Raw genomic sequence first — 57,272 nt, 5'->3', positions numbered from 1 at the left:
TTGAAAGCGGAAGTCTTATGAGCACAACGAGCGCGAGCGCGCATGGGCGCGATGCCTATCGGCATTTTCTGTCCATTCCCACCCGTTGGATGGATAACGACGTGTATGGGCACGTCAATAACGTCGTCTACTACAGCTATTTCGACACTGTCGTCAACGAGTATCTGCTGCGCACTGGCGTGCTCGATTTCGGGGCGAGCGAGGCAATCGGACTCGTCGTCGAAACGCAATGCAATTATTTCAAGTCGCTTGCGTTTCCGGAGCGTGTCGAAGCAGGGCTGCGCGTGGCGAGAGTCGGCACGTCGAGCGTGCGCTACGAAATTGGTCTGTTTCGCGAGAAGGACCCGCAGCCCGCAGCCCAGGGACATTTCGTTCACGTCTACGTGGATCGGGCGACCCGGCGGCCGAAGCCGCTATCCGACGCATTGCGTGCGGTCCTGACGCCGCTTGCGGCCTGATTGGCCGCCAAAAAAAACCGCAACGCGGCGCGAACGTCACCCCCTATTCACGAGGGGGCCGGCGCGTCGGCGATACACCTATTCTTGGTCAGGCGGGCTCAGCCGCACATCGATAAAAAACCAATACGCGTGGCAGTGCATTATCCGTGTCCAGCCGGACGCGGCATTAATCGGAGGAGACATGCATGTGTAGTAAAACTAAATATCTGTTAGGGGTCTCGCTGTTGGTCGCAGCGGGTTCGGCAGCTGCGCAGTCCAGCGTCACGGTGTATGGTGTCGCCGACACGTTCATCCAGTTTCTCGGCAACGGCGCGAAGCATTCATGGTCGGAGCGCAGTGGCGGCAATACCGGTTCGAGCTTTGGCCTGCGCGGAAGCGAGGACCTCGGCAACGGACTTAAAGCGGTATTTACCCTGGAGAACGGCTACAACATCAACAACGGCGGGTTCTTCGTCGATAGTACGGCGCTCTTCTACCGGCAGGCATGGGTGGGTCTGAACCACGCCGATTACGGCTCGCTCACGTTCGGCCGGCAGTATCAGCCTACCTTCTGGGCCATCTATCCGTCCGACCCATTCCGCGGCGACGAAGTCCTTTCGCCCCTTGCCGCTGCCGCCGTGGCGACGGATATGAAAACGATTGCGACGCAGGCCGCGCAGGGGCGCAGCAGCAATTCAATGGTCTATCAGTCGCCGGTCGTGGGCGGTCTGAAGCTCTACGCGATGTACGGTTTCGCCGCGACGACGACGACGCCGATTCCGCAGACCACGGGCAATATCCTCGATCTTGCGCTCACTTACTCGGGCTATGGCCTCTACGCGGGTCTTGCGTACCAGAACCAGCATGCGGGCGCCGAGTCGGTGCCGGGCTTGCCGGTTGCGCTCAATCTGCTCGCCACGGAGCGTTTTACGGCCGCACTCGCTTACCGCATCGGCATCGTCAATCTGCAGGCGAACTATACGTATAACCGCTCGAAGGACGCACCCGCTGGCTCGCTTGCCGCGCGTCTGGGGGCGGCGCATTCGTACGGCATTGCGGAAGTGGGCGCGACGATTCAGGCCACTTCGGTCGATACGATCGAGATCGCCGGCATTGAGCGCGATGTGCGCGGGGCGCACGACAACACACCGGGCGTCCAGATCGGCGTCGATCATTTGCTGTCCAAGCGCACGACGATCTACGCGCGCGCGGGCTATATGAAGAACAACGGCTCCGCCATGATGAGCTGGCCCGGTGTGACGGCCAGCGGGCCGCAAGCCACGCAGACGATGGTCGCCCTGGGGCTGAGTCACCGCTTCTGATACCGGGCCCCACGCATCGAACGGCACAATAGAATAAATAGAGAACGAAATGAAATATTCAGGAATCGCAATGATGTTGGGGCTGGCATGCGTTGTTGCCATCCCCTTGAGTGCTCATGCACAAAGCAGCAGCCCGGTCACTGCTGCCAGCGTGGCGGCGCCGGGCGTCGACAGCAAGGCCGCCGACCGTGCGTTGCGTAAGGACGTCGTCCGCGCGCTTACGCGGACCAAAGGTCTCAACTCCACGCGCATCACCGTGCGTGTGAAAGAGGGGGCCGTGACGCTCGAAGGGTCGGTGCCCGAACAGGCGGAAGTGGACCTGGCCACTCAGGCGGCGCAGAGCGTAAGCGGCGTGACGTCGGTAAAGAATACCTTGGCCATTTTTGGACTCTCAGGCAACCAATAGCTGATGTAGTGTGCGTCCCGGACACTGGAAACATGACGTGTCCGGACGTGCTGCTGCAACGAAATTCAAGCTGGAACGGAAAAAGGCAAGCAAGATGAATTTGCAGAACAAGGTGGCAATCGTTACAGGGGCGGCCTCGGGTCTTGGGCTCGCGACCTGCAAGGGGCTCGCGGCGGCGGGCGCGAAGGTGGTGGGCTTCGATCTCGATCAGACGAAACTGGACGAAGCACTCGGCGCCGATATGAGTGGCATTGCCGTCGACGTCTCGGACGAGGCCAGTGTCCGCGCGGGCGTTGAGCGCGTGCTCGAGATGCACGCAGCGGTGCACGTCGCGGTCAACTGCGCGGGCATTCTCGGCCCGAGCAAGACGATCTCGAAGGGACAGCTATTTCCGTCCGAACTCTGGAACCGCGTGCTCGGCGTCAATCTCACGGGTACTTTCAATGTCATTCGCTACGCGGCGCTTGCCATGACAGCGAACGAACCCGACGAGAGCGGCGAGCGCGGCGTCATCATCAATACTTCGTCGGGCGCGGCGCGGCAGGGGCAGATGGGCCAGGCCGCGTATAGCGCGAGCAAGGCGGGGGTGATCGGCATGACGCTGCCGATCGCACGCGACCTCGCCGATCACGCTATCCGCGTGGTGTCGATTGCACCGGGCCTTTTCGAATCGGGCATGTCGGCCGGCATGCCGCAAAAGGTTTCGGACGGGCTGCTGGAGAAGATGCTTTTTCCGCGGCGCATGGGCAGGCCGGAGGAGTTCGCGGGACTGGTGAGGCATATCGTCGAGAACGCCTACTTGAACGCCATGACGATCGATATCGATTGCGGTATGCGCTGATTTATCAGCGATAGCGAGCGAATCAATGCGCCAGAACCTTTCCAACACTCGGGAATTCAACTGAACATGACCGACGCACCCCTGAATACTGACGCGAATACGCCGTACGAAAACGTGAAGCCGGGTATTCACGCACCGACCATCGCTCGCTACATGGGTGCGCCCGTGGAGTTGGCCACCGCGCCGAACGGGGCAGTCGTCAATCGCGTCGCGCTGGAGCGGTTGCGCGCGTCGGAGCCGCATACGCCGGAGGTGCGAAAGATCGCCGATGGCGTCTGGTCGGTGATCGGGCATAGCCTCGTGAATGTCCACGTCATCGAAGGCGAGCGCGGGCTGATCGTCTACGACACCGGGTTCAGTGTAAAGGAGGCCGAAACGATCCTGCGCGACATCCGCAAGATCAGCACAAAGCCGGTCACTGCGATCATTTATAGCCACTGGCACTACATCTGGGGTGCGGGTGTGATCGCGGATGGCAACAAGGACGTGGAGATCGTCGCGCACCCGAATCTGCCGAAGAATCTCGCCTCCCCCGATCTGCCCATTCCTGAACTGGACATTCTGCAGAACGTCCGCGCGATGCAGCAGTTCAATAATTTCATGCCGTCCGAAGGACAAGATGCGGCCATCGCGCCACTGATGGACTTCAAGCCCGAGCGGGCGATGCTGCCGCCAACCCGTATCGTCGAGCACGAGGAGGAAGCGGTGATCGATGGTGTCCGGATGCGCTTTCTGACGCGCTATGGCTCCGACGCGGACGATTGCATCACGGTATGGCTTCCCGAGCGCAAAGTTGTCCTGACCAATATGCTCTGGCACGCGATTCCGAACGTCTATCCGCTGCGCGGCGCGGCGTTCCGCGATCCGCGCAGCTGGATTGCCGGCTTGAGGGAGATCCGCGACCTGAATCCCGACTACGTGCTGTCGACGCATACTTTCCCGATCATGGGGGCGGACGCATCCCGCAAGACGGTGACCGGGTACATGGACGCACTGGCCTTCATCTACGATCAGACCGTGCGCGGCGCGCTCAAAGGGCTGGGCCTCCAGGATTTGAAGCACGTGCTCGTGCTGCCGAAGGCGTTGAGCGACATTGCGCAGAACGCGGAGGTCTATGGTGAGCTGTCGGCATTTCCTCAAGCCATCTTCCAGCACGCGCTGGGTTGGTTCGACGGCGACGCGGCCACGATCAACACCTTGCCGACTGTGGTCGAAGCCCAGAAAATTGCGGAACTGGCCGGCGGCCGCGACCGGCTCATGAGCGCCGCCGAAAATGCGCTGGAGAAGGGCGAATATGCGTGGGCCGCGCAACTCGCCAACTATCTGTATCGCCTCGATCCGCTCGATCCCGCCGTGCGCAGCACGAAGGCCGCGGCGCTGCGCAAGATGGCGCGGGCGGCGACAGGCTCGATCGCCCGTGCGTTTCTGATTTCGCAGGCGCGCGCGCTCGAAGGCAGCACGAAGATTCCACGCGTGCTGTTCATGCCGGTGGCGCGTTTGATGCTCGCGAACCCGGCGGTGCTCGTCAACCATTTCCGTGTGCGTATCGACCCGCTCAAGGCAGAGGGCGTCGACTGCGTGCTGGCCGTGCGATTCACGGATGTCGACAAGACCTACGGGCTGCACGTGCGCAATGGCGTGGCGGAATTCGTGGCCGATCCGGCAAGCCATTACCAGCAGGCAGAGGACGCCATCGTGCTGCCCCGGCTTGCATGGGCGAAGTTCTACAACGGCGAGTACGACGTGGATGCATTGCTGGCCGATCCGACGACGGATATTGAGGGCAGCCGCGAACGCGTGCGCGCGTTTCTTGGACGCTTCGATCACTTCGATCCGAAGACGAACTTCAGCATTCCGCCGCTTGACTGACACCTACTTGCACACAAGGCAATCAACAATGGTCAATTCAGCTTATCGACCCGGGCGGGCGTGGAGTATTGCCTTTCTGCTGACCGGCCTCGCGCTGGTCAACTTTCTCGACAAGATTGTTCTCGGGATGGTGGCCGTACCCTTGATGGCGGAACTCAAGATGTCCGCTGCGGACTTCGGCGTGTTGGCCGGGAGTTTCTTCTGGCTGTTCTCGCTATCCGGCGTGGCGCTGAGTTTTCTGGCGGATCGCTACCCCGCGCGCTGGATTCTTCTCGTGCTTGCGTTCAGTTGGTCGGTGCTGCAAATACCGCTGGTTTTTGCGCATGGCGTGATGACCTTTCTGGTTTGCCGCGTGGTGCTCGGCATTGCCGAGGGACCGACCATCGCCATTTCAATGCATGCGCTTTTCAAATGGTTTCCGAACGAGAAGCGAAGCCTTCCGATGGCGATCTTCAATCAGGGGGCGGCGGTCGGGCTGGTTCTCGCGGGCTTGCTGATTCCACTCGTCTCGAAGCACTGGGGGTGGCGCACGAACTTTGAACTGCTTGCGATTGTCGGTGCGCTCTGGTGTCTCCTATGGCTGTGCTTCGGGCGCGAAGGCAATCTCGGCGCGGCGCCCAGCGCAACGGCTGGGGTTGGCGATCAGACGGCCCCCGATGCCGCAATGTCACGACTGCCATACCGTCGTATTCTGACCATGCCGTCCGTGCTGATCCTGCTGCTGATCGGGTTCGCGGCATATTGGTCCGGTGCGCTGATTCTCACGTGGCTGCCCGCGTATCTGCAAATGGGATTGGGCTTCGACGCCGTGACTTCCGGCCGGCTGTTTTCGGGCGTGCTGTTGCTGACGGCGCCTTACACCATTGCCTTGGGCTGGATCTCCGACCGCATGCTGGCGCGCGGTGCTTCCAGCAGGAAGGCGCGCGTCAATGTCATCAACGCGGCGTTTCTGCTGGGCGGCGTGCTGCTCATCGGCTTGACCATGATCGACATGGCGCCGCTTGCCAAAGTAGCGGTGCTCGGCGTCGCAACCTGCCTCCCGACCATCTGCTTTACCTTTGTGCCCGCGATTCTCGCGGAACTGGTGCCGATGGTCCAGCGCAGTTCGGTGATGGGGATCTACCTCGCCGTCGCGACCAGTGCGGGAGCGATCTCGCCGGTGGTGGTGGGCCGGCTGGTGGAACATCATCACGGCATTGGCGCGCACGGCTATCAACTCGGCTTCGCCATCGGCGGGGGCTTGCTGATCGTCGCGGCGCTGCTCAGTGCCTGCTATCTGCATCCGGAGCGCGCACATCGCCGGCTGACGCTTGCATCGCGAGGTGTCGCGTGACGCGATCCACTTTCCGCTCTGTATTCAGGCCCGGCTTGTTCGCTGGACAGACGGTTATCGTCACCGGCGGCGGCAGCGGCATTGGCCGCTGTACTGCGCACGAACTCGTCCATCTGGGCGCGCACGTCGCGCTGGTGGGCCGCAATGTCGAGAAGTTGCGTGCCGTTCACGAGGAACTGCTAGCCGAAGGAGGCGACGCCTCCGTTCATGGTTGCGACATTCGCGACGATTCGGCTGTCGCGTCCGTTGTCGAATCGGTGCTCGCGATGCACGGACGCATCGACGGTCTCGTCAACAACGCCGGCGGCCAGTACTACGGCGCCATGAAGGATTTCACCACCAGGGGCTTCGAAGCGGTCGTCCGCACCAACCTGACCGGCGGCTTCATCTTCATGCGGGAGGTCTACACGCATTGGATGGAGCGAAACGGCGGCGTCATCGTCAACATGATCGCCGCCGTGGATCATGGATTGCCCGGCTTCGCACACTCCGCGGCTGCACGCAGCGGCATGCTGAATCTGACCGAAACGGCGGCCGTCGAATGGGCGCCTTCCGGCGTTCGGGTCAACGCGGTGGCGCCCGGACTGATCGCGTCCAGCGGCTTCGACAACTACAGCGCCGACGGCGCAGCGGCGATTCATGAGCATTTGGCGGGCATTCCGTTGCAGCGGTACGGTGACGTGTCCGAGGTCTCGGCGGCTATCGTCTACCTCCTTTCCCCGGCGGCGGCCTACGTCACCGGCACCTGTCTGCGCGTCGACGGCGGTGCGGTCAACGCACCGGGTGGTCAGCCGCTTGCCGCCCATGAGCGCAGCAAGCCGTTTTGCGGGTTTCATCTGCCTTCGCTGCCGGCGATGCTGAAGTCTAGCGAGTGACCGCAATGGCGATGCCGGCGGCCGTGACGATCACGGCATCGGCGGCGGCCAGTTCTTCCTCGGAACTCTGAGTCAGTGGCGTCGCTTGCTTCAAGCTCGCACGCCTGTCACGCAAAAGCGGCCAGAACAGTTGCACCATTCCGGATTCCACGGGCATGCCCGCGGGCACGCCATAGGCGTCTTGCCGCTGCGGTTGCCTCGGGTGTGTCGTGCCATGCAGCACATCCCAGATGCAGAGAATATTGCCGTAATTCGAGGATGCATGGCCATACCGTCCAAGCCCGTGATGTGCGTGATGAAAGTCCTGCAGCACCACGAGTTTTTCCACGTTATCGAGCAGCACCCTCCCGGCACGATACCGGCGCAGCCAAAGGTCCCAGCGATACCCTGTGTGCTGAAGCATCGTCACGACCCCCTTGAATCCGAATACCAGTGCGGAGGCGGTGCCGGCGCCAAGGTAGATCAATACCGGCGCCATCCACAACGCTGGAACGAGAAAGTAGTAGAGCGAATTTTCTCGTCCGGCCATCAGGACATTGAGGTAGGTTGGCGTGTGGTGCGGCTTGTGCAGGCGCCACAGCAGCGGCCACTGGTGCGCCATGCGATGCAGCCAGTAGTTCAGGTAGTCGTCGATCACGAGGATGACGATGAACATCAGCCACACTGGTCGGTGAGCCAGCGCGCCTTTCCACTGAGGCAGGAACCGGGCGATTGGCCAGGCGAGCGCCACGAGCAGCAGCGCCCGAACGGAAAAGGCCAGTATCTGGCTCAACACGTTGATGCTGAGTTCGCGTCCGCTCGACGCTTGCGGGTTGCGGAATTGTCCGGTCGACAGATCGAGCACGAGCAGGAAGAACATCAGGCCAAATATGATCGCGACATTCATGTTCTCTCTCCCGGCTTATGGCTGACTGGCGCTGTCGCGCTGGTCTTCCATGAGGAACACCGGCTTGCCAACTTTGGTCGGGTTGACGCTGGCTTCGACAGCGACGCTGCCCGAGATGCCGGCAAAGTCGCCCGTGCCGCTTTCGATGGAGATCCGTCCGCGATCGGCGTGTTCGGCGTCGCCCCGATAATGGAGGTAGGCGACGCCTCCTGCCGTCGACTTGAGTTCGCAGTCGCCGGCGCCCTCGACCTGCTTCGTGCCGTCCAGTGTGTCGATCACATTGCATAGCGCGTAGAAGCGGACCGTCTTGCCCTGCGCAGTGATGACGCCCGCGCCTTCGACGAGGACGTCTATGCGCGAACGTTCCGGCGTGATGTTCATGCGCGACGAGTTCTTGATGGCGCCGCCAAGGGTGAGATGAATCGGCGCGCTGGCGGCATGTGCCTGCACGGCGAGGGACAGCAGCAGGCTAAGGGCAAGGCTTTTCTTCGTCATGGTGATTTCCTCGGGTAATCGTGATCAGGCCGCGGCTTCGGAGAAATGGCTGCGGTCGAAAAAGCGGTCGTAATGGATGCAATGCGCGGGCGTATGGCCTTGAAGTTTTTCCAGGGTCGCGTCGACCATGGGGGGCGGCCCGCACAGATAGAAGCTGGTGTCCGCGAGGCTGCAAAAGCGTTCGAGGTGCTCGGTGCAGAATCCGCGCAGTCCTTGCCAACCCGAATCGGCAGCCTCGCTCGATAGGACAGGCAGCACGAGGAGGCGACCGGGAGCAGGCCAGTGACTTTGCAGGCGTTCCAGTTCGTCCATGCAATACAGGTCGCGCTGGCTGCGCACGGCGAAGAAGAGCGTCGTGTCGGGCGCGCGCTCGAGCCCGCTCATTTGCTCCAGCATGGCCTTGATCGGCGCGAGCCCGCTGCCACCCGCCACGCACACGACCGCGCGGCCATCGTCGCGAAAGCCGAAATCGCCGAGCGGGCCCGTCATGGTGAGCGGATGACCGGCGCGGTCGCCGGCAAACAGCCATTCTGTGAATTGACCACCCGGCACGCGCCGCACGTGGAATTGCACCTCGGTTTGCGGATGATCCTGCGGGGCTGAGCTAAACGAATAGCAACGCGGCGCGGACTCCAGCGACGGATGTTCAGGAATGCAAATCTGTCCGTATTGCCCCGCGCGGTATGTGATTGTCTTGTCGAGTTCGAGAGTCAGCAGCCGGATATCGTGATTCAGCGGGGTAACCGATTTGATCCGGCAGTCCGTGGTGATCGGCGCACCTGAATCCTCGCCACGCGAAAGGCCCGGTACGGCAAGCAGAATGTCGCTTTGCGCTTCGCTTTGACATGCCAGCAAGTCGCCTTTGTGCAATGCCGCCGCGTCGACATGGCTGGAAATATCGCGCTTGAGCCGCACCGTCCCACGCACGAGGCGGCAGCGGCACGAACCGCATTCGCCTGTCATGCAAAGGTGCGGAATACGGATGCCCTGGCGCACGGCGGCTTTGAGCACGGTTTCGCCAGGGCGCAACCAGCAAGATCCTGCGCCGTTCGCTACTTCGAGGCGAAACGCCCCCGGCGGGGCGTCATCGAGCTCTGTCCTGGTGTTGTCTCCGTCGTTCATTCTGTATCTGCCCGGCTCGTGAAATGATCGGCACCGCCTTTTTACCCTCGTGAGCAGCAATGCCACGCTTGCCACACGCGATTTTTATCAGCCGGGTGCCGCGTAGAATATGAAGTAATTCACAATCTAGGGGTTGCCGATGACCGCCCAGGACAATATCGACGCTCATCTGCTATTCGCGATGCTCGACGAGGCAACGCGAGCGCAGTTGTGCGTCGAGGGAAAAGAAGTGCGCTATCGCCCGGGGCAGACGATCCATCGGCAGGGCGATCATGACCGTTCGCTTCAGGTCATCATCGAAGGTCAGGTGCGCTTTAGCCGCCTCGATCGCGACGGACGGAAGGTGAATGCGGCCGTTTTCGGCCCGGGGGAATCGTTTGGCGAGCTGCCATTGTTGACGGGGCGTCCGCGCACGCATGACGCGGTAGCGGTGGGCGCCGTTCGTCTGCTGCGGCTCTCCGATCGCCAGTTCAGAGACCTGCTGAACCGCAAGCCCGAATTGCGCGACCGGCTGCTTGCCGAACTCGCCGAAAGGCTGGTTAATGCGGCGGACAGGCTCGATAGCGCACTTCGCCTCTCGGTGCCTCAACGCGTTGCGCAATTTCTCGTTGCCGAGGTGGAGCGGGGCGCGGGCGCGCTGTCGCTCCATGTGCGGCAATCGGATATTGCCGATGCGTTAGGCGTGACGCGCGAGGCGGTTGCAGCGGCCCTGAGGAAGTTTCGGGCGGAGCGGCTGGTGGAAACGCGTTACCGCGCGATCGATGTGCTCGATCTGGATGCGTTGCGTCTCGCGGTCGGGCGCGGGGCGGCGGGCTGAATGGCGTCGTGCTCGAGCGCGGGACGTGATTGGACGGCGCTTCCGATGTACTCGGGTGGTGCGCGGGGGCTGGCAGATGGCTCAGTAAGCGGCGGCGACATTGCGAATGCCGCGCCGCTGCAATTCACGAACGAGCGCTGCCCGGCGAGGGGCGACGTCCGCATACGCCGGCCGGCGATGTGCCGCGACCTCTGCCGCCGTATAGGGCTTGAAGCGCGGCGGCAGCGCCTCGCGATTCATGGTCGTGAGCAGCCAGTTCAGCACGTCGGCCAATTGCTGGTCTGAAAGCGCGGAGTTGGAAGCGCCCGGCACGCGCATGACATACTCGCGCCCGCCGGGTACCTGTTCGAAGTAGCCGAGCGAGTGCGCCAGCGGCGGAACTTTTCCCGCAATCCCGCCGCCCGTGGCGGTGTGGCAGCCCATGCAATTCTGGATCCAGAGCTGTTTCGCGAGCGGCCACGAGCCATTCGCGTCGTTGGCCGCGCCTGCCTGGCCGGCCGTCGCGGCGCTGCCCCAGAGCGAGAGCGCCGCGAGGCAACAGGTTATCGACCTGAGGACGAACTTCATCGCAGGCCCAGCGCTTTCGTGACGGACGCGCGTTGCGAGTAGACGGCGCTCGCGTCCATCGGCTTCGCCCGTGCGTCCTTGATTTCCGCTGCCGTGAACGGTTTGGCCGGGCCGTGGCTGCCGTTCAGATCGAAGACGACGTAGTTCAGCACCTGGGCCAGCTCGTCGTCGCTCATGCTGTCGAAATTCGGCATTTTGAAGTTATAGGTTTTGTCCGCGACGCGGATCTCCCCATACATGCCGTGCAGGACGGTATCCGGAAGCTGGTGCCGGCTTTGTGCCGAGGCTGCATAGCGGCCTGGATACGAGGTGAGCGGCGGCGCCAGACCGTCCTGCCCCTTGCCGCCCGCCTGATGGCACACTGCACAGCGGGCATCGAAGGTGGCCTTGCCTGCCGGGAAATGGAGCATTTCGGCACGGGCCACGCCGGTTACCGTCCCGAGCGCGAAGAGTGCGAAGGCGCCGAGGGACTTGATGGCACTGAATGTCATTGTTTGGCCGCTCCAAGCAAAACGGAAACCGAGCAGTGATAGTTCGAATTGCTGTTCGCCATGCACCAGTTGATGTCGTTGTTCAGAGAAAGCTTGTAGAGCGGCTTTTCGCGTTCGTTGCGGTTGCAGAAGCACTGGCCGCACGACGTTTTTCCGCAGCAGTCGTTGTACGAAACGATGTAGTTGGAGCCGTCGTGCGGATTGCGGCAGGTGCCGATCCAGGTGATCGGGGACGCCGTGGTGCCAGGTGGACAACTGCTCGAGGTGCCGCCGCAGCAACTGCAGAGCCAGCCGTCGATGGCGCAGTATTTCCAGTAGTCGCAGCTTGTCGGGTCGTCGACACCTGGCGCGAGGGCGGTTGCCCCCGTACCGCTCGCGGCGGCGGGCTTGTCCGCTGCGTAAGCCGTTCGATCGATGGGCAGTAACGGGACGAGCGCCGAGCTGACCAGCACCTTGCCTAGCCGCGCCATCGCGCTGCGCCGCGAGCTGCGCTGCGCCACGCCGCGCGCGGAATACTCGAACCAAGAATCAAACCACGCCATACAGGAAATCTCCGGTCAAATTGGATGAGAGGGCGGCAAGTCACGCGTGCTGTTCGCCGTGCACGTACTGCTGCAGGGATGCGACGCCGCGTTCTTTCGCTTCGAACAGGCTTTCGAGGTGCTCGCGCGTATTGACGAGCCCCTTAGCGCGAACCTTGCCGCTTTCGTCGAGCAGAACTGCGTAGGGAAGCTTGCCGATCTGGTAAGCCATACCGAGTTCCTGCGAGAGCACATACGGGAAGCGCGCAAGCTGTTGCTTCTGGGCGAAGCGAGTGTGCTCGGCGAGATCTCCGTCACTTGCCAGCACGACGTTGACCGGCGTGGCTTCCCTCGCCTGAATCGACGGCAGGAGCGGGAGGAGCTTCTTGCAGACCGGACACGTTGGCGAGAGGAAGAACAGCAGGGTCGACTTGCCGGCCGCGTCGAGGCCGCCGATCTTGACCGCGCGCCCCTGAATATCGGCCAGTTCGAAGACCGGTGCGAGCGCGCCGACCGCGGGGCCCTTATCGATCATGAGCGCGCCGGCCGGCATCATGCGCTCGTACAGGATGCCGACCTGGCGAACGAGCGCGAGGCTGATTGCGCCCAGTGCGAGCACGGCTGCCCACAGCATGGCGGTGGAGATTGCGAGAGCGGTTTGCATCATGAATTCCTCAGGTGTTCGAGCTTCGGGCCGTTGGCGATCAGTGCATCCAGCACGAGCAGGGCACAGACGATCGACAGGACAGCGAAAGAAAGGGTGAGATAGTCGAACCAGACGATGGGCCGGGTCGTGCTCTCCAGGTATGCTGTGCCCGTGAGCGCGGCAAGGAGTCCGAGCCGTGCGACGTGCCACCAGCCAATGCCGCGCGGGGCGTGAGAAGTGGCGTCCGGCCCGCTCGGCACGAGCGAAGCGAGGCCGGAGCAGCCGCAGTCGATGTCAGTGTGGCCACGCAGGATGTTCACGGCGAGTCCCGCCGCGAACAGGGCGAACAGCGCGATGAGCAGCGTTGCGCCGCCGAAGCGTGTTTCTTTGCTGAGGAGCGCGAGCGGGCCGAGTGTTTCCACTGCGACGATTGCGATGGCGCCCGGCCAGGCGAGCACCTCAGGCACGATCCGCCACGCTGCGATTGCATCGCGGAACGCGGTGGGGCGTCGCCATTTGGCCAGCGCGCCGAGCAGGACGACGATGGCCGCGACCGCCTGGGCGGCGCCGGCAAGAACGGGATCGATCTGCATGGCGGCCTCAGGGGTTCACGAGCAGCGTCGGCGTGCGCGCTACGTGCTGCGTGATGGAGCGCAGCTTGCCGGTCTGAGCGTCCAGCACCACCAGATCGCCGGTCAAGGTGAGGCCGTAGAGCAGCGGACGATCGTCCTGACTGACCTGAACCGACACAACAAGGGGCGGGATCTTCTGATCCGCAAGACTCCAGCGCGCGACGCGCTTGTGGCTGTTCAGGTCGAACACCCAGATTTCGCTTGCGGGCTCCTTGTGCGAGCCATCCGCCCCTTGATGCATGGCGACATAGAGACGATGCATCCGATCATGGACGGCGGTTGGCTGGAGACCGCCAGGCCGCCAGCCAGAGGCACGCTCGGCGTCGGTGACGAGTGGCCATGCCGCTCCGAACACGGCTTTGTCGCCACGAAAATTCGCAGTGCGAACCATGCCATGGAAGGTCGTGAAGACATACCCGCCTTGCCACGGCGAGGCGTTCGCGAACGCGGGATCGCGTTCGACGTCGATGAACGGTTCGGACATGACCCGGCGGCTCTCCTTGCCCGCCGCGTCGAGTGTGATGGTGAGCGCTTTGCCGCTCTCGCATAGCGCCGTGAACTTGTTCGGCCCGCTGGGCAAGGCCAGCACGCAGGCGGCCATATCGATCTCGCCCGCCAGCTTGCGCGAATGCGCGTCGACTACGCTCACCGAAGCGGCCGGCGTGAGATTGGACACGTAGATGTGCTTGCCGTCGGAACTGAAGGTGGTATTCCACGCCGATGGCACCGACTGGGCGTGCTTCGACGGGATGATCGCTTCACCGGCATGATCGAGCGTGCTGTTGTCGGTGAACTCCATGACGTCCGTGCGCGTGCCGTGCGAGCCGCGCGAGAAGTAAGTCGTGGCGACGACACTCGTCTTGTGGTCGGGCGAAATGGCGAAGCCGGGCAGGAAGCCAGCGTCGATCTGGCCAAGCTCCTTGCGCGCGTCGGCGTCGTAGACGTAGATCCGGCCATCGGTGGCGGCATCACCGGACGGATCGACGATAAAGATTTCATGAGGATGCCAGGCAGGCATCTTCTGAATGGTTAATTCTTCCGGCTTTTCAGCGGCCGTTGCGGCGCAAGCGAATGCCAGAACCGCCGCGGCGGCGGCGGCGCGCTTTCTGATAGTCATGTTCACTCCTCGATCGAAGCTCGATTCGGAGTGGACTGTAATGCGGCGCGAGCGGACTCGATGGCTCGAATCGGCAGACCGTGGATAAGGGCTTGCCCTGGTGCGAAGGGAAAACCGCGCGTGGGCAGCGCGGCCTTTGGTGCGAAAGGAGCGCCTTCAGGCGCGAGCGCAGACGCGCGGAGTTTGCGAGGGCAACTCGCCGAACAGGCGGTGATAGTTGCTGGCGAACTTGCCGAGATGGACGAAACCCCAGCGCGTGGCGATGCTCGCAATATTCATCCGCGCGGCAGGCGTTTCGCGCAGCATCCTCCGTACTCCGCACAGCCGCACCGCACGTAGATAATCGGCAGGCGACTCGCCGGTGATCTCGCGAAAGCACGTCTGCAGCGTGCGGCGGCTCACTCGCAGTTCGGTGCAAAGTTCGAGAACCGTCACGGGACTGCCTGCGTGACGCATGACATAGTCCTGGCTGCGCCGGATGATTTCGCTGTAGGTGAGCCGGGTCAGGTCTTCACGAGGCGCGGGTTCGAGCGCCTCCATTGCCTGGCACACTTCGTCGAGCAGCGCCTTTCGGAGTGCGTAGCGTGTGGCGGGGCAGCCTAGCCGGTCAGCGTGAGCCCTTAATTGGCCGACGCTCTCGTTGAGCCTGCGCACAGCGTCTGGCGACGCCTCGCCGAACGGCATCGGCATATGGGGGGCCGCGTCGCGCCGCTTCGTCGCACGCCTGAGATGCTCGGCAATGCCCTCGAATTCCGACTCGGCCAGCGTAATGCCGAACATCGTGGCATCCGACGGAAGGTGCACGACCCAATCGCTGCCGCTGCGCGCGGAGCTGATGGTGCGATTGGTAATTTCGCGGCCGCGCGAAGTGGGCGCGACCGACGCATACGAAAACCAGCCGATGCCGATCATTCCCGCCGAAATATGACCGCATTGCACGACACGCCGGTTCACGCGCTCGCTGAAGAAATGCAACCCGTCCAGGTCGAACTGTTCCAGCGTGCTGCCGAACTGTCCCTTCTCGATCTGAAAGTACTGCTGCTTGATGTTGGCGAGGTGTTGCGCGTGTTCGCCGGCGTCGGCGTAATGCCGGACCGAATAGTGAGTAGCCATAGCGAGGTTCGATGCCGGGAGCGCCGGTTACACCGGCCTCCTGAAGAGAGTTTCCGAAATTCGGGGGGCAGGATCGGGAGCAAGCGCGGGCGTGCGTCCATCCTGTGAGCACCCGGGCGATGGACCGTACCACGGAAAAAATGGCGCTGGAAGTCTGGTTGCAAATCGGCACACCCGTGTTTTCCCCAACAGCACGAGTTGCCGATTCGGGCTTGGCGCACAACACCCCATCCGTTAAAGTCGGCCCGGCTTGAGCGCATCGAGCGCTGCTGGACGGCTCGACCGCCCATCGATACACCGGACGTGCCGGCACGGCGCGTCTGCTCATACTGAATGAAGGGAGAGGGATGATGAAGAAGCGGAGCTTGGGGGCCGCATGTATCGTGGCAGCCACTGTCTCGGTTGCCTGCCTGGCAGCGTATGCGGACAACCTGACACCGGAGGGCGCGAATCCCGCCGCTGGCAAGGACGGACTCGTCCCGGCATTTTCAGGGCGCTCGACGCCCGAGCAGGGCTGGGCATATGGCAAATACCGCGGCGAGTTCTGGAAGCACCGCGACGAGAAACCCCTTTACTCGATTGATGCTTCCAACGTCGACAAGTATGCGGACCACCTGTCGCCCGGGCAGATTCAGTTGATCAAGCAGCGCAAGGGCTACCGGATGGACGTTTATCCGGCTCATCGCGAGTGTCAACTTCCCGAGGTTGCCGAACAGAATTCGCGCGACAACCTCACCGCCGCAAAGCTTGATCCGGGCGGCTCGATGCTTCAGACGGCCGTGTTCCCGGGCGTGGCCTTTCCAGAACCGCATAACGGCGCCGAAGCCATCCTGAACTACGAGTATCGCTATCGCGGTGTCGGTATCGAGTGGCCAACGACCACCACCGCGGTGTCGCCGCGACCGGGCAGCGATGACTGGATTATGACGATGGGTCCCCAGACGTTCTATTTCCCGTCGGGCAAGCTTGGCAGGAGCACGCCGAACGACGTCGACCAGTTGAGCGTCGCCGGCTACTTTGGCTACAACTCGCCGGCCGCCATGGCCGGTCAAGGGGGAATGCAGCGCCAGTACTTCGATAAGGACTCGGAAACGTTCTACTACTTCCCGGGTCAACGTCGCGTTCGGCGCATGCCGGCGTACACGCACGACGCGCCGCAGATCGGCTACGAGAACCAGTATGCGGTGGACGAAGCGAACATGTTCAATGGCTTCATCGACCGTTTCGACTGGAAGCTTGCCGGACAGCGTGAAATGATCGTGCCGTACAACGACTTCGGCATGTACAACTTCAACGCGAAACTTGCCGATGTCGCGAAGCCCGATGGTCTGAGCGAGGCCAGCCGGCGCTACGAGATGCATCGTGTGTGGGTGGTCGAGGCGACGCTCAAGCCGACGGCACGTCACGTCGCGTCGAAGAAGGTCTTCTACCTCGACGAAGACAGCTGGCTCGCGCTCGTTGGAGAGGACTACGACGCGCAGGGCAAGCTCTGGAAAGTGCGCGAAGGTTATCCGATTCCGGTCTGGGAGCTGGGCGGCGCATGCGATCTCGAGACCTTCGTGCAGTACGACCTGAACGATGGCCGTTACGTGTTCGACCAGTCGCCGATTGGTGCGGGAAAGGATATTCACTGGTACGCGCAGTCGACCGACAGCCGCTTCAAGTCGGATTACTACAGTGCGGAGACACTGCGCTCGATCAGCGAGCGTTGATCCGGGCCTGGCGCAAGAGGCGCGGGCTTGGGTGCGCCCGCGCCCCGCGCCAGGACAATCACATAGAGGATAGCCATGAAGGCACAGGGGATCGGGAAGTCGGTTTGCGCTTCGCTTGTCGTATTGGGTGCGGCGAATCCGAACGCATACGGCTATGAGTTCAACACGGGCGTGGGCGACTTGCAGGGGTCGTGGGTGACCAACCTCACGGCAGGGGCCGGCATACGCCTGAAAAATCCCAGCTGTTCGTTGACCGGCGATCCCAATGCCGAGGGCTGCGGGGCGGCGGCAAACACGAATCAATGGGGCTTCGGCGACAATGGCGACCTGAATTACCGCAAAGGCCAGCTCTACAGCACGTATATCAGCGCGACCAGCGAACTGCTCTTGACGATGCCGAGCGAGGGCTTGAAGTTCATGATACGCGGTACGGGCATGTACGATTTTCTCGCCGGGAATACCGCGAGAACGCCGCTCACGAGCGCGGCGGCGGCCCAGGTGGTGTACGACACCCAACTGCTCGATCTGTGGGCGGAGAAGGACTTCACGATCAACGACCGGCCGGCACACCTGCGGCTTGGCAACCAGGTGATCAACTGGGGCGAGAGCGCGTTCGCGGCGGGCGGCATCAACGCGACCAACTCGCTGGATATCCAGAAGTTGCTGATTCCCGGCTCGCAGCTCAAGCAGGCGCTGTTGCCGGCGCCGATGTTGAGCTTTGCCGCTGATCTTTCTCATGGATTCAGTACTGAGGATTACTATCAGTTTCAGTGGAATGGAAATCGCTACCCGCCGGTCGGAAGCTACTGGTCGATAACCAACAGTTTTGGCCGCGGCGCGGAACCGCTCACGCTGAACACGAACAATTTCAACGTTGCAGGCTTCAGTGCGGGAACCATCGCGGGACCCAATAGCGGCAACGCCTCCACGATTGCGGGGATCAATGGCGGGCTCGTGAACGGGGACTTTGCCGGGCCGCCGTTCAATACGATCGGTATTCCCGTGTCCTCCGCGCTGCCCGCCAAATACCGGCCGCAGTTCGGCGTGAAGTTCAACTACCGCCCACGAACCGTCGATGCGAACTTCGCTTTTTACTATGAAAACTACACCGACAAGTCGCCGGTCATATCGGCACTGCCCAATGGCAGCGCACAGTTCTCCTGGCTCCAGAACCGGCAGCTTTTCGGTGTCAGCGCGAACTTCGGACTCGGAGAATGGGCAATCGGCACCGAACTCTCGTATCGGCCACAGGATGCCGTTGCACTTTCAAGCTGCTTCGGCGCCGGTGGTCCGCTCGACTCGAACACCAATGGCGTAACCGGTGTCGACTGCCAGCAATGGGCGGACGAGAAGAAGATTCAGTATGACATCAACGGCATTCTTAGCCTCACGCGCAGCGAGTACCCGTTCCTCAAACTGATCGGTGCGGACATGGCTGTGCTGACCGCCGAGCTGACGTGGATCTACTACCCGGGCGTCAGTTCGAGCGGCGTGACGCGCACGGTGGGCGGACAGACTGTGACGCAGGTTCCTGCCGCAGGCTATCTGCCGTGGCTGAACTATGGATCGAGTCTTGGCTACCCCATCGTCATGGCGCAGGGCACATCCAGCTCGGTCGGCGCGACCATCGACTTCAACTGGACATACGACGGCAGCCTCATCCCGGGTTGGCAGGTGACGCCCGGTGTGACGTTCTCCGATGCGCTCTACGGCTACACGCCAACGTTCTCCGCCAACTATCTGCAGGGTGCGAAGTCCGTGAACGTCTACGTGCTGTTCAACCAGAACCCGGCTGTATGGCAAGCCGGGATCAACTTCACGGCTTTTTTTGGCGGGCACCAGAGCGTTGGCCAGCCGTTCGCCGACCGCAACTTTGTCGGCATGTTTGCAACCCGGAACTTTTGATGTCTCGAGCAGGCATCGGATGTCAACCATCGAACGCCGTCCGCAAATCTGAAGGGAATTTTCGTGCTGAATCGCCTGATCTGTCGTCTTGAGACACTCCTCTTTGGCTACCGCTCCGTTGTGCTGATCTCGATTGGCGCATTCACCGCGGTCATGGCCATGTTCGCCGCGCAATTGCACATGGACGCGGGCTTCGAGAAGCAGATGCCGATCGGCCACGAGTACATTAAGACGTTTCAGAAGTACCGCAGCGATCTGTTCGGCGCGAACCGCATCACCGTGGTGGTGCGAGCCCGCAAAGGGTCCATCTGGACTCCGGAGGGGCTCGCACGCCTGTACAAGGTCACGCAGGCCGTGACGTATCTGCCGAATGTGGATCGGCTGGGCGTGCAATCGCTCTGGACGCCGAATACCTACGTCAACGAGATCACGGAAGACGGCTTTCACGCCGACCCGATCATTGGCGGAACGATCACGCCGGACCAGTTGACGCCGGCGATCATCGAGAAGATTCGCCGGTCCACGACGCAGGGCGGCTATATCGGCACGCTCGTGTCGCACGATGAAGATAGCGCGATGATCACGGCCGAACTCACCGAGCGGGACAGATCCGGCAAGGTGCTCGACTATCTGGCGTTCAACCATCTGCTCGAGAGCCAGATCCGCAAGCCATTCGAAGATCAGGGCTACGAAATTCAGATCATCGGTTTCGCTAAACAGATTGGCGACATTGCGGATGCCGCTACCTCGGTTCTCGGCTTTTGCGCTATCGCGCTCGTTCTCACCGCGCTCGCCGTCTACTGGTACAGCCACTCGATTCGCTTCACGATCTTGCCGATTGCGTGCTCGTTGACATCTTTGGTCTGGCAATTCGGCACGCTCGGACTGCTTGGGTTCGGGCTTGATCCGCTTGCGGTGCTCGTGCCGTTTCTCGTCTTCGCCATCGGGGTTTCTCACGGCGTTCAGCAAGTCAATTACATCGTGCGCGAACTCTCGCTCGGACGCAGCTCGCTCGACGCTGCCCGTCACAGCTTCAGCGGGCTGCTGGTGCCGGGCACGCTCGCGCTCGTCACTGCATTCGTTTCGTTCGTCACGCTTTTGCTGATCCCGATTCCGATGGTGCGCGAACTGGCCATCACAGCATCGCTCGGGGTGGGCTACAAGATCATCACGAATCTCATCATGCTGCCGGTCGTGGCTTCCTGCTTCAGTTTCACAAAGACCTACGCCGACCGCGCGCTTGCGCGCCGAGAGCGCCGCTCGGCGTGGTTGCGGGGGCTCGCGCGGGTTGCCGAGCCGCGCTATGCGCCTCTCGTCCTGGCACTGACGCTCGTCATCTTCGTGGTTGCCGTGTGGCAGAGCCGCGAGCGCGTCATCGGCACGCTCGAGCCCGGCGCGCCGGAATTGCGGGCGGACGCGCGCTTCAATCGCGACGCGCTTTCTATTGCAGGCAACTACGACGTGGGGCTGGACTGGCTCACGGTGGTGTTCGAGTCGAACAGCGCGTCATGCGATAACCCCGCGGTCGGCTTCTATGAGGACGATTTCGCGAGCGCCATGCAAACCGAACCTGGCGTGGTTTCAGTACAGTCGTTTCCGGCGATGCTGCGCACGTATAGCGAGGGCTACAACGAAGGCTATCCGAAGATGAACGTGGTGCCGGTCGATGCGAGCAATTACGGCGCGCTGGCGGCCGAGATCGGACGCGTGAAGGGCTTCATGAACAGCGACTGCAGCATGACGGCCGTTCACCTGTTTCTCGCCGATCACAAGGCGACCACGATCAATCGCATTCTCGGCGATGTGAAGCGGTATCGCGCTACGCATGAGATGCCCGGAGTCACGATACGTCTCGCTGCCGGCAATGCGGGCGTGCTTGCCGCAACAAACGAGGAAGTGGCGAAGAGCGAACTGCCGATGATGCTCAATGTGTATGCGGCAATCCTGATCCTCGTATTCCTCGCGTACCGCGACTGGCGCGCGATGGTGGCGTGCTGTGCGCCGCTTACCGTGGCGACCTTCGTGGGTTACTGGTTCATGAAGGCGCTGCACATCGGACTCACGGTAGCGACGCTTCCGGTCATGGTGCTCGCCGTAGGCATCGGCGTCGACTATGCCTTCTACATCTACAATCGGCTGCAACTGCATCTCGCGACTGGGCAGAACATCGTGAAGGCCGTGGAGCATGCGATGCTCGAAGTCGGTGTAGCGACCATCTTTACTGCCATCACGCTCGCAATCGGCGTAGCGACATGGAGCTTTTCCGCGCTCAAATTCCAGGCGGACATGGGCAAGCTGCTCGCGTTCATGTTCATCGTCAATTTGCTGATGGCGATGACCGCGCTGCCCGCGCTCGCATCGCTACTGGAGCGCTGGTTCCCGCGGACCAAGCCGGCACGCGCGCCGGGCCTGCTGAGTCACTGATCCCAGGCGCACCGAACTTCTCAGGAAGATTAGTCATGCTGAAGATAATCGCTTTATTGGTAGCGCTGTGTGCCTGCTTGCCGGCGCTTGCGCAAACGGGCGAAAAGCCGGTTACGCTCATCGAGACGCCAGCGCACCCCTGGCAAGCGCCGGCACACAAGATGATGCTCGATGCAACTCGCGCGGGCGCTCGCATCGTGGCGGTGGGAGAGCACGGCATCGTGCTGCTTTCCGACGACGATGGCCAATCATTTCGTCAGGCCGTCAAGGTACCGGTCGGTTCGACGCTTACCGCCGTGACGTTCTCGGACGCCCGGCACGGATGGGCCGCCGGACATTGGGGAGCCATTATCGCCACTCAGGACGGGGGGGAAACGTGGAAGCTGCAGCGCGTCGATACCTCTACGGATCAACCGATTTTTTCGATCGACTTCCTCAATGCGCGCGATGGCTTCGCGGTTGGCCTGTGGTCGCTATTGCTCGTGACGCATGACGGCGGCAACACCTGGACGCGCGTTGCGGTGCCGAAGCCCGCGGGCGGCAGTCGCGCGGACCGCAATTTGTATCGTATCTTTACCGATCGCTCCAATACCATCTATGTCGCTGCGGAGCAGGGCTCGGTCCTGCGGTCCAGGGACGGCGGCATCAGCTGGAAATGGTTGGAGACGGGAGGCAAGGGATCGCTGTGGGCAGGCGCTGCCGCACCCGATGGCCGCATCTTCGTGGGCGGATTGCTCGGCAATGTGTACGGGAGTGCCGACGCGGGTGAGTCCTGGTTGCGCGTGGATTCACACGCAAGCGGTTCTATCACCGACCTTGTCGCTACGCGTGACGGTGTAGTGGGCGTCGGGCTCGATGGCTTCGTGCTTGATGCTCGTAGCGGTGAACCGGCCTTCGCTGCGAGCCAACGCACCGACCGCGCAGCGCTGACGGCTGTCGTGATCAATGGAAAGGGGATGCCCGTTCTGTTTTCGAAGGACGGTGTGGTTGGGCGATGAAGGAGGGCAGTGAACCAGGAACTTGCATTTCGCTCGTGGCACGTTTCCCCGTGTGCCTCGCCCCAGCGCGGGGCGCACTGCATCTACTCGCCGCGGCGGCGTTTCCTCGACAGCCCATCCAGCGCCGGCACAAGTCGCTTGAATCGCTGAAACGCGACATCGCGGTGCGCGCGTGCCACTGCGTGGACCTGTGCTTCATCCTCGCGGGTCCATTGGAGGATCGCGGCAATCCGGTCGGCCTCGCGGCGCATCCATAGCGCCTGCACGACTTTCATTGGCCGCCCGCGCACCGTCGAGCGCAGGGACCAGTAATCGAACTCTGCGTAGAACCGTCGTGGGCCGCGAGCGCCTTCAGGGCGCTGGCGGCGCAACCGCCATTCGAATTTCTCGTCGTTCCATAACCGGTCGTTGAACCCGGTGGGCCATTCGAGTTCGCGCGGGATTAGCGATTCGTCGATGAGTTGCTCCATGGTGCCGAGTACTTCGAAATAGCCGAGATCGGGAGCGAAATTAAATACCGGAGTGTCGGGGACGGTGAAGTCGATACAGTGCCCTCGCCTGTCGTCGGTGGGAGTGTTCACAGCGCAATCTCCTGTGCTGGGTGTGGGGCCCGGCTCCCGCTCTCAATCGGGGTGGGGGTGGCCGGGCGCAAGACGGGGTTGAGAGGCCGGCGCAAAGGAACCGGTGAGCCGAAGCTCCCCCGCCACGGCCCGGCCATTGAAGGCGCGCGTTGGCATGCGGACGAAAAAAAGCCACTCGTGAGTGGCGGCAATCCGCCTTTGCATTTCCGGCTCTCACCCCGGGTCGCTGCTGTTTCAGCGACGATCTGGCATTCATTATCGAGACAATGAATGCCAGCGATAAGTGACAGGGTGACGCCCTGGACCGCTTGTCGCAGGGGGCAAACGGGGCGATCCCGATGAACGGCGAGGATTTTTGCGATTAAATGCGAGCGAGCGCACCGCTCGCTCCATCGGCAATGCCGCGACTTCGGCCAGCGCGTCGCGCGTGATCTGACCTGCGTGAACGCGCGTGGTGCCGCGCGTGGTGCCGAATCACGCTCCCCAACCAGCCACTTACTTCGCCGCCTGCCGAATCATATCCACCGCCTTCTCGGCAATCATGATCGTGGGCGCGTTGGTGTTGCCGCTGACCACCGTCGGCATGATCGAAGCATCCACAACGCGCAGCCCTTCGATTCCATGCACGCGCAATTGCGCATCCACTACCGCGAGTGGATCGCTGCCCATCTTGCAGGTGCCCACCGGGTGGTACTGGGTGTCGGCGCGGCGGCGGATATCCTGCTCCACGGCGCGCTGATCCGATTGATCGACCGGATACAGCGGCTTCGCACCCAATGCCTTCAGCGGCGGCGCTTCCATAATGCGGCGCTGCAGATTCGCGCCCTTGAGCATGACGTCCATATCCGCGGGATCGGAGAAGAAGCGCGGATCGATTAGCGGCGCATCGAAGGGGTTGGTCGACGCCAGCTTCACGGTGCCCCGGCTCTTCGGGCGCAGCACGTCGACGTGGCAACTAAAGCCGTGCGAGACGTGCAGCTTGCGCGCGTGATCGTCCACGATGGCTTCGACGAAAATGAGCTGGAGGTCGGGCGCCGGCACGTCGGGGCTGCTGCGCACGAACGCGCCCGCACCCGCGTAAGGCGTGGTCATCAAGCCCCTGCGCTCGCGCCGCCATTGCGCAATGCCCTTGATCACGCGAGCGCCTCCGCCAATGGAGACGCCGAAGGTCTCGGGGCTGCTCGACGTCGAGTAGCTGTACACATAATCGATGTGGTCTTGCAGGTTCTCGCCCACGCCCGGCAGATCGTGCACCACCGGGATGCCCATGGCCTGCAGTTGCGCGCCGGAGCCGATGCCCGACAGCATGAGAATTTGCGGCGAGCCGAACGCGCCCGCGCTCAGGATCACTTCGCGGCTGGCCCTGAGGTCCTGCGACTGGCCGTTGATCTTGACGCGCACGCCAACGGCGCGCTTGCCCGCGAGTAGCACGCGCTCGGTTTGCGCGCCCGTCAATACCGTGAGGTTCTTGCGCGAGAGGTTGGGTGTGAGATACGCCTTGGCCGCGCTGCAACGCTCGCCATTCTTTTGCGTGACCTGGTACATGAACGCGCCGTCACGCTCCAGGCCGTTATAGTCGGCCACGCTCGGCAAGCCGCAATGCGTGGCGGCCTGCAGGAAGCGCTGATGGATCGGGCTCGGCGTCTGGATCTCCGCGACGTTGAGCGGGCCTTCCTTGCCGTGGAACGCGTTGTCGAGGGTCTCGTTGCGCTCGGACTTCTTGAAGTAAGGGAGCACGTCCTCGAACGACCAGCCCGGGTTGCCCTGTGCGGCCCAATTGTCGTAGTCCCAACGATCGCCGCGCACGTAGAGCATCGCGTTGATGGAGCTGGAGCCGCCCAGCGTCTTGCCGCGCGGCTGATATCCGCGGCGTCCGTTGAGACCCGGCTGCGGCACGGTCTTGAACGCCCAGTTGTGCAGGCGGGTCGGCAATATGGCGACCACGGCCGCGGGCATCTGGATGAGCGTGCTTTTGTCCGAATCGCCGGCTTCGAGCAGGCAAACGGTGACGTTGGGGTCTTCGCTGAGTCGGCCAGCGAGCGTGCTGCCGGCGGACCCGCCGCCGATCACGATGTAGTCGTAAGAGGTATGCATGGCGGGAAGTCTGGGGCAGGCGCTCTCGAACGACTATCCACTTTCCGGCAAGTTGCCTGCGCCGCCCGGGTTTCGGGGGAAATCCCTGGTATGGCGGCGGCTTTCTGCAGCCCCGGCACCCCCAAGCGAGCGTCTTCAGGCGCGCCGGTGCAGGGTTTCCGACGGGCGCTCGTGATAGAGCTTCGCGTATTCCACGGCGAAGCGGCCCAGATGAAAGAAGCCCCAGCGCGTGGCGACTTCGGTGACCGAGGCCGAGGGCTCGGCGCGCAGCAATTCCCGCCGCACGGCCGCCATGCGCCGCAGGATCAGGAAGCGGCGCGGGCTGCAGCCGAACGCTTCCTGAAACGCGCGTTCGAGCGTCGAAAGGCTGGTGCGAGCGGCCTGGCACAGATCGTCGATGCGCACGAGCGGGCTGTCCTGGGCGTCGAGAAAATCCTGGGCGCGTCGCACGATGCGCCAGCGCTCGCCGGCGTCGAGAAACGCCGAGTGGCCCATGGCTGCCGGGTCTTGCCGGCCATCGAGCTCGCCCAGCATGACCGAAAGAATATCCTCGTGCGCGAGCGCCAGTTGAGCGCTGGCTGCGTCGCTGGCCGCGTCGCCCGTTTCGTCGGCCGCCGTGTTGTCCGCTGCGCCGCTCGCCAGCAGCGCGGGCGACCAATAGTGCAGCGTGCGCAGCATCGCGTCGCTGCCTCCCGGGAGACGCAGGCCGCCGCCGCGCGTGATGGCCCCCAGATCGACGCCGATGGCGTTCAGCCGCTCGCGCTCGACCTGGAGCGAAACCCACTGCGGCTGCGTGGGCAGGCACAGCGCCAGTTCGCTGCCCTCCGGGGCAACCAAGAGCAGCCCGTTGTCGACGGCGGCGCCGAACAGCCGCCAATCGCCGTGGCCGCTGAGCAGCATGCCCATCGTGATGCGGTTGCGGTTGAGCGCGCCCAGCGCCATCACCGAGAGGCTGTAGTTGCCCCAGTCGACCTGGAGCTCGCGGCTCGCGCTATGGGCGACCGTGCCTCGAAACTGCCCGACCTCCAGCTGGACGTGCTCCAGCACGCCTTCCTGAAGCGCGTCGCGCATGGCCTGCGGGTCGAAGCCGCTCAGGCGGGTTGCCTGGCGGGCCGACGCGGGGTGCGAAAGGGACGGAGAAATCGGGGGCCGCATGGTGACGAGCGCGCTTGGGGGACAGTCTTTGGGGTTGGGGCGAGGGGCTTATTTTGACATGAAGCCGGGGCGGGGCTGGGCCATGCGTGCCCGCTTTCCCCGGCATTCAACCGCTGGCGGCTGTGCCGCCGCCGCCCGGCCGCCCTAGAAAAAGTGATGAATCCCGGCCAGCACGACCGTCTGCGAGCCTGAAGACGATGGGCCTATCCCCATCGTGCTGGCAACCGCGCCCGATGAGGCCCGTTCCACCATCACGTCCATATAAAGCTGGGTGCGTTTCGAGAGTGAGTACACATTGGCGAGCGTCGCCTGAGTCCAGCGCTTGCCGTCGAGCGTCATGGTCCACGCGCCCGCGCCCACCATATAAGCGGGCGTGATCTGGACATTGGCGCCGCCGTCGATGGTGCGGTAGTCCTGCGCCGCGCCAAGCCGCTCGATGCGCACCTGCGTGTAGAGCGCGTGCAACTGAACCCGCCCCCACTGATAGCTGCCGCCGATGCCCGCATTGCGCACGCGGTCGGCCACGAACGGCGCCCCGTTAGCCAGGTTCACGCCCTCGAACGCATTAAGGCCCAGCCCGCCGGCCAGATTGAGCGCGCGGTCGTGGTACTCCGACCACGCGGCGGCCAGCTTCAGCGGGCCATACCCATAGTTCGCGCCGAAGCTGATGGTGTGGCCCGTCGTGCTGCTGCTCGAATTCGTGAAGCCGTAGAGCGCGCCGATGGTGAGGCCCGCGAACGGCTGGCTCACGAACTTGGCGGTATTGGACAGTTCGACGGGAACGGTATTGGCCAGCCCGTCGACGTTGCCCGGATGAAAGGCGGAGAAGTCGCCGAGCGTCTGGGCGGTCGAAAGCGGGCCGAGCATTTCGAAGTGGAAGTCGGTCTGGCGGCCGAGCGTGACGGTGCCGATGCCGTTCTTCGCGAGACCCACCCAGGCCTGGCGGTTGAAGAGCGTTCCCGCGCTCGACATCGCGCCGCTGAGCGTCGAAAAGCCCGACTCCAGCTTGAACACCGTCTTCAGTCCCGAGCCCAGGTCTTCGGTGCCGGTGAGGCCCCAGCGGTCGGCCTGGAAGGTGCCCTGTTCGGCGATGAACGCGTGCGAGCCACGCAGATTGCTGACGTAGCCAACGCCCGCATCCAGACTGCCATACAGCGTGATGCTGCTCTGTGCATAGGCAACGGAAATGCTGGCCATGCCGAGCGCGGCGCACGCGCTCGCCAACAGACACTTCTTCATTGGGGGATCTCCTCGCGATGTTCTCGATGTTCTATTGGCTCTGTGGAACGAGCCGGCCCTGCCCGGGCCGGCCGTGCCTGCGTTTACTTCACGGATTCACTTCAAGGTCTGATACAGGATTGCCGCGCCCGAAACGATCGCGAAGGCCATCACGCTGATGCGCAGGACCTTGCCGTTCAGGCGCTGGTGCACGTGCTGGCTGATGAAGGCGCCAACAATGACGGGCGGCACGAGCAGCAGCGCAGAAACGAAGCGGTCCGAACTGATCTGGCCGGTGAAGCTGAGCATCACCAGCGAGACCGCTTCGCCGATGGCGAAGCACAGCGCGATGGTCGAGCGCAGCGCGGGCGCGCGGTAGTGCTGGAAGACCATCGCCAGTGCGGGCCCGCCAATGCCCGTTGCGGTTTCGGTGATGCCCGTCACCGCGCCCGCCGTGATCAGCGCGTTGCGGCCCGGCGCAAAGGTCGGCGCGCACAGCGTCGCGACGGCGGCGGCAATCGTCGATGCGCCGATGAACAGGTTCAGGTCGTGCGCCGAGATGCGCGAGATGATCAGCACGCCGCCCACCGCGCCCACTGTGCGCCCGACTGTGATCCACAGCGTGCCGTGCGAATCGAGTGCCGGACGCTCGCGCCACGCGAGATAGACATTGAGTGGCAGCATCAGGATCAGGAGCGACACGGGCAACAGGCCCGGATCGATCAAGCCGATCACCGGCGCGCAGATGAGCGCGAAGCCCACCCCGACCGCGCCTTGAATGAACGCGGCAATCGTCACGGTGGTGGCAAGAATGAAAAATACGGTCAGACTCACAGATGGGTTCTCCTAAGGATTGACAGCTATGCGCGGGGCGGATCGAACGGCGATCGCGCCCGCGTGGTTCAGCTAGTGGAAGCCAGTGGCGCCAGATCTGGCGTGACGGGCTGTGCCGAGCCGCGAGCCGCGAAGGCGGCGGGAACGGCCGGGGCAACTGATAAGGGCGCGGCATGCACTCGCTGAATAGGTGCGCGCGCAACGACATCGGCAGCGGCTTCGTCGATTTCGCGCAGCAGCGCGCGCGCGTCCCAGTCGATGGGCCAGCCGTGCCACAGGCGCAGGCGTCCCGCGACGAACACCGCGTCGATCTGGCTGCGATTGGCGAGGCGCACGAGCTCCCATTCGAGCTCCCACGATGGCCGCATTTCCGGCACGTCGAGATCCACGAGCAGAAAGTCCGCGGCCATGCCCGGCGCGATGTCGCCGGTCAGTGCGCCAAGGCGCACGGCGTCGGCGCCGCCGCGCAGCGCGTGATCGAGCCAGAGCTTGCCCGCGCCGCATGACGAGTCGCCCGTAGCGAGCCCGAACGCGAAGCGCTGCGCGGTCTCGGCCGCGTCGAGCAGCCTGAATGCGTCGCTGCGCGTGCCGTCGGTGCCGAGGCCGAAGCGGATGCCAAGCGCGGCCATCTGCAGCGCGGGGGCTACCGCGTTGCCCTTCCACGAACTCGCGACGGGGTTGTAGCTCACCGCCGCGCCCGTGTCGCGCAGCAGATTCAGTTCGGAGGGCGTAACGAGCGTGGCATGCGCGATCAGCGTTTGCGGCCCCAATGCGCCTGCATGGTGAAGGTGCTCGATGGGGCGCATCTTGCGCGCGACGATCGAGCGTTCGACGGCGGCGAGGTGCTCGTTGGCATGCGTCTGGAACACCGCGCCGGCCTCGGCGCACAGGGCGGCCACGGTTTGCAGCATGCCGTCCGAGCCTGCTTCGGGCACCGAAATAGCGAGCGATGGATGCACGAGCGCATGGCCGCTCCAATGCGCCAGATGGGCTTGCGCGCGGGCGACGATGGCGCCGCGCTCGCGGGCGTCGATAGGGTCGGCCAGGTCGTTGCAGATCTTGCCGAGCACGCAGCGCACGCCCACTTCCTGGGTGGCCGCGGCGATCGTCGCAATGTCGCTGTCCGAGCGCGTGCCGGCGTCGCATACGGTCGTGAAGCCGCCGCGCAGCGCTTCGAGTGCGGCGAGTTTGGTCGAGAGGTACAGCAGGTTCTCGTCGAGGCAATTCTCGAGCGGGACCCAGATGCGGCGGTAGATCTCCGAGGGCTCGCCGAACGCGAGCGCCTTGCCGAACGACTGCGTGAGGTGGTGATGCGCGTCCACGAAGCCGGGCATCAGCAGCTTGCCCGGCAGCGCAAGCGGCGTCAGCAGCGGGTAGCGCGCCACCAGTTGTTCGGCGGGGCCGATGTCGAGAAAGCGCCCGTTGGCGATTACGACCGCATGCTCGCGCACCGGACCCTCGGCGAGCAGCAGCGTTTCAGGCAACAGCAGCAGTTCATCGGCGCACAGTTCGGTGCGGGAAAGGGAGCAGGGCGATGCGGCGGTGGAGCGAATTTGCATGATGATGAAATTGGGCTGTGTGGGGTTCAGTGGCAGGAAGGGGTTTCGTTGACGGCGGCTTCGAGGGCGCCAGTCGCATGGGTGGCATGGGCTGCATGATTTGCGCGCGGCCGCCAGCGCAGGCTCACGTGCTCGAAGATCAGGTTGACGATCACGGCGGTGAGCGCGCCCATCGCGAGCCCGTTGCCGAGCACGATTTGCAGCGTCGCGGGAAAGCGGCTGTAGACGCCGGGCACGACGATCGGCAGGATGCCCATCGTGAGCGCGGCGGCGAGCGTGTACATGTTGGCGCGCGCGCGCAGGTCCACCTGGCGCAGCAGGTTGATGCCCATGACGCCGATGATCGAGAACACGATCAGCGCGCTGCCGCCCACCACCGCGGCGGGAATGGCGTTGGCGAGGCGCGAGAGCGGCGCGAGCAGCGCGATCACGATCAGCAGCGCGCCGGCCATCGCGGTGACGAAGCGCGAACGGATGCCGGTTGCCTCCACGATGCCGATGTTCTCGCTGCTCGTGATGATGAGCGAGGTGCCGAAGAACCCGCCGAGCATCGACATGAGCGCATCGGCGCGGATGGTCTGCGGCACGGCCACGCGCGGGTCGATTTCCTTGCCGACGATCTCGGCGATCGCCACGGTCTGGCCGGTGGCTTCCGCCATCGAAATCACGCTGAAGATCAGCAGCGGCAGGGCGGCGAACAGATCGAAGCGCGGCATGCCGAACGGCAGCGGCGTGGGCAGCGTGACGAGCGCGCCGCTCCAGACGCCGGCGAAACTCATGAAGCCCAGTGCCGAAGCCAGCGCGGCGCCCGCGAGCAGGCCCAGCAGCACGGCGAGTTGCCCGAGCATGCCCTTGAAGAGCTTCGCGAACAGCACGGTGAAGGCGACCGTGGCGAGCGCGAGACCAATCCCGGCCGGGCTGCCGAACTCGGCGGTGCCGGGGCGGCCGACGATCACCACGCCGTAGATGCGGATCAGGTTGACGGCGACGAGTATCAGCATCGTGCCGATCACGATGCGCGGGAAAAAGCGCAGGCAGCGCCGGAACACCGGCAACAGCAGAAAGTAGAACAGGCCCGTGAGGATGGTCGCGCCGGCGGCCGTGCGCAGGTCGGTTTGCTGCGCGATCAGCACGAACAGGACCACGGGCGCGCCGCCCGGCACCATGATGAACGGCAGGCGCGCGCCAAAGCGCAGCGGGCCGAACGATTGCAGCAGCGTGCCGATTCCGCAGACGAGAAAGGTCGCGCTGATCAGGTCGACGGTCAGCGCCGACGTTAGCCCGAGCGCCTTGGCGACCAGAAAAACCGCGGTGATGGGGGAAGCGGCCACGACCAGCACGTGCTGCAGGCCGAACAACATCAGTTTGACGAACGGTAAGCGCTCGTCGACAGCGTGAACCTGCTGGGCTTTCGTCATGACTGCGTGTCTCCATGGGTCGTTGTTGTGGGGAAGCGGCTTGATAAAAACCGCGTCCCAAATCGATTTGGGGTCGCGGCCAAAAAATTGGGCCGCCGCCCCAAATCGATTTGCTATCGTAGAATGGTGCGTCCAAAAGGCCTTGTCAAGCCGGATTATTTATCGACCGAGTGGTCGCGATAGCCCACAAAACCCGGACTCAAGCGAGAGAACCAGCATGCAAAGTCCAGCGCCGCCGAAGTCGCGGCCGACCATTGCCGATGTCGCCCGCGCAGCGGGCGTCTCCACGACCACCGTTTCGCATGCGTTGAACGACAAGGGCTATGTCGATCCGCAAACGCGCCAGCGCGTGAAGGATGTGGCGCGCGAGCTGGGCTACCGCCCGAGCGTGCGCGCGCAACGGCTGCGCACCGGCGAGGCGCGCACCATCGCGCTGCTTTCGTCGATGCCGTTCGAGATCGCCGGCGGCGCGTCGCGGCTTGGCTTTCTGATGGAAGTCGCGGCGGTTGCGGCGGCCGCCGCGCTCACGCGCGGACTTGCGCTGGTGCTCGTGCCGCCCATCATGGCGGGGCGGTTGCCGCTCGAACAGCTCGACATCGACGGCGCCATCGTGATCGAACCCACCGCCGACGATGCGAACGTGGCCCATCTGCAGGAGCGCGGCTTGCCGGTCGTGTGCCTCGGGCGCATGCCCGGCAACGACGCGCTGCCTTATGTCGACATCCACTCGTTCGCCACCACGGCGCTGTTGCTGCGCCATCTGCACGAGCAGGGCAGCAGGCAGATTGCGCTGCTGATTGGCGCGCAGCAGCGTAATTCGTATGTTGAATCGCGCGCTGCGTACGAGCAATTCTGTGCGGAGCACGACATGACGCCGGTGATTGGGGTGGCCGACGAAGCGGGCGGCGAGGAGGCGGGCCGCGAAGCCTGCGTGGCGCTCTTGCAGCAGCACCCGCAGCTCGACGGGTTGTGCGCGCTGGTTGACGCGTTTGCGGTGGGCGCCGTGCAGGGCATTGGCGACGCAGGCCGGCGCGTGCCCGACGACATCAAAATCGCGACTCGTTACGACGGGATTCGCGCGCGCAGTTGCCGACCGCCGCTCACGGCCGTCGATCTTCACCTCGACGAAACGGCCTCGCAAGCCGTTGCGCTGCTGCTCGATCACCTGGCCGGCAAGGGCGGGGCGGCTTCCGCCACGCCGCCCGGTCCATCGCTGGTGATTCGCGAGTCTTCGGCTGCCGTCCGGGACGACGCATAAGGTTTCGCGCGCAAAAACGCCTGGATGCCCGCAAACCTCCTTCGCGGGTTATCAATCGCTCCAGGCAATTCCTGAGCCTCAAATCAGGAAAACCTGATTTCCGCTATGTGCCGGCATGCCTACTCTGCCATTACACAAATACACGTAACGGAGACACAACCATGCTTTCACGCAAGTCCAAAGCCATTGCCTCGCCCGTTATTTTTTTGCTAAGTTCGCTCGGCCTGACTTCTACGGGCCCCAATGCCCTCGTCGTGATCGGCGGCATGTGTTTGAGCCTGGCCGCCACGTTATGTTTGTTCGCTAACCTCATTCCCGGGTTTGGCGCCCGATACGGGCGATTGATACCCACGTTCTCGCTGCTCTCCAACGTGCCGCTCACGATCAACGGCATCTTCATGGTCCAGGGCGGCATGGCGACCGGCCATACCGGACTGGCCGTCGCCGGCGCGTGCCTTGCGTTGTCCAACGCCGTGTTCTACGGCAGCGCCAACCTCAGGGGCTTCCTTGGGAAGATTTCCGCTAAAGCCCACGCCCATTACAGCATGGTGGCGGGCCTCCTGATTGCGGTTGCTGGCGCCGCTCTGTTTAATCCGGTGCTGACGTTTATTGGTTTTGGCTATGTGATGGAAGCCTCGTTGCGCAAGCGCCCCATGCCGGCGCCCGCGGAGGAGATGGAACCCGAGATTGCTGCCTGATTCAATCTTCACTCGCAGTTCTTTTTAAAACGACAGCTTGCAAAAGCAAACAATGGAGACAGTCCCTATGTTGCAGTCCGTTAAAAAGATCGAACCGATCGTCGTGCCCGAAGCCACCGTTACTGAACCCAATCACCTGGGTTCCGGCCGGCACTACAAATGGCTGGCCGATCACGGCAACGTCAATATGGCGATGCCCGCACCGGAGCCGCGGGTGGTGACCATCGATGCGCAGCCGCAAACCGTGACGATCGATCTGCATCGCACGGCCATTATGGTCATCGACATGCAGAACGACTTCTGCGCCAAGGGCGGCTGGGTCGACCATCTAGGCTTCGACTACACGCCGGACCGCGCGCCCATCGAACCGCTGCAGCGCCTGCTGCCGGAACTGCGGGCCGCCGGCGCCCATGTCATCTGGGTGAACTGGGGCAACCGCCCCGACCTCAAGAACATGCCGCCCAACCAACTGCATCTGTACAAGCCGAAGGGCGTGGGTATTGGCCTTGGCGAGGCGCTGCCGGGACATGGTGCGCGCGTGCTCGAGAAGGATAGCTGGGCGGCGGCGATCGTCGATGAACTGAAGCCGGAACCCGAGGACATCCATGTCGACAAGTACCGCATCAGCGGCTTCTGGGACACGCCGCTGGACAGCATTCTGCGCAATCTGGGCGTCAAGACGATTCTGTTCGCCGGCGTGAACACCGACCAGTGCGTCATGCACTCGCTAACCGATGCCAACTTCCTCGGCTACGGTTGCCTGATGGTCGAAGACTGCTGCGCCACCACGTCGCCCGACTTCTGCGTCGAAGCCAGCATCTGGAACGTGAAGAAGTGCTTTGGATTCGTGACCCATTCGGACGATGTCATCGATGCGCTTGGAGAGATCAGGACGAAGTAAAACCGGGCATTAAATGAGTGACTTTCCTAAGGCTGGCTTCGACTGTCTCCGTCGGGCGAGCCTTTTTTTCATATTTAAGAGGATTCAACGACGTTAGATATCGTCAATAGCTTGACCTGTTTCAGGCCACCGGATTTTCTCTTGTGCTGAAAGTTAGCCGGATTGCATAATCTGGTTTTCTATTTTCGATAAGATGAGCGGCGGGAACGCATTATGGGTTTCCATCGCGACAGCGGAATACGGGGTCGAGCGAAGCGGCGTCTTCGCTTTATCAGAAAATGGGGACGCGCTTAGCGGAACCCTGAAACAGCATCGAATAAATTGGCGAAATGAGACGACGCTTCAAAACGGTCGTTTGCGGGTTCATCCGGGGGGGAGCCAATCGTCGTGGCGTGAGCAGATGGGCCACGCCGGCGGCGTTGGCTGTCCTGCTGCTGTGTTTTCTCTGGACCCACACGCTCGCGGATTCTTATACGCCGCGCCGGTCCGTGCTGCGCGTGCTCGCGTGGCCCGGCTACGCGGACGACGACTGGGTCCGCGCGTTCGAGAAGCGCTTCCACGCCAAAGTCGAAGTCACGTTCGTCGATTCCGACGAAGCGCTCTGGGCCCGCATGCATAGTGCCGAGCCGCAGCCGTTCGATGTGCTGGCGGCCAACACCGCCGAGATCGAGCGCTACGCGCACGCCGGCCTGCTCAGCGCGCTCGACCTCTCGCGCATTCCGAACCGCCACTGGCAGCAGCCTTATTTCCAGCAGGTAGCCAAGATTCGCGGGCTCGTGGACGCGGGCCGCACCTACGCGATTCCGTTCACCTATTCGTCGATGGGGCTGATCTACGACCGCAAGCAGATTGCCGAGCCGCCGCGTTCGATGCGGGCGCTGTGGGATCCGCGCTATCGTGGCAAGGTGCTCGATTTCAACAGCGCGCAGCACAACTTCTCGTTCGCTGCGCTGGCGCTCGGCTATCCCGACCCGTTCCACCTGACGCCCGAGCAATTGCGCACCGTCGCGCGCGAACTCGTGCGCTTGCGGCGCAATCTGCTCACGTACTACACGTTGCCCGAAGAGGCCACCGAGCAGTTCGTTCAGCATCATGTGGCGCTGATGTTCGGCAATTACGGCACGCAGCAAGTCGAGCAATTGCGCCATGCCGGCGTCGATGTGGGTTACGTGATTCCGGACGAAGGCGCGCTGGCGTGGCTCGATTGCTGGGCCATCACGCACAATGCGAGCAATCCAGCGCTGGCCTACGACTGGATCAACACCATGCTGGAGCCCGAAATCGGCAAGCAGTTGACGCAGCGCGAAGGGCTGGCCAACACCATGACGCCTGTGACTGGCGACGCTTCCAGTGACGCCGCCGGCGCGGGGCCGCATCTCGTCTGGATCCAACCCGTCGAGAGCATTGCCGAGCGCGAGGCGCTGTGGCGCCGGATCAAGGCGGGCGACCGGCTGGAGCGTTTTGCGCCATGATCAAGCTCGGGCTGACTTCGCAGCTTTCCATCCTGCTGGTGTGCATCGGCGTGGCGGCATCGGGCGCGACCGGTTATTCGACCTATCGCGCCAATCGCGAGATGCTCATGCACGAAGCGGAGCACAGCCTGCTCACTTCAACGCAATTGCTGAGCCAGCGTTTCACTGCCGCGCTCGGCGACGTCGCGGACGACGCGCTCGTGCTTGCGACCTTGCCTTCGTCGACGGTGGTCGCGCGAGGCGACGCGCCGCGTCCCGCCGACGCCCGGCTCAAGCAGGTGTTCAGCGGCTTCATGCGGCATCACCCCGAGTATCTGCAGATACGCCTGATTTCGCGCGCGGAATACGGCCTGGAGCGCATTCGCGTCGAGCGCGAAACGAATGGCGTCGTGGTCGTGCCCGATGACCAATTGCAGGAGAAGGGGCAGTTTCCGTATGTGTACGACGCGCTGGCGGCGAATGCGGAGCGCGTCTACGTCTCGCCGATCGGCTTGAAGGCCCAGCGCGGTTCGGACCCGGGCCGGACGCTGCCGGTGGTGATGGTGGGCACGCCGATTGCCGATGAAAGCGGCGACAAGGTGGGCGTGCTGGTCATCGACGTGGATCTGACCAAGATCTTCGAACGCATCGAACGCGATTTACCGACCGACTACGCGGTGTACATGGCCAACGAGTGGGGCGATTTTCTGATCCATCCCGATCCGGACCAGACCTTCGGCTTCGAGCGCGGCCACCGCGTGCTGATGCAAAAGAGCTTTCCGGCCACCGCGCCGCTGTTCGCCAACGGGCCGTCGAGCCTGACGTTCAACGGCTTTGCGCGTAGCAACGAGCCACCGGCCGAAGTGTTCGCGTTCGTGCGCTCGCCGTTCGGTCTCACGGGCGGCAAGCGCTTCATCGCGCTCGGGCTCGCGCGGCCGCTCACGGACGTGCTCGCGCCCGCCAACGAGCTCGGCGCGCAAATCATGCGTCTCGTGCTGATCTCCAGCACCGTGGCGATCGTGCTGGCGGTGTTGTTCGCGCGCGCGTTGGCGCGGCCGCTGCGCACGCTCGCCTACGCGGTGACGCACATCTTCGACGAGGAGGCCATCGAGCGCCTGCCGGTCGGACGCTCGGACGAGATTGGCGTGCTCGCGCGCTGCTTCGACCGCATGCGCATGGAGATCCGCTCCCAGGTGGACGCGCTGCATACGCGGCAGCAGGAGCTGACGCACCTGGCAGGGCACGACCCGTTGACCGGCCTGCCGAACCGCACGCACTTCCTGGAGCAACTCGATCTGGCGATACGCCGCGCGGCGCTGAGCGACGAGCCGCTGGCTGTGATGTTCGTCGACCTGAACGACTTCAAGCAAATCAACGATCAATTCGGGCACTCGACCGGCGACCAGACGCTGGTGGTGGTTGCGCAGCGCCTGCGCGCGGCGTTGCGCGGCACCGATGTCGTGGCCCGCTATGGCGGGGACGAGTTCGTGATTCTGGTGGGCGGCGCGCGTACGACCGACGCGCTGCGCGTGGCGGCTAGCCGCGTGCAGTTGGCGATGGAGGCGCCCGTGCCGCTGGGCGAGCATCTGATGAAGGTGGGCGTGAGCATCGGCATCAGCGAATTTCCGGCCGACGGCATGCACGCGGAAGAACTGCTGGCAAAGGCCGATACCGCCATGTATGCCGCGAAAACCGCAGCGGGTTCGCACTTCGTGCGCTATCAGGAACTGGCGAGCGCGTCGGAAGGTTGAAGCACGCGCCCCGGTAGAACGGCTGGCAATGGCCAAACTAGGGGCGTCCTGCTGCGTTCCCGGTCAGGAACCGGCATACCTCGCGATGCATCCATTGCACGCCAGGACTCGTCGCCAGTGCACGCCAGGAGCCGTGCACGAGGCCCGCGCCGACCGGCGCGTACGCGTGGCCGCCCGCCGCGCGAATGCGCTCGGCGAACACCCGCGCGTCGTCGCATAACGGATCGTGCTCGACACCGATCGCGAGTGTGGGCGGCAACGTGTCATAGCGCGAGGCTTCGAGCGGAAGGGTCCACGCGGCAAGCGCCCGATCTTTGACGCCCGCGCCCCAGTACAGCGCGCCGTAGCGTTGCACGTCGGCAAGCGTGAGCATCGGCGCGTTGGCTTGCGTATCGCGCGCGGGCAGTTGGGGCTCGATACCCAGCAGCGGATAGACCAGCGCGACGCCATCCACACCTGTGACGCCTTCGTCGCGCAAACGCATCGCGACACTCGCGGCAAGCGTGCCACCCGCGCTGTCGCCCGCCAGTTGCAGCGACCGGGGCAGCGGACCGAACGGCAAGCGCTCGTCGAGCGCCGCACGCGTGACAGCGAGACAATCGTCGTGGGCGGCAGGCGCGGGATGTTCAGGCGCAAGCCGGTAGTCGACGGCGATCACGCAAAGGCCCGTATCCGCCGCGATGCGTGCCGTGATCAGATCGTGGCTTTGAATCGATCCGACGACAAACCCGCCACCATGAAAATAGAGCACGGTGCCGTTGGACTGCGCGCGCCGGGCGGGCGCATAGAACCGCAGCATCACAGTCTGTCCACCGGGTGAGGTGAACGGCGCGTCGTGCGTGTGCACGCCCTCGGGCAACGGTGGTGTGAACGCGGCGGCAAAACGTTCATACGTCGCCCGCTCGTCGTTCACGGTCGTAGCTGGGTGATCGCTCGAATACAACGCCGTCGCGCGCTCGACGAAAGCGGCGATTTCAGGTTCGAGCATGACGTGCCACTCCCGTTGTGCTTAATCTGATTGTGCCTGTTAATGCTCGCATGTCACTTGCCGGCTTGCGCAGGCAAAGCGACCATGCGCCCGGCGTACTGGGCAACAGGCAGCGTTGCCTGCCGATCGACGAGCGCGCGCACGCGCGCTTGAACATCGCTATCGAACGCGGCAGAGCGTGGCCCACTCATGTCGACGTGCAACAGCATCTGCTCGCTGGCTGCAACAGGTTGGTCGCCGTCGTCCGCGAACATTTCGAGGTACAGATGAATCCGCTTCGCATCGTGAGCGAGCACGCGCATTTCGACACGCACCTTGGCGCCTTGCTTGATTTCATGCAGATAGTTGATATGGGCTTCGAGCGTGTAGATCGAGCGGCCGCGCGCTTTTCGCACGCTGTCGTCGAGACCGATCTCGTCGATCAGCGCATCGGTGGCGAAGCTGAAAATCAGCATATAGAACGCGTCGCGCAGATGGCCGTTGTAATCGACCCATTCGGCGCGCACGACATCGTGATACGCCGGCAATTGCGCATATCGCGGCATGGTCAATGTCTCCGTCGCTTTGAAGGATGGTTAGGGCTCGCGGGGCATCGCGCTTCGATGCCCCGCGTGTGCTCCGCGTCTGCTCCGGTCGTGCGCGACGTTATTCGTCGGCACCCAAGCCATGGCGCGCTTTTGTGTCCGCAATCGCCGACAGCACGTTCGTGATGCATTCGTCGCGATAGCGTTCGAGTTGCTTGATCGATCGCGCTCCCACTTGCTGCGCCGTGCCGTCGACGACGCGATCGATTAACTGATCAGTCAGCTTCGGCGCGACGAGCTTGGTCCACGGCAACTCAAGCGCGGGGCCGAACTGCTGCATGAAATGGCGCATTCCCGCGTCGCCGCCCGCGAGCGTGTAGGTGAGGAACGTCCCCATGAACGACCAGCGGATGCCCGCGCCGAAGCGGATCGCATCGTCGATCTCGCCAGTGGTCGCGACGCCTTCGTCGACGAGATGCAGCGCCTCGCGCCACAGCGCTTCGAGCAGGCGGTCAGCGATAAAGCCCGGCACCTCTTTGCGGACATGCAGCGGCCGCATGCCAAGCTCGTGATAGATGCGCAGCGCGGCATCGATAGTCGCGGGCGACGTGCGCTCGCCACCCACCACCTCCACCAGCGGCAGCAGATAAACGGGGTTGAACGGATGGCCGACGATGCAGCGTTCTGGATGCAACGCGCGTGCATAGAAGTCGGTGGGCAGCAGGCCTGATGTCGACGACGCGATAATCGCATCGGGCTTCGCCGCGCGGCTGATCTGTTCATGCAGCGCGAGTTTGAGTTCCTCGCGCTCGGGTGCGCTTTCCTGAATGAAGTCGGCGTGCGCGACGCACTCCTCGATTGTATTCACGAAGCGCAGACGCTCCTGCGATGCGCCTTGCGCGAGCCCGACGCGCTCGAGCGCCGGCCAGGCGTTCGCGACATTGTCGCGCAACTGCTTTTCCGCGCCCGGGCCCGGGTCCCACGCAACAACGTCGAGCCCGTGCGCCAGCGCGCGCGCGACCCAGCCGCTGCCGATCACGCCCGAACCGATTGCCGCGAATGTCTTGATGCTGATGATCTCTTTCATTTCCGGTGATCGTCTGGAAGGGTTGAATGGGGTTTAAAGCTGTCGATACGCTTCGATACGTCACGCGTACTGTTCGATGGCACGCTTGTCGAGCAGCCGTTCGCCGCGTGCGCGCAAGCCGAGTTTCTTGCGGCCTTCGGCGGGTGTCAGCGCGCGGCCGCCGAGACGCTCAATGATCTCGATTGCGCGCGTGACGAGGGAGCCGTTGCTCGCGGGCACGTTCTTGTCGAGCCAGATGTTGTCTTCGAGGCCAACACGCACATGCCCTCCCAGCAGCATCGCCTGCGCGACCATCGGCATTTGCATGCGGCCGATGCCGAAGCCGGCCCAATGCGCTCCGCCCGGCAGGTTGTCGACCATTGCCTTCATCGTTGTGGTGTCGGCGGGCGCGCCCCAGGGAATACCGAGGCACAACTGGAACAGCGGCGGCGCATCGAGCAACCCTTCCTTCAGCAATTGCTTGGCGAACCACAGATGGCCCGTGTCGAAGATCTCCAGTTCGGGCTTCACACCGAGTTCCTGAATGCGCTTTGCGCCAGCGCGCAATTGAGCCGGCGTCGACACGTAGATATAGTCGCCGTCGCCGAAATTGAGCGTGCCGCAATCGAGCGTGCAGATCTCCGGCAGAAGCTCTTCGACATGCGCAAGCCGCGTCAAGCCGCCGACCAGGTCCGTGTTCGCGCCGAACCGCATCGGATCTTCGCCGGGGCCGATTTCGAGGTCGCCGCCCATGCCCGCGGTCAGATTGATGATGACGTCCGTATCCGCCGAGCGGATGCGATCGACGACTTCGCGATACAGGTTCGGGTCGCGGCTGCCGCGTCCGGTTTTCGGATCGCGCACATGGCAGTGTGCGACGGTCGCGCCGGCTTTCGCGGCCTCGATTGCCGCTTCGGCGATTTGCTTGGGCGTGACGGGAATAGCGGGGTGCTTGCCGACGGTGTCGCCTGCCCCCGTGACGGCACAGGTCACGATCACTTCAAGGTTCATGCTGGCAATTCCTGTTAGACGTTGCAATGGAAAGTACGGAGTCGTGCTGGAGGCACGTAATCAAAGACCGAGATACGCCTTGACCGCAGGCAAGCCGTCCTTGCCGTCATAGGTCTTGACACCGGCCAGCCATTCATTGAGGACCTGCGGATTCTGTTTCAGGTAGGCCTTGGCGGCGTCAGCGGGTTTCTCTTTCTTCATCACCGACTGCATGACGACGTTTTCGATTTGCGTCGTGAAGCGCAAATTGCTGACGAGCTTTCCAGCGTTCGGGCAACGCGTCAGAAAGTCGGGCGAGGTCACCGTGTAGACGCGCGCTTCGCCGTCGTTGGGACCGAACACGCCCTCGCTGCCGGTCAGATATTTCATGTCGAGCTGGATGTTCATCGGATGCGGCTGCCAGCCGAGAAAGACCACCCACTTCTTCTCGCGCACCGCGCGCTCGACGGTGACGAGCATGCCGGCCTCGCTCGATTCGACCAGCTTGAATCCGCCCAGACCGAACTGGTTGGTCGCGATCATCTTCTGGATAGCGGCATTCGCGCTGCTGCCCGGCTCGATGCCGTAGATCTTCCCGTCGAGCTCCGCGCGGTGCTTGGCGATATCGGCGAAAGTCGTCAGGCCCGCTTCGTATTCGTAGGTCGGCACGGCAAAGGTGGCTTTTGCGCCGCTCAGATTGGGCGGCTGCAATACGTTGATCGATTTGGACTCGATGAACGGCGCAATGGCCTTCTCCTGCACGGGCCACCAGTAGCCGAGCGATACGTCGAGTTGCTTGCTCTTCAATCCCGCGAACGAAATCGGCACGGAGGCGACCGTCGTCACGGGCTGATAGCCGAGGCCTTCGAACACGGTGGACGCGAGCGCCGTCGTCGACGTGATATCGGTCCAGCCGATGTCGGCGAAATGGACCGCGCGGCAGCTTGACGGATCCTGCGCGAAGGCGGGCAAGGACATGGCCGCGAGAAGCCCGGCCAGACATGCGGTAACGGCTTTGTTGCGCAACTTCATGACGGTCCCCCTGGACGCGTTATATGGCGAGCCCGCATGGCGGGCGGCGAGTCGGACGACCTGAACCGATCCGGTGTGCCATAAAGGTACCGGTCCATATTGCTGCAAAATCGACCGCCAGCGACCCGTTCTTGCTTGCGAGCGACCATGAGGGAAAACCACAGTGCGTGACGAACGGCGCTCGATGGGCTGGGCTTGCGTGTTGCTTGTGCACTGCGCCATCGAGCCGCGCATTATTGGCGTGGCTTGCCGCCTTGCATGGCGCTTGCTACGCTCGCCGGATTCGATGAATCCGCTTCACGCGACCTCCCGAACATCAAGTGATGCCCCAAGACATCTCGTTCCTGCTGCTGCCGGGCTTTTCGGCCCTCGGTTTCATGTCGGCCATCGAGCCCTTACGTGTCGCGAACCGCTTTCGCGAGAACCTGTACCGCTGGCACATATTGAGCGTCGACGGCGCGCCCGTGCCCGCGAGCAATGGCATTTCGCTGAACGCCGAAGCGGCATTCGCGGACGTCGACGATGTGCAGAGCGTGTTTGTGGTCGCGGGTTTCGAACCGCTTGCGTGCTACAGCCGCGCGCTCGGCGACTGGCTCAAGCGCCTCGACCGCGCGAGCGTCATGCTTGGTGGCATCGATACGGGCGCATTCATCCTGGCCGAAGCGGGACTGCTTCGGCCAACGGATAGCGTGACCTTGCATTGGGAGGCGCTGTCCGCGTTTCGCGAGCGTTACCCATCCGTCGCGGCGAGCGGAGATCTATTCGAAATCGGCGCGCGGCGCATTACGTGCGCGGGCGGCACGGCCTCGATCGACATGATGCTCGATCTGATCGCGCGCAGTCACGGGGCGGCGCTTGCCTCGTCGATTTCCGAGCAGTTCGTGGTGAGCCGCATCCGGCAGCGCTCCGATCATCAGCGCATGGAAATCGCTGCCCGCTATGGCGTGCACAATCCCAAGCTGATCCAGGTGATCGGCGTGATGGAACAGAACATGGAAGAGCCGCTTGCGCCGGCCGATCTTGCGCAGGAAATTGGCGTCACGCGCCGGCAGCTCGAGCGACTCTTTTGTTCCTTGCTCAAGGACACGCCGACGCATTTCTATCTGCAATTGCGGCTTGATCGCGCGCGGGAGCTATTGCGCCAGACCGATATGTCGATTACGGCCATTTGCGTGGCATGCGGGTTCGAATCGCCATCGCATTTTTCGCGGACCTATCGCGCGAGGTTTGGCGCCAGTCCCCGGCGGGACAGGAGTCCGGCGAGTTCTGGGGCGCAACCATGACAGCCCTGAACGAGCGCAAGCGCAGCGAGCATGCCAAAGCGTAGTGCTGAGCGTCAGGCGTGCTCGTGCGCGCCGATGCCGCTTAGTTCGTTGAACAGCCACCGCCGGAACAGCGGCACTGCTGCAGGCGCGGGGCGCGCGGGCGGACAGACGAGGTAATAGCCGCGCTCGGTCGTCACGGGCGTGTCGAGCAGGCGTACCAGAAGGCCGGATGCGATGAGTTCGTCGGTCAGCGGTGTCCAGCCCAGCGCGACGCCCTGGCTCATCAACGCGGCCTGCACGACGAGCGAATAGCTGTTGAACATGATCCCCTGACTTTCCTCCGGTGCGGCGAGACCATACGCGGCAAACCATGTGTCCCAGGCGAGCCAGCGCTCGGGTTCGGTCGGTTGCACGTGCAGCAACGGCAACTCGGCGAGATCGGCGGCGTGGGTGACGGCGCCATGCGCTTCGCGAAACGCGGGTGAGCAGACCGGCATGACGGCTTCGGCGAAGAGCCGCGTCGAGGTGCAGGGCGGCCAGTGGCCGTCGCCGAATGCGATCGCGATGTCGGCGTGATCGCGGTGAGGGTCGTAGCCAAGCTGCGACGTGACGATCTTCACGTTGACGCCGGGCATCGACGCTTTCAGGCGCGCGAGGCGCGGCATCAGCCAATAGGTGGCGAAGCCCGCGTCGGTCAGGATCGTCAATGCGCCCGTTGCGCGGCGCGCACGAATGCAGGTCGTTGCCTCGCGGATCGTGTCGAGACCGCTGCGCACGGCTTCGTAGAGCAGCGCGCCCTCGGCCGTGAGCGTCACGCCGCGATGACCGCGCTCGAATAGCGGTGCGCCGAGGTCTTCTTCCAGTTGCACGATGCGCTGGCTGACCGCCGGCTGGGTCGAGCCGAGCTCGCGCGCGGCGGCCGTGAAGCTCGCGAGGCGCGCGGCCGATTCGAAAGCCGACAACGTCTGCATTGGCGGAAGACGGTCTGGTCCAGGCATAACTTCCCCTTATGGGCCGATAAGCGCACGCCGCCTTCACAACGGTTTGGCCAGCGGCAATAGTGAAGTCCATGCGGCGAGTCAGAGTGATGCTTGCATCGCCGCGTAACGACGCATAACCGTTCGATTCTAATCCGCCCCGCCAATGAGCCCTATCACCAAGCCGAATATTCTTATCCTGATGGCCGATCAGATGACGCCGTTTGCCCTGCGCGCGTATGGAAATCAGGTTTCACTGACGCCGCGCATCGATGCGCTTGCGAAAGAAGGCGTCGTGTTCGATTCCGCGTACTGCGCGAGCCCGCTGTGCGCGCCCGCCCGCATATCGATGATGACGGGCAAGCTGCCCGCCGCCACCGATGCATACGATAACGCCGCCGAACTGCCCGCACAAACATTGACGTTCGCACATTACCTGCGCGCGGCAGGGTATCGGACGATCCTTTCGGGAAAGATGCACTTCTGCGGCCCCGACCAATTGCACGGCTTCGAAGAGCGCCTGACGACGGACATCTATCCCGCCGATTTCGGCTGGGTACCCGACTGGGACCGCCCCGATGTGCGCCCAAGCTGGTATCACAACATGAGTTCGGTTCTGGATGCAGGCCCATGCGTGCGCACGAACCAGCTCGATTTCGACGATGAGGTTACGTACACCGCGCGTCAGAAGCTCTACGACATCGTGCGCGAACGCGCTGCGCAACGGGATGTGCGTCCGTTCTGCATGACCGTGTCGCTCACGCATCCGCATGACCCCTATGCGATTCCACGGCAATACTGGGACCTGTACCGCGATGAGGACATCGACATGCCGCGCATTACGCTGGCGCGCGAGGAGAGCGATCCGCATTCGAAGCGTCTGCGCGATCTCTACGAGGCGGACCTGACGCCACCGACCGACCAGCAGATTCGCAACGCGCGGCACGCGTATTACGGTGCATTGTCGTATGTCGACGCCCAGTTCGGCGCGATTCTCGATACGCTGAAGGCGACGGGTCTTGCCGACGATACGATCGTGATCGTGACTTCGGATCACGGTGAAATGCTCGGCGAACGCGGGCTCTGGTACAAAATGACCTGCTTCGAAGGCGGCGTGCGCGTGCCGCTGATCGTGCATGCGCCCAGGCAATACCGTGCGCGGCGGGTGGCGGCGTCGGTATCGCATATCGATCTGCTGCCGACGCTAGTCGAGATGGCGACGGGCACGCGCCGCGCCCAATGGCCCGACCCCGTCGACGGACACAGCCTGTTGCCGCACCTTCACGGCGACGGTGGCCACGATGAAGCGATTGTCGAGTACTTTGCGGAAGGCGCGATTGCGCCAATGGTGATGATCCGCCGTGGCAAGTACAAATTCATCCATACGCCCGTCGATCCCGACCAGCTCTACGACCTCGTGGACGATCCCGGCGAATGCGTGAACCTCGCATTAGCCCCGGAAGCTGCGAGCCTCGTCGCTGCTTTTCGCCAGGAGATTGCGGGGCGCTGGGATATCCCTGCTTTGCATCAGGCGGTGCTTGCGAGCCAGCGCCGCAGGCGCTTTCATTTCGAAGCGACCACGCAGGGCGCGATCCGCTCTTGGGATTGGCAGCCCTTTAACGACGCGAGCCAGCGCTATATGCGCAATCACATTGAACTCGACACGCTGGAGGCCATGGCGCGCTATCCGCGCGTTGCACGCTGAAACGCATCGATACGGGAGCCCACGATGAACAGACGCTGGAGAAGTTTGCTTGCGAAGACGGTACCGATAGTCACCCTGCTTGGCGCGACCTTGACGGGGACCTTGCATGCTGCAGAACCGCAAAGCTGCACGCAGGTCCGCATGGCCGATCCTGGGTGGTCGGATATCGACGCGACCAATGCGGTGGCGGGCGTGTTGCTGAAGGCGCTGGGCTATCAGCAGAACGTATCGAATCTGTCGGTGACGATCACGTATCAGGGTATGAAAAAAGGGCAGATCGACGTGTTTCTTGGCAACTGGATGCCCGCGCAAGGTCCGCTCGTGAAACCGTTCGTGGACGAGCGTTCGATCGACGTGCTGCACGCGAATCTGACCCATGCGAAATTCACGCTGGCCGTGCCTGACTATGTGGCGGCGGCAGGCGTGCACTCGTTTGCGGATCTGGTCAAGCATGCGGACCAGTTCAACGGGAAGATCTACGGCATCGAACCGGGCGCACCCGCCAATCAGAACATCAAGAAGATGATTGCGGAAAAGGCATACGGACTTGGCGATTGGAAGATCGTTGAATCGAGTGAAACGGGCATGCTCACGCAAGTGGAGCGCGCCGTGCGCGACAAGCAGTGGATCGTATTCCTCGCGTGGGAACCGCATTTGATGAACACAAAATTCCACTTGAGCTATTTGTCGGGCGGCGATGCCTATTTCGGCCCGAACTATGGCGGCGCGACAGTGAATACGGTGACACGGGCAGGTTTTGCAGGCCAGTGCGGGAATCTTGCGCGACTGTTCCAGCAAATGACATTCAATGTCGACATGGAAAACCAGATCATTGCGAATGTGCTGCTGAACAAGGTGGATGTGAATACGGCTGCGCTCAGAGCGCTGAAGGGTAATCCAGGATTGCTAAATGCATGGCTCAAGGGTGTGACGACCGCGAGCGGCGCGGACGGATTGCAGGCAGTGCAGGCGCAACTCGGTATTCACTAAAGCGCAAGCGACGTCATCGGTATTGAAATGAAGGGCGCGCAGTTCTGCAATGAATTGCGCGTTTTTTTTATTGTTTGTGTCGCTGCGAGACCAAAGCATGTCGTATCTGATCGAGTTGCCTGAAATATGGACTTGTACTGTGCGTTGATCGTGATGCAGGGTGCACACGCAGGGAAGTCATCTTCGCGCTTCCATCCCATATAGCCAGGCAAGAGAGAACTAAATGAAAAAACTGAATGCCGCAGCATTGACGGGTGTCGCACTGGCGCTCGCAGGGGTTTCCAACGCAAGTCACGCACAAAGCAGCGTAACGTTATATGGGATTCTTGACGCAGGCATTACCTACGTGAGCAACACGGGTGGCTCGCATGTCGTGAAGTTCGACGATGGCATTTCATACGGTAACCGTTGGGGCATCAAGGGTGTCGAAGATCTGGGCGGCGGTCTGCAAACGGTTTTTGTGCTGGAGAGCGGCTTTCATCTGGGCAATGGGCAGTTGGGCTTTGGCGGCTCGATGTTCGGACGCCAGGCTTATGTGGGGCTGCAGAACCAGTGGGGCACGCTGTCGTTCGGCAATCAGCTCGATATGACCGAAGAGATGGTGTACCTCTACAACGTCTCGGCGTGGGCGAGCGGTTATGCGATTCACCAGGGCGACTTCGACCGGTTCAACGGCGACCGCCTGCCCAATGCGGTGAAGTTCCTGTCGAAAGAATTCGCGGGCTTCATGTTCGGCGGCATGTATTCGTTCGGCAACGTTGCGGGTGACTTCCATCAGGACAGCGCGTGGAGCGTCGGCGGGCACTATGCGAATGGATCGTTTACAGCGGGCGCGGCGTATACCCAGTTGAACAATCCGCATGGTATCTACGCGTTCGATCCGTACGCGATGCTCGGCGTGCACACGTTTCTCGGCCAGCAGGTCGTGACGGTCGATCCCGCCACGGGAGCGCGAACCGATCTCTTCTCGGCCAACCCGTTCCCGGTGGATAAGCAGGGCACATTTGGCATTGGATCGAGCTATGCGATCGGCAACGTGACGCTGATGGGCAACTTCACTTATACGACGATCAAGGGTCTTGGCGAGACGTCGCATATGAAGGTGGGCGAGGGCGGCGCCAGCTGGCAGGTGACCCCTGCGTTCAGTGTGATCGGCGGCTACCAGTACACGAACTTCGAAGGACATCACTGGAATCAGGGTTCGCTCGGCGCGCATTACCTCTTGTCCAAGCGCACGGATGTGTATATCTCCGGTGATTATCTGAAGGCGTCGAGTGGCGTGGATGCGGTGATTGGATATAGCTTCACGCCGTCCACTTCGACCACTCAGGCCGATGTGCGGATCGGGATGCGGCATTCGTTCTGAGTGCGCCGGCCCGCCGCTCAATTCTCGCGTCCGTTGACAAGTCCCCGCTCCCGCTCCAATGACGGCGGCGGGGGCGCTTCTCTAGCCATTAGCGGCGCAGATCATTGGCATCTGTGCCTCCGGTGCGAATGAAGATTGCAGAGATCAGAGCAACGGCTGTCGCTCCACACATCCAGCCACGAATCATCGGAAAAGATTAGACGGTTAATCACTCCGGACTCGACAACTTCGCGCACGGCTTTACGGTTGACAAACGCACCTGGACGCTCGTCCGCGAAAACGACCTGCATCAAGGGACCGTAACGTTGAGTAACTTCAACGAAGCTCGCATCCTGTGTCGGCTCCTGTAATCCCAGCCAATACAAGAGCGCCGCCGTCGAGTTGGCCGGATTTCGAATCACGAACCGTAGTGTCTTGCCATCCCGGAATCTAGATGTCATATGCATACCTAAACATAAATTCCTGTTGTCGAGCACAACGTCAAGACTGTCGCCCAGGGCAGTCAAACCGATTTTCCTGGCCAGCAATCTTCTTCAATTGATGGTCAACCCAGATTCGTCCCCATCTTGTTGCGTAACGTAGAGCTTGTCCTGCGTCGTAGAAATGATCGAGGGCGTGAAAGTGACGTGATGGATATCCGGGCCGCTCAATGACCAGATCGGCCGCGTACATGTCGCGATTCGTCAGGTTGGCACGGGCCTTCAGAAAATAGCCGTTGTGCTCGGTACACTGACTCGGGGTATCAACGCGAGCTTCCCGCGCCATGCAGGTCGTCATCGCATCAAGCTGACCCGTTTCAGGAACGTCCGATCTCCCGGTAATATTCGGCGCGGCCAATAGATGCTTCCTTTGAGTTCTCATGGTTGCCCCGCTTGCTCGCACGGAATCCGTCCGCTGCTGATTAAACATAAGGCGGGTCGCCGTACATTTGCATGCAGCGCAACGGGGATTCAGTGGAAAGTGACACACCACCACGCATGCGTATATCGCGTGTCTCGTCAAGACACGCGCGAGAGCGCACGGCAGTGGGGAATGTAAGGCTGCGGTAGGAGCCCGGTCTTCGCGTTGCTGTTTTGTGTTATGCGAAGCGCCGGGCGAAAGGGAGTGCTGACTTGTCCGCGGGGCCGCCGCGGCTCCGGGTGCCTTTCCCAAGCCCCATCGTCGTATCCCGACGGACATGCTTTCCCGCCGCGCACGAAAAGCAGCGGGAAGTGCGGATCGGATCGAGGATGGGATACATGGCTATGGATCCAATGGAGAGAAAGTGTTTGAAAGCAGATCAAACTCCATGCGTGACATTAAAGCCTGGTTGTTAGCATTTTGCAAGGTTTGTGCGCCTGGGGTAATTCATGCCTTGCAGCCTGCAACTGGGCATTTCTGAGCAGACGTATTACCACTGGAAGAAGCAGTACGCGGGCCGGGAGTCGATTCAGGTCCGCCGAAATCTCGCTTACATCATGGCACCGTTTACCGGGGGCCGCTCACGACCACCACCGCCGAGTCGCTGCCGCCGTTTCAGGAACGCGCGAGCGATGCCGACCGGATCGTCACAGAGCACGGCATCATGAGGATTCCTTTCTGAGCGTGCTCTAACCGGTGGATTACGTCGCCGGCCGCGCTATGTCTCGCTCCAGAGCCGCAAAAGATTGTGATAGCAGCCCACGAGACTACGGCGCGCGCCGGCGTTCGCGTCGCTCGCGTTCAACCGCTGGATGGCGGTGTCCATGTCGAACAGCAGCGCGCGTTTCGTGTCGTCGCGCACGAGACTTTGCACCCAGAAGAAGCTCGCGACCCGAGCGCCGCGCGTAACCGGCCTGACCTGATGCAGGCTGGTGGCCGGATAAACAATCATGTCGCCGGCCGGCAGCTTGACCTCCTGCACGCCATAAGTGTCTTCGACCACGAGTTCGCCGCCCTCGTACTCATCGGGCGACGAGAGAAACAGCGTGACCGAAACGTCGGTGCGCAGCTTCATGCCATTGGGCAGCACGCGCACCGCGCCGTCGACATGGCTGCCGAACGTCATGCCGCCTTCGTAGCGGTTGAAGAGCGGCGGATACACCTGGTTGGGCAGCGCCGCGCTGATAAAGAGCGGATTGCGCTCGATGGCCGCGAGCACCACGTCGCCCAGCTCGCGCGCAAGCGGCGTGTGCTCGGCAATCTGCCGGTTGTGCTTGACGGGCGCGCCCGACCATCCGGCCGTGGCGCGGCCGTCGACCCATGCGTCGCCGGCGTGGTCGAGCCGCTCGCGCAGCGCGCGCACCTGCTCGGGCGTCAATACGTTGGGGACGTGGATCAGCATCTCTTGTTCCCTTCCTTTCTGGGTTAGAAACGATAGTTCGCCGTAGCGAGGAACGTGCGGCCGACGCCCGGCACCGAACGCCCGCCATCGGACGGAACGAGTGCGTCGTAGTAGAACTTGTTGGTGATGTTCAGCAGATTGAACTGCAGGTCCCACTTCTTCGCGTGATACGCGGCCATCGCATCCCAGCGCGTATAGCCGCCGGTTTCCACATAGTTCGTGTTCGACGCGTAGCGCGACGACATATAGGTCGGTCCGCCGCCGATCTCCCAATGCGGTGTGAGCGCGTAAGTGGTCCAGAACGTGAAGGTGTTGCGCGGTGTGTTGGCCGGCGTATGGCCCTGGGTGCCGTCGAGCGCCTTGAGGATCACGCCGTCCATATACGTGTAGCCCGCAAACACTTGCCATTTGTTCGTGATGTGGCCCGTTGCGCCTGCCTGGAAGCCGCGCACGCGAATGTCGCCTTCGAGCAAGTATTCGCCGGAAGATGTCTGCGTGCGCGCGTTGTCCTTTTCCTGCTGGAAGAACGCCGACGTTACCGAGAGATTGCCGCCCAGCAAGTCCCACTTGCCGCCCACTTCATACGACTTCGTGCTCTCTGGCGCGAGGTTCTGCGTGTTGTTCGTGACCGTGAGCGCTTCGAGCGATGGATTGAACGAGGTGCCATACGAGAAGTAATACGACTGCCAATCCGTGGGCTGGTAGATCGCGCCGGCGCGCACGCTCGTGAAGGTGTTGGTCTGGTCCGCGTAGGCGGGCGCGCTCACGCTGTTCGCAATGTGCGCCTGAAAGCGATCCCAGCGCAAACCACCGATGAGTTTCCAGTGCTCGCCAATCGACATCGTTTCATTGAAGTACGCGGCCAGCGAGGTCGCGCCCGATTCCGCGTGATTGCCCACGCTCTGCGTGACGTTCGATGGCGTCGGAATATAGACGGGGTCGAGCAGCGAGACGATCGGCAGGTTGTTGCGTGTATAGGCCTGATTGGTATAGCTGTCGTGGCCGATTTCAACGCCCGCAATCATCTCGTGCTTCACGGCGCCCGTGGAGAACTTGTATTGCGCCATCGTATCGTTATAGATCGAGTGGTTCTCGATTACGCGGTCGTGGCTCGCGAGCTTCACGTAAAGCGATGAAAGCGGCAGCGTCGTGTAGTTGCCGTTCTTGAGCGCGGTGCTCGACGCGAGCGGGCCGGTCAGCACCGCGCCCGGCGCGGTCTCGCGTGCGTCGGTGAGCGAGTGCGAGAACTGCGTCTGGTTGCTGATCTTGAACTGATCGTTGAAGGTGTGATCGATGCGGGCTTGCACCGTTTGAATGTCCTGGATCGTGCGGTCGTCGGTGAGGCCGTAATAGGTGCTCTTCGAAGGCGCGAACGGATGCCCGTTGATCGATTGCACGCCGTAATCGGGCATGTCGTAGTTGTGCTGGATGAGCGCCGAGAGCGTGATCTCGGTGGGCGTGCCAATGCCAAAACGCAACTCGGGAGCGAAGCCGTAATCCTTGTTTTTCATCTCGTCGCGCGTCGAACCCATCGACTGGCCGAACGCGTTCAGGCGGAACGCGGCATGGTCGCCGAGCGGGCGGTCTACGTCGAGCGTCGTGCGATAGCGGTCGTCGGTGCCGAGCGTGGCCGAGACTTCGGTGAGCGGCTTGAGCGTCGCGTGCTTGGTCACCTGATTGATCACGCCGCCCGTCGAGCCGCGCCCGAACAGCATCGACGAGGGGCCGTAAAGCACTTCGATCGAATCGAGGTCGAAGGTGTCGCGGTAGTACTGGTTGCGGTCGCGAAAGCCGTCGAGATAGATGTCGTTTTGCGCCGTGAAGCCGCGCAGGTTGATGTTGTTGCCGATCTGCCCGCCCTCCGCGCCGCCGATCGTGATGCCCGGCGCATTGCGCAATGCGTCCTGGAACGAGGTGGCGCCCTGCGACTGCATCACGGCCTTGTTGATGACCGTGACGCTTTGCGGGATGTCGCGCAGCGCCGTGGGCGTTTTCGCGCCGACGGTCGAAGTTTCTGCCTGGAAGTCCTGATTATTCTGGCCGGGGGCTTGGGCCGAGACGGAGATGGCGGGCAGCGTGGCGTTGTCCGTTGCCGGCGTTGGCGGGGCGGTCTCGCTGTGCTGCGGGACAACCGGCGCGCTCTGGGCGAGCGCGGACGAAGCAAAAGGTACGGCAAAGACCAGCGCGAGCGCACTCGCGAGCGGCGTCCTGTTCAACATGGGGGCCCTGTGCAAGGAAAAATCCGCGCGATCGGATTGCGATCGGCTGCGCACGCATGGCGCAACAGCGCGGTGGGGTGGCTGGCTGAGCCGCCCCAGATGCACGGGGAAACGACGCTAGGCTGGCTGGTCCTGGTTTAAAAGTCCCGAATGCTGCTTGGGAATGAGAATCGATATCATTCCATATATTTCAGACTGTTTCAATGTGTTCACGCGGCCGGCGGCATTTCCGCAACACTTTGCGCCGGGCTCGGCCGCCTTCAGCCGCTCATCCCACCCAGCACGTTCATGATTTCCTCGGCCAGCAACAGGCTCGCAAGGCCACGCCCGTGCTTTTCGCGGCGCACGAGCGAAAGCACGTTCCTGCTGAACGCGCGGTCGCGAATCTGGCGGTAAGTGAGCACGTCCTGGCGGTATTCGTCGGCGATGTCGAATTTGCTGAGAAAGGCAATGCCTTCGCTCGCGGCGGCCAGCCGTTTCATGGTCTCGATCGAATTGGTGCGGAAGGCCGGTTCGACGCTGAGCCCCGCTTCCTCGAACGTATCGGCCACGATGCCGTGCATCAGCATCGCGCGGTCGGCGAATATCAGCGGGTACGAAGTGCAGTAGGCCAGCGGGATGGATTCCATGCGCGCGAGCGCGTGGTTCGGCGAAATCACCGCGCCGAGGCTCGTGTCCATTTCCCAGAGGCTTTCGAGTTGCGGTGACGGTGGCAGGTTGAAGCCGAGCCCGAGATCGGCCTCGCCGCTCACGAGCGCATCGAAGATTTCGCGCACCGACATCACCCGGATCGAGATTTTGATGTGCGGGTGATGCACGCTGAAATTCGCGGCGGCGGTGGAAGCGATGCCGCTCGCGAGGCCTGTCACGGTGGCGATGATCACTTCGCCTTTTTGCAGCGTTTTCAGGTTGCGTATTTCGGCTTCGACCTGGCGGTATTCCGACATGGTCTTGCGCACGTGGGCCAGCAGGATTTCCCCGGCCGGCGTGAGCCGCAGCCCGCGCGGCAGCCGCTCGAACAGGGGCTCGCCGATTTCCTCTTCCAGAAGCAACACATGCTTGTTCACCGCCGAAGCGGCGACATGGAGTTTTTCTCCGGCGCCGCGAATGGATCCGCAACGCGCCACCTCGTCGATATAGCGCAGCAATCGTGAATGCAGCATGTTCGCCTGTCTCCCTGGTCGAGGCATCGTACTCGAAAAGCGTACGGTCCGTGCAAAAAACGCTTCTTTTTAGTTACGGTGATTTCGGTTTTCATTACATCAGTCGCGATCGTTAGCGATTTGGGGGCCGAAGGCGGCCTCGAACCCATCGATGAAAGTGAGACTAGCCATGTACCAGGAAGTCAGCGAGAGAAACGCCAATGCATCGGGCCAACGCGACCAGGTCGCCGCCCATTACGATCAGGTGAAGGCGATTTTCGACGTGCTCAACGGCAAGCAGGAAGCCGACCTGTTGTTGAAGAACCTGAATATCCTCGACGTTCACAGCGAGTCGGTCTATCAAGGCTCGATTCTCGTGTACAACAAGCGCATCGTCGCGTTGAATCCCGACGAGACCGCGATCAAGGTGCGCGAGGTATTCGACGGCGAAGGCCTTTACGCCATTCCGGGCCTGATCGACGCGCATATTCACTTCGACGCGCAATTGGCGCATCCGGCCGCGTTTGCCGAAGCCATCGTGCCGTGCGGTACGACCACGATCTTTTCCGAATGCCTCGATTTCGTGAGCGCGGCCGGTGCGGAGGCGATTCCCGCCACCGAGCAGCTGTTCCAGAACCACGAACGCCTGCCGTACCGCGTATTCGCGTTTGCGCCGGGCAAGAAAACCTCGGTAGCCGTGACCGATGCGCTGTTGAAGATGGACCCGGTCATCGGTCTGGGCGAGCTTGCGCACCTCACCTACAGCAAGGGCAACGACGACGATTTCCGCAAATCGGCGCTGGGCCGCGCGAAGGGCGGCTTCATGAACACGCACTGGGGCGTGACCGCGCTCTCGGACATGATGCTCAATTACATGCCCGCAATTGGCGCGTTCGCGAATCACGATGTCTGGCAGGAAGACGACATCGAGAAAAGCGTGCGCTACGGTCTGCAAACGCAAATCAAGTTTGGCGTGGGCAGCGCCGAGGTCATCAAGATCATGCTGCGCGCGATCGTCAAGCGTAAATGGCCCGCCGAGAATTTCCAGCTGTGCGCCGACAACATTTCAGTCGACCGCCTGCTGACCAAGGGCCACATGGACTGGATCGTTTCGCTGTGCGCCGAAATGGGCATCGAGCCGATCAAGGCGATCAAGATGGCGACGCTATACACGGCGCGCGCCTTCCGCATGGACAACAAGTTCGGTTCGCTCACGCCGGGCCGTTTCGCCGATATCGTGCTGACCGACAGCCTTTCGAAAATCAATCCGCGCTTTGTTTTCAAGGATGGCGAATTGGTTGCCAAGGATCGCAAGCTGCTGAAGCAAGCCGATATCGACTATTCGGGCATGGCGAAAAAGCCGGTTCCCGGCCTCGGCAACCTGACGCCGGAACAACTGGATCTCGTGCCGCTGGAAGTCTCCGCGGACGGCAAGCAAGCGAAGGTGTACCTGTTCGACGTTTATGGCCGCGGCCACGAAAAGTTCTACCAGGAAGTGTGGGTGCCGCTGGAAGACGGCAAGATCGTGCCGGAAGTTGCGGGCATCAAGCTCAATCGCATTTCGGTGGTGCAGCGCTATGCCGACGGCAAGCGCCATGTGGTCAACGGCCTGTTCAAGGGCGTGAGCATCGATCGCGGCGCGGTGTCGACGTTCTGGCCGGCACCCAAGGCCTACTTCGTCGCGGTGGGGGACGACAGCGCGGAAATGTGTCATTGCCTCCAGCAGGTCGACAGCTATGTGGGCGGCTGCATCGTCACCGAGAACAAGGAGGTCAAGGCGGTGCTGCCGCTCGACATTTACGGCGTGATGGCCAACATGAATCTTTCCGATCTGCTGACGGCCACGCGCGCCATCGATGCGGAACTGGAAGCGCTGGGCAACCGCAATGAGGGTGAACCCGTGGTCAACAAGCTGCTGACCCTGTTCATCTCGCTGGACCGCTTCGGCTTCATGGTCTGACGTCGACCCCGAAGGAGGAGACACCTGGTGGGCGCCCCAGTGTGAATGCGGCGTCCAATACGGCATAAAAGAAGGACGACAACGAAGGGATCGTCATGGCGCATCATGAAAGGGACGCTGAAGTCATCGATACCGGCAGCCTGAAACGGCGCTGGGCCACTTACATCATCGGCATTTACATATTGACCATGGGGATCAGTCTGGCCATTCGAGCGGGCATAGGCATTTCCCCGCAAAGCAGCCTCACCCGCACCATGACGCTCGTGTACAAGCCGCTAAGCCAGGGCACGTACAACTTCATGCTCGAGCTGTTGATGTTGTTCCTGACTTTCCTGGTGATGCGCAAGGACTTCAGGCTGAAGAACTTTGCTTCGCTGATCCCGGCGTTCGTGCTGGCCACGTGCCTGGATTTCAACCTGATGCTGACTCGCTCGATCGGCGTTCAGGAGTATTTTCTGAAGTTTGGCTTGCTGGCTTTCGCGGATGCCTTGCTCGCCTTCGGCCTGTTCCTGATGATTCGCGCGAATCTCGTGCTCATGCCGATCGACATGTTCGTCAATGCGGTTTTCGAACGCACGAAATGGCGGTGGGGCGATATCAAGACCGCTTTCGACTGCACGCTGCTTGTGATTAGCGCAACGATAGGCCTCATATTCCTCGGCAAGCCTGAGTTCATCCGGGAAGGCACCTTCATGAACGCCATTCTGGTGGGCCAATACATCAAGCTCTACTTCTTTGTGTTCAAGAAAATGAAGGGCGTGATGATTTCGTATCAGCAACGCTCGCTTGAACATCGGACCAACTAACGTCCGTTCCTGAATGCCGGTGATGCGCGCTCGCGGGGTTCCCCGCGAGCCGTTTCCGCCGCTGCACCGAAGCTTCTGAAACGCATGCCTGATTTGAGGCGTCATTCATGACGCCGGTATGCGCTCGCCAAAACAAATAGCGAAGGAGACAAAGTCATGCTCGCAATCAATGCCCGCATTCCCACGCTTAAAAGCATTTGCAGTGTGGCCGTAACCGTTGCGCTCACGGTAATGAGCGCTCAGGCACGCGCGCAATCGAGCGTGCAGTTATACGGGATCGTGGACGCATGGGCCGGTTATCTGCGCATTCCCGGCCAGTCGGCCGCCGCTCAGGTGGGCGGCGGCGGGTTGTCGACTTCGTTCTGGGGCTTTCGCGGCCAGGAGGAGCTGGGTGGCGGCTACAAGGCCATGTTCGTGATCGAAGGCTTCTTCCGTCCGCAAACGGGGCAGTCGGGTTCGTTCAATGGCGACCCCATGTTCTCCCGCAATGCGT

51 protein-coding genes (1 of these 51 cut by a window edge) are annotated in these 57,272 nt (G+C 62.6%); 24 read left to right on the top strand and 27 right to left on the bottom strand.

Features of this window, described 5'->3' with window-relative positions; all coding sequences use genetic code 11:
• Positions 1-17 precede the first annotated feature (17 nt).
• From HV773_RS02920 to HV773_RS02890, 7 genes are all read left to right on the top strand, one after another.
• Positions 18-458 (top strand): acyl-CoA thioesterase, encoded by a 441-nt coding sequence (locus tag HV773_RS02920; protein WP_129563519.1) that lies wholly within the window; start codon positions 18-20, stop codon positions 456-458.
• Positions 459-643: 185 nt separating this feature from the next.
• Positions 644-1,759, top strand: a complete 1,116-nt coding sequence (locus HV773_RS02915; RefSeq protein ID WP_129563518.1) for a porin — start codon at positions 644-646, stop codon at positions 1,757-1,759.
• Between the two features lie 49 nt (positions 1,760-1,808).
• A complete protein-coding gene (locus HV773_RS02910) occupies positions 1,809-2,165 on the top strand; it encodes a BON domain-containing protein (RefSeq protein WP_129563517.1) in 357 nt (118 codons plus the stop codon).
• A gap of 94 nt (positions 2,166-2,259) precedes the next feature.
• Positions 2,260-3,006: an SDR family NAD(P)-dependent oxidoreductase gene (locus tag HV773_RS02905; RefSeq protein WP_129563516.1), complete on the top strand. Its 747-nt coding sequence runs from the start codon at positions 2,260-2,262 to the stop codon at positions 3,004-3,006.
• Positions 3,007-3,072: 66 nt separating this feature from the next.
• Positions 3,073-4,875 carry an alkyl sulfatase dimerization domain-containing protein gene (locus tag HV773_RS02900; protein ID WP_129563515.1) on the top strand — a complete coding sequence of 601 codons (1,803 nt, stop codon included), beginning with the start codon at positions 3,073-3,075 and terminating at the stop codon, positions 4,873-4,875.
• A 28-nt stretch (positions 4,876-4,903) separates the two neighbouring features.
• Positions 4,904-6,208, top strand: a complete 1,305-nt coding sequence (locus HV773_RS02895; RefSeq protein ID WP_129564409.1) for an MFS transporter — start codon at positions 4,904-4,906, stop codon at positions 6,206-6,208.
• Between the two features lie 35 nt (positions 6,209-6,243).
• A complete protein-coding gene (locus HV773_RS02890; protein WP_227875485.1) occupies positions 6,244-7,083 on the top strand; it encodes an SDR family oxidoreductase in 840 nt (279 codons plus the stop codon).
• Here the strand turns inward: HV773_RS02890 and HV773_RS02885 are convergent.
• Genes HV773_RS02885 through HV773_RS02875 form a run of 3 tightly spaced genes read right to left on the bottom strand, consistent with a single transcriptional unit; the run spans position 7,073 to position 9,586 of the window.
• Positions 7,073-7,942 carry a sterol desaturase family protein gene (locus HV773_RS02885; RefSeq protein WP_175194194.1) on the bottom strand — a complete coding sequence of 290 codons (870 nt, stop codon included), beginning with the start codon at positions 7,940-7,942 and terminating at the stop codon, positions 7,073-7,075. The two genes, HV773_RS02890 and HV773_RS02885, sit on opposite strands and share 11 nt — an antisense overlap.
• Positions 7,943-7,984: 42 nt before the next feature.
• Entirely contained in the window at positions 7,985-8,464 is a 480-nt protein-coding gene (locus HV773_RS02880) for a hypothetical protein (protein ID WP_129563512.1), read from the bottom strand.
• A gap of 24 nt (positions 8,465-8,488) precedes the next feature.
• Complete coding sequence (locus tag HV773_RS02875; protein ID WP_129563511.1) at positions 8,489-9,586, bottom strand: 2Fe-2S iron-sulfur cluster-binding protein; 1,098 nt, start codon at positions 9,584-9,586, stop codon at positions 8,489-8,491.
• A gap of 139 nt (positions 9,587-9,725) precedes the next feature.
• Between HV773_RS02875 and HV773_RS02870 the strand changes: the two genes are divergently transcribed.
• Positions 9,726-10,403: a Crp/Fnr family transcriptional regulator gene (locus tag HV773_RS02870; RefSeq protein WP_129563510.1), complete on the top strand. Its 678-nt coding sequence runs from the start codon at positions 9,726-9,728 to the stop codon at positions 10,401-10,403.
• Between the two features lie 81 nt (positions 10,404-10,484).
• Here HV773_RS02870 and HV773_RS02865 read toward each other — a convergent pair whose 3' ends face one another.
• From HV773_RS02865 to HV773_RS02835, 7 genes are all read right to left on the bottom strand, one after another.
• Entirely contained in the window at positions 10,485-10,970 is a 486-nt protein-coding gene (locus HV773_RS02865; protein ID WP_129563509.1) for a c-type cytochrome, read from the bottom strand.
• Positions 10,967-11,461: a c-type cytochrome gene (locus HV773_RS02860; RefSeq protein ID WP_129563508.1), complete on the bottom strand. Its 495-nt coding sequence runs from the start codon at positions 11,459-11,461 to the stop codon at positions 10,967-10,969. Before HV773_RS02860 ends, HV773_RS02865 begins: the two co-directional genes overlap by 4 nt.
• The gene (locus HV773_RS02855; RefSeq protein WP_129563507.1) at positions 11,458-12,003 is read right to left on the bottom strand and encodes a methylamine dehydrogenase light chain; all 546 of its coding nucleotides are present in this window, start codon (positions 12,001-12,003) and stop codon (positions 11,458-11,460) included. Before HV773_RS02855 ends, HV773_RS02860 begins: the two co-directional genes overlap by 4 nt.
• A 40-nt stretch (positions 12,004-12,043) precedes the next feature.
• Entirely contained in the window at positions 12,044-12,649 is a 606-nt protein-coding gene (gene mauD, locus HV773_RS02850; protein ID WP_129563506.1) for a methylamine dehydrogenase accessory protein MauD, read from the bottom strand.
• Entirely contained in the window at positions 12,646-13,221 is a 576-nt protein-coding gene (locus HV773_RS02845; RefSeq protein ID WP_129563505.1) for a MauE/DoxX family redox-associated membrane protein, read from the bottom strand. The genes mauD and HV773_RS02845 overlap by 4 nt, the downstream gene beginning before the upstream one ends.
• Positions 13,222-13,228: 7 nt before the next feature.
• Positions 13,229-14,377 (bottom strand): amine dehydrogenase large subunit, encoded by a 1,149-nt coding sequence (locus tag HV773_RS02840; protein WP_129563504.1) that lies wholly within the window; start codon positions 14,375-14,377, stop codon positions 13,229-13,231.
• A gap of 156 nt (positions 14,378-14,533) precedes the next feature.
• Positions 14,534-15,490: a helix-turn-helix domain-containing protein gene (locus HV773_RS02835; protein ID WP_129563503.1), complete on the bottom strand. Its 957-nt coding sequence runs from the start codon at positions 15,488-15,490 to the stop codon at positions 14,534-14,536.
• A 347-nt stretch (positions 15,491-15,837) separates the two neighbouring features.
• Here HV773_RS02835 and HV773_RS02830 point away from each other — a divergent pair, with 347 nt between their 5' ends.
• The 4 genes from HV773_RS02830 (at position 15,838) to HV773_RS02815 (ending at position 22,529) form a co-directional block, all read left to right on the top strand.
• Complete coding sequence (locus HV773_RS02830) at positions 15,838-17,202, top strand: DUF1329 domain-containing protein (RefSeq protein ID WP_129563502.1); 1,365 nt, start codon at positions 15,838-15,840, stop codon at positions 17,200-17,202.
• 75 nt (positions 17,203-17,277) lie between these two features.
• Entirely contained in the window at positions 17,278-19,107 is a 1,830-nt protein-coding gene (locus HV773_RS02825; protein WP_175194192.1) for a DUF1302 domain-containing protein, read from the top strand.
• Positions 19,108-19,170: 63 nt separating this feature from the next.
• Positions 19,171-21,531 (top strand): efflux RND transporter permease subunit, encoded by a 2,361-nt coding sequence (locus HV773_RS02820; RefSeq protein WP_129563500.1) that lies wholly within the window; start codon positions 19,171-19,173, stop codon positions 21,529-21,531.
• A 35-nt stretch (positions 21,532-21,566) separates the two neighbouring features.
• Complete coding sequence (locus HV773_RS02815) at positions 21,567-22,529, top strand: WD40/YVTN/BNR-like repeat-containing protein (RefSeq protein WP_129563499.1); 963 nt, start codon at positions 21,567-21,569, stop codon at positions 22,527-22,529.
• 83 nt (positions 22,530-22,612) lie between these two features.
• On the opposite strand, the gene HV773_RS02810 is transcribed toward HV773_RS02815, so the two are convergent.
• From HV773_RS02810 to HV773_RS02780, 7 genes are all read right to left on the bottom strand, one after another.
• Positions 22,613-23,110 (bottom strand): hypothetical protein, encoded by a 498-nt coding sequence (locus HV773_RS02810; RefSeq protein WP_129563498.1) that lies wholly within the window; start codon positions 23,108-23,110, stop codon positions 22,613-22,615.
• A 495-nt stretch (positions 23,111-23,605) separates the two neighbouring features.
• Positions 23,606-25,204, bottom strand: a complete 1,599-nt coding sequence (locus HV773_RS02805) for a GMC family oxidoreductase (RefSeq protein ID WP_129563497.1) — start codon at positions 25,202-25,204, stop codon at positions 23,606-23,608.
• A 135-nt stretch (positions 25,205-25,339) separates the two neighbouring features.
• Complete coding sequence (locus HV773_RS02800; protein ID WP_129563496.1) at positions 25,340-26,359, bottom strand: helix-turn-helix domain-containing protein; 1,020 nt, start codon at positions 26,357-26,359, stop codon at positions 25,340-25,342.
• A 144-nt stretch (positions 26,360-26,503) separates the two neighbouring features.
• On the bottom strand, positions 26,504-27,598 hold the full coding sequence (locus HV773_RS02795; RefSeq protein WP_129563495.1) for a porin: 1,095 nt from the start codon (positions 27,596-27,598) through the stop codon (positions 26,504-26,506).
• A gap of 96 nt (positions 27,599-27,694) precedes the next feature.
• On the bottom strand, positions 27,695-28,411 hold the full coding sequence (locus tag HV773_RS02790) for a sulfite exporter TauE/SafE family protein (RefSeq protein WP_129563494.1): 717 nt from the start codon (positions 28,409-28,411) through the stop codon (positions 27,695-27,697).
• A 68-nt stretch (positions 28,412-28,479) separates the two neighbouring features.
• Entirely contained in the window at positions 28,480-29,970 is a 1,491-nt protein-coding gene (locus HV773_RS02785) for an amidohydrolase family protein (RefSeq protein ID WP_175194190.1), read from the bottom strand.
• 26 nt (positions 29,971-29,996) lie between these two features.
• A complete protein-coding gene (locus HV773_RS02780; protein ID WP_129563492.1) occupies positions 29,997-31,388 on the bottom strand; it encodes a uracil-xanthine permease family protein in 1,392 nt (463 codons plus the stop codon).
• A gap of 217 nt (positions 31,389-31,605) precedes the next feature.
• On the opposite strand from HV773_RS02780, the gene HV773_RS02775 reads away from it, so the two are divergent.
• The 5 genes from HV773_RS02775 to HV773_RS02755 all read left to right on the top strand — a co-directional run bounded on the left by HV773_RS02775 (position 31,606) and on the right by HV773_RS02755 (position 37,447).
• A complete protein-coding gene (locus HV773_RS02775) occupies positions 31,606-32,646 on the top strand; it encodes a LacI family DNA-binding transcriptional regulator (RefSeq protein WP_129563491.1) in 1,041 nt (346 codons plus the stop codon).
• Between the two features lie 161 nt (positions 32,647-32,807).
• Positions 32,808-33,344, top strand: a complete 537-nt coding sequence (locus HV773_RS02770; RefSeq protein ID WP_129563490.1) for a hypothetical protein — start codon at positions 32,808-32,810, stop codon at positions 33,342-33,344.
• A gap of 67 nt (positions 33,345-33,411) precedes the next feature.
• The gene (locus HV773_RS02765; RefSeq protein WP_129563489.1) at positions 33,412-34,245 is read left to right on the top strand and encodes a cysteine hydrolase family protein; all 834 of its coding nucleotides are present in this window, start codon (positions 33,412-33,414) and stop codon (positions 34,243-34,245) included.
• 329 nt (positions 34,246-34,574) lie between these two features.
• Complete coding sequence (locus HV773_RS02760; protein ID WP_129563488.1) at positions 34,575-35,717, top strand: ABC transporter substrate-binding protein; 1,143 nt, start codon at positions 34,575-34,577, stop codon at positions 35,715-35,717.
• Positions 35,714-37,447 (top strand): sensor domain-containing diguanylate cyclase, encoded by a 1,734-nt coding sequence (locus HV773_RS02755; protein ID WP_129563487.1) that lies wholly within the window; start codon positions 35,714-35,716, stop codon positions 37,445-37,447. The genes HV773_RS02760 and HV773_RS02755 overlap by 4 nt, the downstream gene beginning before the upstream one ends.
• A gap of 37 nt (positions 37,448-37,484) precedes the next feature.
• Here the strand turns inward: HV773_RS02755 and HV773_RS02750 are convergent, their stop codons facing one another.
• From HV773_RS02750 to HV773_RS02730, 5 genes are all read right to left on the bottom strand, one after another.
• Positions 37,485-38,435 carry an alpha/beta hydrolase gene (locus HV773_RS02750; RefSeq protein WP_129563486.1) on the bottom strand — a complete coding sequence of 317 codons (951 nt, stop codon included), beginning with the start codon at positions 38,433-38,435 and terminating at the stop codon, positions 37,485-37,487.
• A 53-nt stretch (positions 38,436-38,488) separates the two neighbouring features.
• Complete coding sequence (locus HV773_RS02745; RefSeq protein ID WP_129563485.1) at positions 38,489-38,980, bottom strand: thioesterase family protein; 492 nt, start codon at positions 38,978-38,980, stop codon at positions 38,489-38,491.
• Between the two features lie 100 nt (positions 38,981-39,080).
• Positions 39,081-40,046: an L-carnitine dehydrogenase gene (locus HV773_RS02740; protein WP_129563484.1), complete on the bottom strand. Its 966-nt coding sequence runs from the start codon at positions 40,044-40,046 to the stop codon at positions 39,081-39,083.
• Positions 40,047-40,106: 60 nt separating this feature from the next.
• Complete coding sequence (cdhC, locus tag HV773_RS02735; protein ID WP_129563483.1) at positions 40,107-41,036, bottom strand: 3-dehydrocarnitine:acetyl-CoA trimethylamine transferase CdhC; 930 nt, start codon at positions 41,034-41,036, stop codon at positions 40,107-40,109.
• Positions 41,037-41,096: 60 nt separating this feature from the next.
• On the bottom strand, positions 41,097-42,047 hold the full coding sequence (locus HV773_RS02730) for a choline ABC transporter substrate-binding protein (RefSeq protein WP_129563482.1): 951 nt from the start codon (positions 42,045-42,047) through the stop codon (positions 41,097-41,099).
• A gap of 323 nt (positions 42,048-42,370) precedes the next feature.
• Here HV773_RS02730 and HV773_RS02725 point away from each other — a divergent pair, with 323 nt between their 5' ends.
• The gene (locus tag HV773_RS02725) at positions 42,371-43,330 is read left to right on the top strand and encodes a GlxA family transcriptional regulator (RefSeq protein WP_129563481.1); all 960 of its coding nucleotides are present in this window, start codon (positions 42,371-42,373) and stop codon (positions 43,328-43,330) included.
• A 53-nt stretch (positions 43,331-43,383) separates the two neighbouring features.
• Here HV773_RS02725 and HV773_RS02720 read toward each other — a convergent pair whose 3' ends face one another.
• Positions 43,384-44,310 carry a choline sulfate utilization transcriptional regulator gene (locus tag HV773_RS02720; protein WP_129563480.1) on the bottom strand — a complete coding sequence of 309 codons (927 nt, stop codon included), beginning with the start codon at positions 44,308-44,310 and terminating at the stop codon, positions 43,384-43,386.
• A gap of 145 nt (positions 44,311-44,455) precedes the next feature.
• On the opposite strand from HV773_RS02720, the gene betC reads away from it, so the two are divergent.
• From betC to HV773_RS02705, 3 genes are all read left to right on the top strand, one after another.
• Positions 44,456-45,994, top strand: coding sequence for a choline-sulfatase (gene betC, locus HV773_RS02715; protein WP_129563479.1), 1,539 nt, complete (start codon positions 44,456-44,458; stop codon positions 45,992-45,994).
• Positions 45,995-46,018: 24 nt separating this feature from the next.
• Positions 46,019-46,984, top strand: a complete 966-nt coding sequence (locus HV773_RS02710) for a choline ABC transporter substrate-binding protein (RefSeq protein WP_129563478.1) — start codon at positions 46,019-46,021, stop codon at positions 46,982-46,984.
• Between the two features lie 223 nt (positions 46,985-47,207).
• Positions 47,208-48,350, top strand: coding sequence for a porin (locus HV773_RS02705; protein ID WP_129563477.1), 1,143 nt, complete (start codon positions 47,208-47,210; stop codon positions 48,348-48,350).
• A 480-nt stretch (positions 48,351-48,830) separates the two neighbouring features.
• Here HV773_RS02705 and HV773_RS02700 read toward each other — a convergent pair whose 3' ends face one another.
• From HV773_RS02700 to HV773_RS02680, 4 genes are all read right to left on the bottom strand, one after another.
• Positions 48,831-49,187 carry a hypothetical protein gene (locus HV773_RS02700; protein WP_227875484.1) on the bottom strand — a complete coding sequence of 119 codons (357 nt, stop codon included), beginning with the start codon at positions 49,185-49,187 and terminating at the stop codon, positions 48,831-48,833.
• A 781-nt stretch (positions 49,188-49,968) separates the two neighbouring features.
• The gene (locus HV773_RS02690; RefSeq protein ID WP_129563475.1) at positions 49,969-50,652 is read right to left on the bottom strand and encodes a Fe2+-dependent dioxygenase; all 684 of its coding nucleotides are present in this window, start codon (positions 50,650-50,652) and stop codon (positions 49,969-49,971) included.
• Between the two features lie 23 nt (positions 50,653-50,675).
• Positions 50,676-52,871 carry a TonB-dependent receptor gene (locus tag HV773_RS02685; RefSeq protein ID WP_129563474.1) on the bottom strand — a complete coding sequence of 732 codons (2,196 nt, stop codon included), beginning with the start codon at positions 52,869-52,871 and terminating at the stop codon, positions 50,676-50,678.
• Positions 52,872-53,131: 260 nt separating this feature from the next.
• Positions 53,132-54,034, bottom strand: a complete 903-nt coding sequence (locus HV773_RS02680; RefSeq protein ID WP_129563473.1) for a LysR family transcriptional regulator — start codon at positions 54,032-54,034, stop codon at positions 53,132-53,134.
• 151 nt (positions 54,035-54,185) lie between these two features.
• On the opposite strand from HV773_RS02680, the gene HV773_RS02675 reads away from it, so the two are divergent.
• The 3 genes from HV773_RS02675 to HV773_RS02665 all read left to right on the top strand — a co-directional run.
• On the top strand, positions 54,186-55,973 hold the full coding sequence (locus HV773_RS02675) for an amidohydrolase family protein (protein WP_129563472.1): 1,788 nt from the start codon (positions 54,186-54,188) through the stop codon (positions 55,971-55,973).
• Positions 55,974-56,068: 95 nt separating this feature from the next.
• Complete coding sequence (locus HV773_RS02670; protein WP_129563471.1) at positions 56,069-56,779, top strand: YczE/YyaS/YitT family protein; 711 nt, start codon at positions 56,069-56,071, stop codon at positions 56,777-56,779.
• Between the two features lie 156 nt (positions 56,780-56,935).
• On the top strand, positions 56,936-57,272 hold the start of the coding sequence (locus HV773_RS02665; RefSeq protein ID WP_129563470.1) for a porin. 746 nt of this gene lie beyond the right edge of the window; the window shows 337 of its 1,083 coding nt (coding positions 1-337); its start codon is at positions 56,936-56,938; its stop codon lies off the right edge, out of view.

Source organism: Paraburkholderia caffeinitolerans (assembly GCF_902859945.1).
GTDB classification, from domain to species: domain Bacteria; phylum Pseudomonadota; class Gammaproteobacteria; order Burkholderiales; family Burkholderiaceae; genus Paraburkholderia; species Paraburkholderia caffeinitolerans.
The sequence above is the reverse complement of the archived record's forward strand: the minus strand, read 5'-3'. Positions and strand labels throughout refer to the sequence as shown.

Excerpts from the sequence above, each read along its gene's own strand:
- HV773_RS02920 (WP_129563519.1), top strand. The coding sequence starts at position 18 with ATGAGCACAACGAGCGCGAGCGCGCATGGGCGCGATGCCTATCGGCAT.
- HV773_RS02915 (WP_129563518.1), top strand. The coding sequence starts at position 644 with ATGTGTAGTAAAACTAAATATCTGTTAGGGGTCTCGCTGTTGGTCGCA.
- HV773_RS02910 (WP_129563517.1), top strand. The coding sequence starts at position 1,809 with ATGAAATATTCAGGAATCGCAATGATGTTGGGGCTGGCATGCGTTGTT.
- HV773_RS02905 (WP_129563516.1), top strand. The coding sequence starts at position 2,260 with ATGAATTTGCAGAACAAGGTGGCAATCGTTACAGGGGCGGCCTCGGGT.
- HV773_RS02900 (WP_129563515.1), top strand. The coding sequence starts at position 3,073 with ATGACCGACGCACCCCTGAATACTGACGCGAATACGCCGTACGAAAAC.
- HV773_RS02895 (WP_129564409.1), top strand. The coding sequence starts at position 4,904 with ATGGTCAATTCAGCTTATCGACCCGGGCGGGCGTGGAGTATTGCCTTT.
- HV773_RS02885 (WP_175194194.1), bottom strand. The coding sequence starts at position 7,942 with ATGTTCTTCCTGCTCGTGCTCGATCTGTCGACCGGACAATTCCGCAAC.
- HV773_RS02880 (WP_129563512.1), bottom strand. The coding sequence starts at position 8,464 with ATGACGAAGAAAAGCCTTGCCCTTAGCCTGCTGCTGTCCCTCGCCGTG.
- HV773_RS02875 (WP_129563511.1), bottom strand. The coding sequence starts at position 9,586 with ATGAACGACGGAGACAACACCAGGACAGAGCTCGATGACGCCCCGCCG.
- HV773_RS02870 (WP_129563510.1), top strand. The coding sequence starts at position 9,726 with ATGACCGCCCAGGACAATATCGACGCTCATCTGCTATTCGCGATGCTC.
- HV773_RS02865 (WP_129563509.1), bottom strand. The coding sequence starts at position 10,970 with ATGAAGTTCGTCCTCAGGTCGATAACCTGTTGCCTCGCGGCGCTCTCG.
- HV773_RS02860 (WP_129563508.1), bottom strand. The coding sequence starts at position 11,461 with ATGACATTCAGTGCCATCAAGTCCCTCGGCGCCTTCGCACTCTTCGCG.
- HV773_RS02855 (WP_129563507.1), bottom strand. The coding sequence starts at position 12,003 with ATGGCGTGGTTTGATTCTTGGTTCGAGTATTCCGCGCGCGGCGTGGCG.
- mauD (WP_129563506.1), bottom strand. The coding sequence starts at position 12,649 with ATGATGCAAACCGCTCTCGCAATCTCCACCGCCATGCTGTGGGCAGCC.
- HV773_RS02845 (WP_129563505.1), bottom strand. The coding sequence starts at position 13,221 with ATGCAGATCGATCCCGTTCTTGCCGGCGCCGCCCAGGCGGTCGCGGCC.
- HV773_RS02840 (WP_129563504.1), bottom strand. The coding sequence starts at position 14,377 with ATGACTATCAGAAAGCGCGCCGCCGCCGCCGCGGCGGTTCTGGCATTC.
- HV773_RS02835 (WP_129563503.1), bottom strand. The coding sequence starts at position 15,490 with ATGGCTACTCACTATTCGGTCCGGCATTACGCCGACGCCGGCGAACAC.
- HV773_RS02830 (WP_129563502.1), top strand. The coding sequence starts at position 15,838 with ATGATGAAGAAGCGGAGCTTGGGGGCCGCATGTATCGTGGCAGCCACT.
- HV773_RS02825 (WP_175194192.1), top strand. The coding sequence starts at position 17,278 with ATGAAGGCACAGGGGATCGGGAAGTCGGTTTGCGCTTCGCTTGTCGTA.
- HV773_RS02815 (WP_129563499.1), top strand. The coding sequence starts at position 21,567 with ATGCTGAAGATAATCGCTTTATTGGTAGCGCTGTGTGCCTGCTTGCCG.
- HV773_RS02805 (WP_129563497.1), bottom strand. The coding sequence starts at position 25,204 with ATGCATACCTCTTACGACTACATCGTGATCGGCGGCGGGTCCGCCGGC.
- HV773_RS02800 (WP_129563496.1), bottom strand. The coding sequence starts at position 26,359 with ATGCGGCCCCCGATTTCTCCGTCCCTTTCGCACCCCGCGTCGGCCCGC.
- HV773_RS02795 (WP_129563495.1), bottom strand. The coding sequence starts at position 27,598 with ATGAAGAAGTGTCTGTTGGCGAGCGCGTGCGCCGCGCTCGGCATGGCC.
- HV773_RS02785 (WP_175194190.1), bottom strand. The coding sequence starts at position 29,970 with ATGCAAATTCGCTCCACCGCCGCATCGCCCTGCTCCCTTTCCCGCACC.
- HV773_RS02780 (WP_129563492.1), bottom strand. The coding sequence starts at position 31,388 with ATGACGAAAGCCCAGCAGGTTCACGCTGTCGACGAGCGCTTACCGTTC.
- HV773_RS02775 (WP_129563491.1), top strand. The coding sequence starts at position 31,606 with ATGCAAAGTCCAGCGCCGCCGAAGTCGCGGCCGACCATTGCCGATGTC.
- HV773_RS02770 (WP_129563490.1), top strand. The coding sequence starts at position 32,808 with ATGCTTTCACGCAAGTCCAAAGCCATTGCCTCGCCCGTTATTTTTTTG.
- HV773_RS02765 (WP_129563489.1), top strand. The coding sequence starts at position 33,412 with ATGTTGCAGTCCGTTAAAAAGATCGAACCGATCGTCGTGCCCGAAGCC.
- HV773_RS02760 (WP_129563488.1), top strand. The coding sequence starts at position 34,575 with ATGAGACGACGCTTCAAAACGGTCGTTTGCGGGTTCATCCGGGGGGGA.
- HV773_RS02755 (WP_129563487.1), top strand. The coding sequence starts at position 35,714 with ATGATCAAGCTCGGGCTGACTTCGCAGCTTTCCATCCTGCTGGTGTGC.
- HV773_RS02750 (WP_129563486.1), bottom strand. The coding sequence starts at position 38,435 with ATGCTCGAACCTGAAATCGCCGCTTTCGTCGAGCGCGCGACGGCGTTG.
- HV773_RS02745 (WP_129563485.1), bottom strand. The coding sequence starts at position 38,980 with ATGCCGCGATATGCGCAATTGCCGGCGTATCACGATGTCGTGCGCGCC.
- HV773_RS02740 (WP_129563484.1), bottom strand. The coding sequence starts at position 40,046 with ATGAAAGAGATCATCAGCATCAAGACATTCGCGGCAATCGGTTCGGGC.
- cdhC (WP_129563483.1), bottom strand. The coding sequence starts at position 41,036 with ATGAACCTTGAAGTGATCGTGACCTGTGCCGTCACGGGGGCAGGCGAC.
- HV773_RS02730 (WP_129563482.1), bottom strand. The coding sequence starts at position 42,047 with ATGAAGTTGCGCAACAAAGCCGTTACCGCATGTCTGGCCGGGCTTCTC.
- HV773_RS02725 (WP_129563481.1), top strand. The coding sequence starts at position 42,371 with ATGCCCCAAGACATCTCGTTCCTGCTGCTGCCGGGCTTTTCGGCCCTC.
- HV773_RS02720 (WP_129563480.1), bottom strand. The coding sequence starts at position 44,310 with ATGCCTGGACCAGACCGTCTTCCGCCAATGCAGACGTTGTCGGCTTTC.
- betC (WP_129563479.1), top strand. The coding sequence starts at position 44,456 with ATGAGCCCTATCACCAAGCCGAATATTCTTATCCTGATGGCCGATCAG.
- HV773_RS02710 (WP_129563478.1), top strand. The coding sequence starts at position 46,019 with ATGAACAGACGCTGGAGAAGTTTGCTTGCGAAGACGGTACCGATAGTC.
- HV773_RS02705 (WP_129563477.1), top strand. The coding sequence starts at position 47,208 with ATGAAAAAACTGAATGCCGCAGCATTGACGGGTGTCGCACTGGCGCTC.
- HV773_RS02690 (WP_129563475.1), bottom strand. The coding sequence starts at position 50,652 with ATGCTGATCCACGTCCCCAACGTATTGACGCCCGAGCAGGTGCGCGCG.
- HV773_RS02685 (WP_129563474.1), bottom strand. The coding sequence starts at position 52,871 with ATGTTGAACAGGACGCCGCTCGCGAGTGCGCTCGCGCTGGTCTTTGCC.
- HV773_RS02680 (WP_129563473.1), bottom strand. The coding sequence starts at position 54,034 with ATGCTGCATTCACGATTGCTGCGCTATATCGACGAGGTGGCGCGTTGC.
- HV773_RS02675 (WP_129563472.1), top strand. The coding sequence starts at position 54,186 with ATGAAAGTGAGACTAGCCATGTACCAGGAAGTCAGCGAGAGAAACGCC.
- HV773_RS02670 (WP_129563471.1), top strand. The coding sequence starts at position 56,069 with ATGGCGCATCATGAAAGGGACGCTGAAGTCATCGATACCGGCAGCCTG.